The sequence below is a fragment of the Kitasatospora sp. NPDC005856 genome (genome assembly GCF_040629945.1).
GTDB lineage: Bacteria > Actinomycetota > Actinomycetes > Streptomycetales > Streptomycetaceae > Kitasatospora.
In genome coordinates, this window is record NZ_JBEXWT010000046.1 from 1 (window position 1) to 57,110 (window position 57,110).

At 72.6% G+C, this 57,110-nt stretch carries 50 protein-coding genes and 2 pseudogenes (1 of these 52 running past the window's edge); 31 read left to right on the top strand and 21 right to left on the bottom strand.

All coding sequences use genetic code 11. The annotated features are described in order from the left end of the window. Positions 1-104 precede the first annotated feature (104 nt). Positions 105-512, bottom strand: a pseudogene (locus tag ABZ449_RS25160) (regulator); the annotation flags it as partial. Positions 513-1,174: 662 nt separating this feature from the next. On the opposite strand from ABZ449_RS25160, the gene ABZ449_RS25165 reads away from it, so the two are divergent. The 7 genes from ABZ449_RS25165 (at position 1,175) to ABZ449_RS25195 (ending at position 8,881) form a co-directional block, all read left to right on the top strand. Next, on the top strand, positions 1,175-1,936 hold the full coding sequence (locus ABZ449_RS25165) for a 3-hydroxybutyrate dehydrogenase (protein ID WP_360349919.1): 762 nt from the start codon (positions 1,175-1,177) through the stop codon (positions 1,934-1,936). Positions 1,937-2,086: 150 nt separating this feature from the next. After that, on the top strand, positions 2,087-3,478 hold the full coding sequence (locus ABZ449_RS25170; protein ID WP_360349922.1) for an MFS transporter: 1,392 nt from the start codon (positions 2,087-2,089) through the stop codon (positions 3,476-3,478). Positions 3,479-3,545: 67 nt separating this feature from the next. Further along, complete coding sequence (locus tag ABZ449_RS25175; RefSeq protein ID WP_360349925.1) at positions 3,546-5,456, top strand: helix-turn-helix domain-containing protein; 1,911 nt, start codon at positions 3,546-3,548, stop codon at positions 5,454-5,456. Between the two features lie 118 nt (positions 5,457-5,574). Beyond that, complete coding sequence (gene lipB, locus ABZ449_RS25180) at positions 5,575-6,372, top strand: lipoyl(octanoyl) transferase LipB (RefSeq protein WP_360349928.1); 798 nt, start codon at positions 5,575-5,577, stop codon at positions 6,370-6,372. A gap of 196 nt (positions 6,373-6,568) precedes the next feature. Further along, positions 6,569-7,522, top strand: coding sequence for a lipoyl synthase (lipA, locus tag ABZ449_RS25185; RefSeq protein WP_360349931.1), 954 nt, complete (start codon positions 6,569-6,571; stop codon positions 7,520-7,522). A gap of 245 nt (positions 7,523-7,767) precedes the next feature. Further along, a complete protein-coding gene (locus ABZ449_RS25190) occupies positions 7,768-7,962 on the top strand; it encodes a hypothetical protein (protein ID WP_360349934.1) in 195 nt (64 codons plus the stop codon). Positions 7,963-8,191: 229 nt separating this feature from the next. After that, positions 8,192-8,881 (top strand): DUF4191 domain-containing protein, encoded by a 690-nt coding sequence (locus ABZ449_RS25195; RefSeq protein WP_360349937.1) that lies wholly within the window; start codon positions 8,192-8,194, stop codon positions 8,879-8,881. Positions 8,882-9,031: 150 nt separating this feature from the next. On the opposite strand, the gene ABZ449_RS25200 is transcribed toward ABZ449_RS25195, so the two are convergent. After that, positions 9,032-9,499 carry an RDD family protein gene (locus ABZ449_RS25200; protein WP_360349940.1) on the bottom strand — a complete coding sequence of 156 codons (468 nt, stop codon included), beginning with the start codon at positions 9,497-9,499 and terminating at the stop codon, positions 9,032-9,034. A 275-nt stretch (positions 9,500-9,774) separates the two neighbouring features. Here ABZ449_RS25200 and glnA point away from each other — a divergent pair, with 275 nt between their 5' ends. Continuing rightward, a complete protein-coding gene (glnA, locus tag ABZ449_RS25205) occupies positions 9,775-11,187 on the top strand; it encodes a type I glutamate--ammonia ligase (RefSeq protein ID WP_360349943.1) in 1,413 nt (470 codons plus the stop codon). On the opposite strand, the pseudogene ABZ449_RS25210 reads toward glnA, so the two are convergent. The 4 genes and pseudogenes from ABZ449_RS25210 to ABZ449_RS25225 form a co-directional block, all read right to left on the bottom strand. After that, positions 11,175-11,354 (bottom strand): annotated as a pseudogene (locus ABZ449_RS25210) (hypothetical protein); the annotation flags it as partial. The gene glnA and the pseudogene ABZ449_RS25210 sit on opposite strands and share 13 nt — an antisense overlap. 172 nt (positions 11,355-11,526) lie before the next feature. Then, positions 11,527-12,774, bottom strand: coding sequence for an acyltransferase (locus ABZ449_RS25215; RefSeq protein ID WP_360349946.1), 1,248 nt, complete (start codon positions 12,772-12,774; stop codon positions 11,527-11,529). Positions 12,775-12,855: 81 nt separating this feature from the next. Then, positions 12,856-13,392, bottom strand: coding sequence for a phosphatase PAP2 family protein (locus tag ABZ449_RS25220; RefSeq protein ID WP_360350084.1), 537 nt, complete (start codon positions 13,390-13,392; stop codon positions 12,856-12,858). A 106-nt stretch (positions 13,393-13,498) separates the two neighbouring features. Beyond that, positions 13,499-14,896 carry a diacylglycerol kinase family protein gene (locus ABZ449_RS25225; RefSeq protein ID WP_360350087.1) on the bottom strand — a complete coding sequence of 466 codons (1,398 nt, stop codon included), beginning with the start codon at positions 14,894-14,896 and terminating at the stop codon, positions 13,499-13,501. 224 nt (positions 14,897-15,120) lie between these two features. Between ABZ449_RS25225 and ABZ449_RS25230 the strand changes: the two genes are divergently transcribed. Beyond that, positions 15,121-15,345, top strand: coding sequence for a hypothetical protein (locus ABZ449_RS25230; RefSeq protein ID WP_360349949.1), 225 nt, complete (start codon positions 15,121-15,123; stop codon positions 15,343-15,345). 60 nt (positions 15,346-15,405) lie between these two features. Here the strand turns inward: ABZ449_RS25230 and ABZ449_RS25235 are convergent, their stop codons facing one another. Next, a complete protein-coding gene (locus ABZ449_RS25235; protein WP_360349952.1) occupies positions 15,406-16,503 on the bottom strand; it encodes a PP2C family protein-serine/threonine phosphatase in 1,098 nt (365 codons plus the stop codon). A 158-nt stretch (positions 16,504-16,661) separates the two neighbouring features. Then, complete coding sequence (locus ABZ449_RS25240) at positions 16,662-17,879, bottom strand: cytochrome P450 (RefSeq protein ID WP_360349955.1); 1,218 nt, start codon at positions 17,877-17,879, stop codon at positions 16,662-16,664. A 191-nt stretch (positions 17,880-18,070) separates the two neighbouring features. On the opposite strand from ABZ449_RS25240, the gene ABZ449_RS25245 reads away from it, so the two are divergent. Further along, on the top strand, positions 18,071-18,427 hold the full coding sequence (locus tag ABZ449_RS25245) for an arsenate reductase family protein (protein ID WP_360349958.1): 357 nt from the start codon (positions 18,071-18,073) through the stop codon (positions 18,425-18,427). Between the two features lie 24 nt (positions 18,428-18,451). On the opposite strand, the gene ABZ449_RS25250 is transcribed toward ABZ449_RS25245, so the two are convergent. Beyond that, a complete protein-coding gene (locus tag ABZ449_RS25250) occupies positions 18,452-18,925 on the bottom strand; it encodes a pyridoxamine 5'-phosphate oxidase family protein (RefSeq protein ID WP_360349961.1) in 474 nt (157 codons plus the stop codon). 192 nt (positions 18,926-19,117) lie between these two features. Here ABZ449_RS25250 and ABZ449_RS25255 point away from each other — a divergent pair, with 192 nt between their 5' ends. Together ABZ449_RS25255 and ABZ449_RS25260 are read left to right on the top strand one after the other, a co-directional pair. Next, positions 19,118-19,666: a DUF1697 domain-containing protein gene (locus tag ABZ449_RS25255; protein WP_360349964.1), complete on the top strand. Its 549-nt coding sequence runs from the start codon at positions 19,118-19,120 to the stop codon at positions 19,664-19,666. A gap of 250 nt (positions 19,667-19,916) precedes the next feature. Beyond that, a complete protein-coding gene (locus ABZ449_RS25260; protein ID WP_360349967.1) occupies positions 19,917-20,480 on the top strand; it encodes a DUF1707 and FHA domain-containing protein in 564 nt (187 codons plus the stop codon). Positions 20,481-20,542: 62 nt separating this feature from the next. Here ABZ449_RS25260 and ABZ449_RS25265 read toward each other — a convergent pair whose 3' ends face one another. From ABZ449_RS25265 to ABZ449_RS25280, 4 genes are all read right to left on the bottom strand, one after another. Then, the gene (locus tag ABZ449_RS25265; protein WP_360349970.1) at positions 20,543-21,505 is read right to left on the bottom strand and encodes a DUF1152 domain-containing protein; all 963 of its coding nucleotides are present in this window, start codon (positions 21,503-21,505) and stop codon (positions 20,543-20,545) included. Positions 21,506-21,660: 155 nt separating this feature from the next. Then, the gene (locus ABZ449_RS25270; protein WP_360349973.1) at positions 21,661-22,062 is read right to left on the bottom strand and encodes a hypothetical protein; all 402 of its coding nucleotides are present in this window, start codon (positions 22,060-22,062) and stop codon (positions 21,661-21,663) included. Positions 22,063-22,301: 239 nt separating this feature from the next. Further along, positions 22,302-23,120, bottom strand: coding sequence for a hemerythrin domain-containing protein (locus ABZ449_RS25275; protein WP_360349976.1), 819 nt, complete (start codon positions 23,118-23,120; stop codon positions 22,302-22,304). A 298-nt stretch (positions 23,121-23,418) separates the two neighbouring features. Continuing rightward, the gene (locus ABZ449_RS25280) at positions 23,419-24,474 is read right to left on the bottom strand and encodes an alpha/beta hydrolase-fold protein (RefSeq protein WP_360349978.1); all 1,056 of its coding nucleotides are present in this window, start codon (positions 24,472-24,474) and stop codon (positions 23,419-23,421) included. A 397-nt stretch (positions 24,475-24,871) separates the two neighbouring features. Between ABZ449_RS25280 and ABZ449_RS25285 the strand changes: the two genes are divergently transcribed. Beyond that, positions 24,872-25,615, top strand: coding sequence for an SDR family oxidoreductase (locus ABZ449_RS25285; RefSeq protein ID WP_360349981.1), 744 nt, complete (start codon positions 24,872-24,874; stop codon positions 25,613-25,615). A gap of 151 nt (positions 25,616-25,766) precedes the next feature. Here the strand turns inward: ABZ449_RS25285 and ABZ449_RS25290 are convergent, their stop codons facing one another. From ABZ449_RS25290 to pulA, 3 genes are all read right to left on the bottom strand, one after another. Beyond that, positions 25,767-27,515, bottom strand: a complete 1,749-nt coding sequence (locus ABZ449_RS25290; RefSeq protein WP_360349984.1) for a carbohydrate-binding module family 20 domain-containing protein — start codon at positions 27,513-27,515, stop codon at positions 25,767-25,769. Positions 27,516-27,830: 315 nt separating this feature from the next. Next, a complete protein-coding gene (locus ABZ449_RS25295; RefSeq protein WP_360349987.1) occupies positions 27,831-30,164 on the bottom strand; it encodes a M4 family metallopeptidase in 2,334 nt (777 codons plus the stop codon). 571 nt (positions 30,165-30,735) lie between these two features. Further along, the gene (gene pulA / locus ABZ449_RS25300; protein WP_360349990.1) at positions 30,736-36,294 is read right to left on the bottom strand and encodes a pullulanase-type alpha-1,6-glucosidase; all 5,559 of its coding nucleotides are present in this window, start codon (positions 36,292-36,294) and stop codon (positions 30,736-30,738) included. Between the two features lie 318 nt (positions 36,295-36,612). On the opposite strand from pulA, the gene ABZ449_RS25305 reads away from it, so the two are divergent. Further along, positions 36,613-37,581 (top strand): phosphatase PAP2 family protein, encoded by a 969-nt coding sequence (locus ABZ449_RS25305; RefSeq protein WP_360349993.1) that lies wholly within the window; start codon positions 36,613-36,615, stop codon positions 37,579-37,581. A 92-nt stretch (positions 37,582-37,673) separates the two neighbouring features. On the opposite strand, the gene ABZ449_RS25310 is transcribed toward ABZ449_RS25305, so the two are convergent. Next, a complete protein-coding gene (locus ABZ449_RS25310; RefSeq protein ID WP_360350090.1) occupies positions 37,674-40,712 on the bottom strand; it encodes a bifunctional [glutamine synthetase] adenylyltransferase/[glutamine synthetase]-adenylyl-L-tyrosine phosphorylase in 3,039 nt (1,012 codons plus the stop codon). 339 nt (positions 40,713-41,051) lie between these two features. Here ABZ449_RS25310 and ABZ449_RS25315 point away from each other — a divergent pair, with 339 nt between their 5' ends. Then, positions 41,052-42,251 (top strand): acyltransferase, encoded by a 1,200-nt coding sequence (locus ABZ449_RS25315; RefSeq protein ID WP_360349996.1) that lies wholly within the window; start codon positions 41,052-41,054, stop codon positions 42,249-42,251. On the opposite strand, the gene ABZ449_RS25320 is transcribed toward ABZ449_RS25315, so the two are convergent. Both ABZ449_RS25320 and ABZ449_RS25325 read right to left on the bottom strand, forming a co-directional pair. After that, positions 42,218-43,462, bottom strand: a complete 1,245-nt coding sequence (locus ABZ449_RS25320; RefSeq protein WP_360349999.1) for a hypothetical protein — start codon at positions 43,460-43,462, stop codon at positions 42,218-42,220. The genes ABZ449_RS25315 and ABZ449_RS25320 overlap by 34 nt on opposite strands. 182 nt (positions 43,463-43,644) lie before the next feature. Then, on the bottom strand, positions 43,645-43,770 hold the full coding sequence (locus ABZ449_RS25325; RefSeq protein WP_360350002.1) for a glutamine synthetase: 126 nt from the start codon (positions 43,768-43,770) through the stop codon (positions 43,645-43,647). 384 nt (positions 43,771-44,154) lie between these two features. Here ABZ449_RS25325 and ABZ449_RS25330 point away from each other — a divergent pair, with 384 nt between their 5' ends. The 3 genes from ABZ449_RS25330 (at position 44,155) to ABZ449_RS25340 (ending at position 47,094) form a co-directional block, all read left to right on the top strand. Beyond that, positions 44,155-45,603: an ATP-binding protein gene (locus ABZ449_RS25330; protein WP_360350004.1), complete on the top strand. Its 1,449-nt coding sequence runs from the start codon at positions 44,155-44,157 to the stop codon at positions 45,601-45,603. 482 nt (positions 45,604-46,085) lie between these two features. After that, on the top strand, positions 46,086-46,520 hold the full coding sequence (locus tag ABZ449_RS25335) for a GntR family transcriptional regulator (protein WP_360350007.1): 435 nt from the start codon (positions 46,086-46,088) through the stop codon (positions 46,518-46,520). A 28-nt stretch (positions 46,521-46,548) separates the two neighbouring features. Further along, the gene (locus ABZ449_RS25340; protein WP_360350010.1) at positions 46,549-47,094 is read left to right on the top strand and encodes an HD domain-containing protein; all 546 of its coding nucleotides are present in this window, start codon (positions 46,549-46,551) and stop codon (positions 47,092-47,094) included. On the opposite strand, the gene ABZ449_RS25345 is transcribed toward ABZ449_RS25340, so the two are convergent. Continuing rightward, positions 47,091-47,564 carry an NUDIX domain-containing protein gene (locus tag ABZ449_RS25345; RefSeq protein ID WP_360350013.1) on the bottom strand — a complete coding sequence of 158 codons (474 nt, stop codon included), beginning with the start codon at positions 47,562-47,564 and terminating at the stop codon, positions 47,091-47,093. The genes ABZ449_RS25340 and ABZ449_RS25345 overlap by 4 nt on opposite strands. Further along, a complete protein-coding gene (locus ABZ449_RS25350) occupies positions 47,561-48,334 on the bottom strand; it encodes a helix-turn-helix transcriptional regulator (RefSeq protein WP_360350016.1) in 774 nt (257 codons plus the stop codon). The genes ABZ449_RS25345 and ABZ449_RS25350 overlap by 4 nt, the downstream gene beginning before the upstream one ends. A gap of 434 nt (positions 48,335-48,768) precedes the next feature. Between ABZ449_RS25350 and ABZ449_RS25355 the strand changes: the two genes are divergently transcribed. From ABZ449_RS25355 to ABZ449_RS25415, 13 genes are all read left to right on the top strand, one after another. Beyond that, positions 48,769-49,359 (top strand): hypothetical protein, encoded by a 591-nt coding sequence (locus ABZ449_RS25355; RefSeq protein ID WP_360350018.1) that lies wholly within the window; start codon positions 48,769-48,771, stop codon positions 49,357-49,359. 111 nt (positions 49,360-49,470) lie between these two features. Beyond that, positions 49,471-49,758, top strand: a complete 288-nt coding sequence (locus tag ABZ449_RS25360) for a hypothetical protein (RefSeq protein WP_360350021.1) — start codon at positions 49,471-49,473, stop codon at positions 49,756-49,758. A gap of 83 nt (positions 49,759-49,841) precedes the next feature. After that, the gene (locus ABZ449_RS25365) at positions 49,842-51,353 is read left to right on the top strand and encodes a DUF2637 domain-containing protein (RefSeq protein ID WP_360350024.1); all 1,512 of its coding nucleotides are present in this window, start codon (positions 49,842-49,844) and stop codon (positions 51,351-51,353) included. A 20-nt stretch (positions 51,354-51,373) separates the two neighbouring features. Then, on the top strand, positions 51,374-51,760 hold the full coding sequence (locus ABZ449_RS25370; protein WP_360350027.1) for an RNase adapter RapZ: 387 nt from the start codon (positions 51,374-51,376) through the stop codon (positions 51,758-51,760). A 12-nt stretch (positions 51,761-51,772) separates the two neighbouring features. After that, positions 51,773-51,946 (top strand): hypothetical protein, encoded by a 174-nt coding sequence (locus tag ABZ449_RS25375; protein ID WP_360350030.1) that lies wholly within the window; start codon positions 51,773-51,775, stop codon positions 51,944-51,946. 164 nt (positions 51,947-52,110) lie between these two features. Further along, positions 52,111-53,112, top strand: a complete 1,002-nt coding sequence (locus ABZ449_RS25380) for a hypothetical protein (protein WP_360350033.1) — start codon at positions 52,111-52,113, stop codon at positions 53,110-53,112. Between the two features lie 21 nt (positions 53,113-53,133). Further along, complete coding sequence (locus ABZ449_RS25385; protein ID WP_360350036.1) at positions 53,134-53,541, top strand: hypothetical protein; 408 nt, start codon at positions 53,134-53,136, stop codon at positions 53,539-53,541. Positions 53,542-53,555: 14 nt separating this feature from the next. Further along, entirely contained in the window at positions 53,556-54,509 is a 954-nt protein-coding gene (locus tag ABZ449_RS25390; protein ID WP_360350039.1) for a hypothetical protein, read from the top strand. 274 nt (positions 54,510-54,783) lie between these two features. Then, a complete protein-coding gene (locus ABZ449_RS25395) occupies positions 54,784-54,954 on the top strand; it encodes a hypothetical protein (protein ID WP_360350042.1) in 171 nt (56 codons plus the stop codon). 318 nt (positions 54,955-55,272) lie between these two features. Then, a complete protein-coding gene (locus ABZ449_RS25400) occupies positions 55,273-55,560 on the top strand; it encodes a hypothetical protein (RefSeq protein WP_360350045.1) in 288 nt (95 codons plus the stop codon). After that, on the top strand, positions 55,557-55,916 hold the full coding sequence (locus ABZ449_RS25405; protein WP_360350047.1) for a hypothetical protein: 360 nt from the start codon (positions 55,557-55,559) through the stop codon (positions 55,914-55,916). The genes ABZ449_RS25400 and ABZ449_RS25405 overlap by 4 nt, the downstream gene beginning before the upstream one ends. 17 nt (positions 55,917-55,933) lie before the next feature. Beyond that, positions 55,934-56,203, top strand: coding sequence for a hypothetical protein (locus ABZ449_RS25410; RefSeq protein ID WP_360350050.1), 270 nt, complete (start codon positions 55,934-55,936; stop codon positions 56,201-56,203). 80 nt (positions 56,204-56,283) lie between these two features. Then, a protein-coding gene (locus ABZ449_RS25415; protein ID WP_360350053.1) for a DUF3987 domain-containing protein crosses the window boundary here: on the top strand, positions 56,284-57,110 show its 5' portion. Its footprint extends 1,153 nt past the window's final position; 827 of the gene's 1,980 nt are visible here — the first part of the coding sequence; its start codon is at positions 56,284-56,286; its stop codon lies off the right edge, out of view.

A 57,110-nucleotide genomic window follows, 5' to 3' on the forward strand; every position in this document is an offset into this window, starting at 1 on the left:
GGAGAAGCTGAAGGGTCATCCGCTCTTCGCCCACATCACGCTCACCCGCTCGGAGCGTTCGCCGACGGGCCGGGGGCGGCGTCCGGTCGGACCAGGGTGGAGCCGTCCCGGGCGACCCGCTCGTCGGTGCGGCCGATCAGCCAGTCCCGGCTGGGGACGACCAGGCCGGCCGGGGTGAAGGCGATCCGGCGCAGCTCGGACTGCGGGCCGTTGTCCTTGCGCCACATGCTCGCCACGATGTCCACCGCCTCCTGCGGCGTCTCGGCGAACTCCAGGCCGGCGTAGACCGGGGCGCAGGCGTCGAGACCGAGGTCCTGGGCGGTGAGCCGGCGGCCGAGGCGGCGGGTGAAGACCTCGGCGATCAGCGCCGGGGTGGCCCCGCGCGGCTGCTGGCCGCGCAGCCAGCGGGTGACGGAGGTCTTGTCGTAGCGCAGGTCCAGGCCGTGCTCCAGACCGAGCTGGTCGACCCGGCGGGCGAGGCCCGCGTGCGAGAAGCCGGCCTCCTCGATCAGCGCCGCGAGCTGGCCGTTCTGCGGGGCCGTGCCGGAGTGGCCGGGGCCGCGGGACGGGGCGGGCGCGGGCGCCCCGGGGTTCTCGTGCCGGTCGGGTGTGGCCTGCACCGGCAGTCGCAGGTCGTCGGCTTCCGGGGCGTCGGCGGCCAGCGTGTCGGCGGTCAGGGCGTCGGGAGCGTCCGGAAGGGTCCGGCCGACCGTCCCTCGGCGCTGGCCGAGCGGGTCGAGCGGTCCGTACGCCGGGCTGTCGGTTGCAGGCCGTTGGGGCATGTCTGTCAACACCTCTCGGACGTCGCACCGGGCTTCACCAGCACTTCGGCGGCCTGGGGCGGCGCCCCCTGTCGGGAATCGGCGTGAATGTAGCGAGCATTCGGGCGCTATGGGCGGATCTGACCGAGCAATCCACCGAACGGGTGAAGCAACCGCGCCCATTGTGGGGAAGCGAGGCCACCTTGGGTTTGGTCGTCCGGGGTCGAACCGTCGGCCGTTCCGGGGGCTCCTTCAGGGGCCTCCCGGCGGGCCCCTCCGAGGGCGTCTGCGAGGGTCGATCCGCCGTTCGGGCCTCGCTCCGACGTCATGGCGGACAGCACCACAGCTCAGCGGGATGCTGTGGCGGTCCACCACATGGGAGCGGGGCCGCCGGGTTCCTACCGTTCTCGGCCATGGACACCTCTACTGCCCGCCCGCTCGCCGGCCGCACGGCCATGGTCACCGGGGCCGCCTCGGGCATCGGCCGGGCCTGCGCCGAGGCCCTCGCCGGGGCCGGCGCCCGGGTCTACGTCGTCGACCTCGCGGCCGGCCCGGCCGAGGAACTCGCCGAGCGGATCGGCGGCCGCGCGATCATCGCCGACCTCGGCGACCCCGGGGCCGTGGACGCCCTGCCGGACGACGCCGACATCGTCGTCAACAACGCCGGCCTCCAGCACGTCGCGCCGGTGCACGAGTTCCCGCCGGACCGCTTCACGCTGATCCAGCGCGTCATGGTCGAGGCCCCTTTCCGCATCCTGCGCCGCACCCTGCCGCACATGTACGAGCAGAAGTGGGGCCGGGTCGTCAACGTCTCCTCCGTCCACGGCCTGCGCGCCAGCGCCTTCAAGTCCGCGTACGTCACCGCGAAGCACGCCCTGGAGGGCCTCAGCAAGACCGTCGCCCTGGAGGGCGCGCCGTACGGCGTCACCAGCAACTGCATCAACCCGGGCTACGTCCGAACCCCCCTGGTGGAGAAGCAGATCGCCGCCCAGGCGCTCGCCCACGGCATCCCCGAGGAGGAGGTGGTCGAGCGGATCATGCTCGACCGCACCGCCGTGAAGCGCCTCATCGAGCCCGACGAGGTCGCCCAACTCGCCCTCTGGCTCTGCTCCCCCGCCGCTTCCTACATCACCGGCGCCAGCCTCCCCGTCGACGGCGGCTGGACGGCGCACTGAGCGCGGAGGGCTCGGCGGTCCGGCCTCCCCGCTCATAGGGCAGGCGGGCACATTCGACCCCGGGACTGTGTGGGCCACCCACATAGTCCCGGGGTCGGGCGCTTCCTACCTTGTGGCGACATCGTCCCCCGGGTTCTGGAAGTGGTGGCCATGAACGCCCCTGCGCGAGGTACGGCAGCGAGCAGCTCACTCCCGAGAGTGGTGGCTGCGAGCCTGATCGGCACGACGATCGAGTGGTACGACTACTTCCTGTACGGAACGGCCGCGGCGCTGGTGTTCGGGAAGCTGTTCTTCCCGCACAGCGATCCGCTGACCGGGACGCTGCTGTCCTTCCTGACCTACGCGATCGGGTTCGCGGCCCGGCCGCTCGGGGCGCTGGTGTTCGGTCACTTCGGGGACCGGATCGGGCGCAAGAGGCTGCTGGTGGTGAGCCTGCTGCTGATGGGCGGGTCGACCACGGCGATCGGGCTGCTGCCCACGTACGACTCGATCGGGGTCGCGGCACCGGTGCTGCTGACGGTGCTGCGGCTGGTGCAGGGCTTCGCGCTCGGCGGTGAGTGGGGCGGCGCCGTGCTGCTGGTGTCGGAGCACGGGGACCAGCGGCGGCGGGGGTTCTGGGCCTCCTGGCCGCAGGGCGGGGCGCCGGCCGGGAACCTGCTGGCGGCCGGGGTCCTGTCGCTGATGACGGCGGTGCAGTCGGACGCGGCGTTCCTGGCGTGGGGCTGGCGGGTGCCGTTCCTGCTGTCGGCGGTGCTGGTCGTGGTCGGGATGTGGATCCGGCTCGCGGTGGACGAGTCGCCGCTGTTCAAGCAGGCGCTGGCGGCTCGGCACCAGCGGCAGGAGGAGCGCCGGACGGCCGAACGGCTGCCGCTGGTGGAGGTGTTGCGCAACCACTGGCGGGAGGTGCTGGTGGCGATGGGCGCGCGGATGGCTGAGAACATCTCCTATTACGTGATGACGACCTTCGTGCTCACCTATGCCGTCACCCACGCCCACTTCTCCAAGCAGACCGCGCTGAACGCCGTCCTGATCGCCTCCGCGATCCAGTTCACGCTGATCCCGCTCTTCGGCGCGCTGTCCGACCGCGTCGGGCGCCGACCGGTGTACCTGGTGGGCGCGGTCGGGGTGGGCGCCTGGGCCTTCGTGTTCTTCGGGATGGTCGACACCCGCTCCTTCGGCTCGCTGGTCACCGCCGTCACCGTCGGCCTGGTCTTCCACAGCGCCATGTACGCGCCCCAGGCGGCCTTCTTCTCCGAGCTGTTCGCGACCCGGATGCGCTACTCCGGCGCCTCGATCGGCGCCCAGTTCTCCTCGGTGGCGGCCGGCGCCCCGGCGCCGCTGATCGCCACCGCGCTGCTCAAGGACTACGGCAGCTCCACCCCCATCGCGGTGTACGTCGCCATCGCGGCGGTGATCACCGTGCTGGCGGTGCTCTGCGGCCGGGAGACCAGGGGCCGGGACCTCGCGGACGTCGAGGGACTGACGGACCGGGACGGCCGGGAGCCGGACGCCGCCCCGGCCGGAAAGCCCACCACCGCCTGAGGACCGAGCCGATACGATCGCGGTTTCTCGGAACCGACGGAACCGACGCCGATTGGCGGCACGCACCATGAACCACCCCCACGAAAGCGCCGCGCCCGCGCTGCGGCGGCTGCTCGACCTGCTCGCCTCCGGCGCCGCCACCGAGGACTTCGCCGACGTGCTGGCCGACGCCCGCCGCCGCGGGGCGCCGGCCGCCGTCCTCACCGAGATCGACGACGCCACCTGGCAGGCCCTGCGCGTCCACCGCACCCTGCGTCAACACCGGCGCCGAGAAGCCGAGTTGACCGCCCTGTTCGACACCGCCGGGGACCTCGCCGCCTCCCGGGACCTGGACACCGTGCTCCAGGCGATCGTCCGCCGGGCCCGGATGCTGCTCGGGACCGACACCGCGTACCTGACCCTGCCGGACGCGGCCGCCGGCGACACCTACATGCGGGTCACCGACGGCTCGGTCTCCGTCCTGTTCCAGACCCTGCGACTCAGCCTCGGCGACGGCCTGGGCGGGCTGGTCGCGCAGGCCGCCCGCCCGTACGCCACCCCCGACTACCGCACCGACGAACGCTTCCACCACACCGGCACGATCGACGCCGGCGTGCTGGACGAGGGCCTGGTGGCGATCATCGGAGTGCCGCTGCTGCTCGGCGGGCAGGTCATCGGCGTCCTGTTCGCCGCCGACCGCACGCCGCGCGCCTTCTCCCCCGACGAGGTCGCGCTGCTCTGCTCGCTGGCCGCGCACGCCGCGATCGCCCTGGACACCGCCAAGTCGCTGGCCGACACCCGGGCCGCGCTCGCCGAGCTGAACGCCGCCAACGAGCTGGTCCGGGCCCACTCCTCCGCCGTGCAGCGCGCCGAGCAGGCGCACGACCGGCTCACCGACCTGGTGCTGCGCGGCGCCGAGGTGCCGGACGTCTCCGCCGCCGTGGCCGCCCTGCTGGGCGGGGAGATAGCGGTCCTGGACGCCGAGGGCGAACCGCTGGCCGGACGCTCCGCACCCGCCGCCGAACTGGCCGAGGCGGTCGCCGCCTCCCGCGCCGAGGGCCGGTCCGTACGGCACGGCGAGCAGTGGGTCTGCGCGGTGCTGGCCGGACACGACGCGCTCGGCACCCTGGTGCTGCGCGGCCGGCCCGACCTCGACGACGCCGACCGGCGGCTGTTCGAGCGGGCCAGCGTGGTCACCGCGCTGCTCCTGCTGCTGCGCCGCTCGGTCGCCGAGACCGAGAACCGGGTCCGCGGCGAACTGCTCACCGACCTGCTGACCGCCCCCGATCGCGACCCGGCCGGGCTCACCGCGCGCGGCCGCCGGCTCGGCGTCGACCTCGCCCGGCCGCACCTGGTGCTGGTCGCGGAGCCCGCCGACGGGAAGGCCGACGACCGGGGACGGCTGGTCGGCGCGGCCCGGCGCCACCTGTTCGGCTCCCGGGGCGTCAGCGCCGAGCACGCCGAGACGGTGGTGCTGCTGGTACCCGTCGAGAGCGGCGGCACCGACGACCCCGAGGAGAGCGCCCGGCAGGCCGCCGAGCGGCTGGCCCGGCTGGCCGGGTTCCCGGTCACCGTCGGCGCGGGCCGCCCGGCCGCCGGTCCGGCCGCGCTGGCCGCCTCCTACGGCGAGGGCCTGCGCTGCGTCCGGGCGCTGCGGGTGCTCGGCCGCGCCGGCGAGGGCGCGTCGGCCCGGGCGCTCGGCTTCCTCGGCGTGCTGCTCGGCGACGGCCACGACGTGGACGGCTTCGTCGGCGCGACGCTCGGCCCGCTGCTGGCGTACGACGCCCGGCGCGGCACCGAGCTGGTCCGCACCCTGCGCGCCTACTTCGACTGCGGCGGCAGCCTGACCAGGGCCAAGGACGAGCTGCACGTCCACGTGAACACCGTGGTCCAGCGCCTGGACCGGGTCGAGGCGCTGCTCGGACGGGACTGGAACCAGCCGGAGCGGTCGCTGGAGCTCCAGCTCGCGCTGCGGCTGCAACTGCTCGCGGACGGGTGAGAGCGGACGGGTGAGAAGGGCCGGGCGGGCGGCTGCTCACGGGCGGCTGAAGGCGTTCCGGCGGCCGGGGCGTACAGTGGCGAGGTTGGTCTCGAACGCCCGGCAAGGAGCGGCAACCGTGAGCGAGAACGTGCGTTTTGTTCGCATGGGCATAGGTGAGCGGACCGTGCCCTACCAGGAGGCCTGGGAGGAGCAGCAGCGGCTGCACGCGTTGCGGGTCGCGGACGAGATCCCGGACACCGTCCTGCTCCTGGAGCACCAGTCGGTGTACACCATGGGCAAGCGCACCAACCCCGCCGACCTGCCGCTGGACGGCACCCCGGTGGTCGAGGTCAACCGGGGCGGCGAGATCACCTGGCACGGCCCCGGCCAGCTGGTCGGCTACCCGATCGTCAAGCTGCCCGACCCGATCGACGTCATCGCCTACGTCCGCCGCCTGGAGGAGGCGCTGATCCGCACCGCCGGCGGGTTCGGCGTCGAGTCCACCCGGGTCGAGGGCCGCAGCGGGGTCTGGGTGCTGGGCGAGTCCATCCCGGACGCCGTGGTGGACCCGGCGCAGGTGGTGGACATCGGCAGGCTGACCCTGCGGATGGGCCTTCCGCTGGGCATCGACCCGCGCCTGGCCGGCCCCGAGTACGCGCCCTCCAACGCCGGGCAGCGCGGCGACGACCGCAAGCTCGCCGCGATCGGCGTGCGGGTCGCCCGCGGGGTGACCATGCACGGCTTCGCGCTCAACTGCGACCCGGACATGACCTGGTTCGACAAGATCGTGCCGTGCGGCATCCGGGACGCGGGCGTGGCCTCGCTCACCGACGAGCTGAAGCGCGGACTGTCCGTCGCCGAGGCGGCGCCGGTGGTCGAACGGCACCTCGCGGACGTCTTCGCCGAGCTGCCGGAACCGGCCCTCAGCCGCTGACCGCCGGGCGGCACCGGCACACCTTCCGCCGACGGCCGCCGGAAATCCCGACGGCCGCTGGAAAATCCCGACGGCCGCTGGGAATCTACCGACCGGTAGCCATGTTGCCCTGCGATTGCAGGGCGGCAGGCCCGGCGAAGGCCGCACAACCACAGGCGTACCCTGGGGGTACCCCGTCTAGTTCTAGGAGTCGCACGTGTCCGCTGTCGCGCCCGACGGCAGGAAGCTGCTCCGCCTGGAGGTCCGCAACAGCGAGACCCCCATCGAGCGGAAGCCCGAGTGGATCAAGACCCGCGCGAAGATGGGGCCGGAGTACAACGCCCTCCAGTCGCTGGTGAAGAAGGAGGGGCTGCACACGGTCTGCCAGGAGGCCGGCTGCCCCAACATCTTCGAGTGCTGGGAGGACCGCGAGGCGACCTTCCTCATCGGCGGTGACCAGTGCACCCGCCGCTGCGACTTCTGCCAGATCGACACCGGCAAGCCCGCCGAGTTCGACCGCGACGAGCCGCGCCGGGTCGCCGAGTCCATCGTCACCATGGACCTCAACTACGCCACCATCACCGGCGTCGCCCGCGACGACCTGGAGGACGGCGGCGCCTGGCTGTACGCCGAGACCGTGCGCCAGGTGCACGCGATGACCGCCGGCCGCGAGGCCGGCCGCACCGGCGTCGAGCTGCTCATCCCCGACTTCAACGCGGTGCCCGAGCAGCTGGCCGAGGTCTTCTCCTCCCGTCCCGAGGTGCTCGCGCACAACGTCGAGACGGTGCCGCGGATCTTCAAGCGGATCCGCCCGGCGTTCCGCTACGAGCGCTCGCTGGACGTCATCACCCAGGCGCGTGCGGCCGGGCTGGTGACCAAGTCCAACCTGATCCTGGGCATGGGCGAGACCCGCGAGGAGGTCAGCCAGGCGCTGGCCGACCTGGTCGGCGCCGGCTGCGAGCTGATCACCATCACCCAGTACCTGCGCCCCTCGCTGCGCCACCACCCGGTCGAGCGCTGGGTGAAGCCGCAGGAGTTCGTCGAGCTCCAGGAGGAGGCCGAGGAGCTGGGCTTCGCGGGCGTCATGTCGGGCCCGCTGGTGCGGTCCTCGTACCGGGCCGGCCGGCTGTACCGGCAGGCGCTGGAGCGGCGCGAGCAGGCCGCGGTCTGACGGCGTCCCGAGACGGCGTCCTGAGGGCCTCCTGAGGGCCTCCTGGGGGAGGCCGGGTGGAGGCCCGGGCGGATTCCGGGCGGTCCACCGACCGGTTCGAGCCATGGGAAGGGCGGAGCTTCGGCTCCGCCCTTCCGCTTTCACCACGCTTTGACGGCCAGGTCACGGGCTGGTAACACGGGGTGGGGACTCTGGACGCCTGATGGGCGTTGGATTCTTCTCAGCCACGAGAGGAGCTGTTCGGCATGCGGGTCGAGATGCGGATCCGGTCGGTGGGGGCGGCTCTGCGGTTCGCCGAGAGCGTCCTGCTGGCTCCCGGCCAGCGGCACGCGCGCCGCAACGCGTGGGCGGCGGTGTGCGAGAACCGCCGGTACGCGGCGGACCGCCGGCACGACGACGCGGTGGCGCGGGCGGCGGAGCGGCGGCCGGTCCGGCGGTAGGCCCTCGGCGGAACGCTTCGGCGACGTCCCTTCGGCGACGTCCCTTCGGCGGCAGCCCTTCCGCATCCGCGACAGCGCTTCGGAGGTACTCCTTTCGCGGTAACGCTGCGGCACCGCCGAGCCCCCGCCGTCGCTCTGTGCGACGGCGTGCGGGCGCACGGGTCACGGTTGGGGCGAACGGGTACCCGGGCTTGGATATCCCGTACCCGTGCCACGTACCATGAGCGTTATGGCGAGGGAAACATCCGAGAACCCCGGGCGACTGAAGCAGATCCGCCTGGCGTACACCATGACCAAGAAGGTCGACACCAAGATCGGCCTGATCATCGCCGGCGTCGGCCTGCTGACCTTCGGCGTGTTCCTCGCCATCGGCTTCGCGATCGAGCATCCCGTCTACCTCGGCGTCCTGGGCTTCATCGTGGCCGTGCTGGCCATGGCGATCGTCTTCGGGCGCCGGGCCGAGCGCGCCGCGTTCGGCCAGATGGAGGGCCAGCCGGGTGCCGTCGCGGCGGTGCTGAACAACATCCGGCGCGGCTGGAGCTCCAACAGCACTCCGGTCGCGGTCACCCGCAACCAGGACGCGGTCTACCGCGCCGTGGGCCGGGCCGGCATCGCGCTGATCGGCGAGGGCAACCCGAACCGGGTCCGCCAGCTGCTGGTCTCCGAGAAGAAGAAGATGGCCCGCGTGGTCGGCGACGTGCCGGTGCACGACATCGTGGTGGGCAACGGCGAGGGCGAGGTCCCGCTGAAGAAGCTCCAGATCCACCTGATGCGCCTGCCCCGCGCCATCACCCCCAAGCAGGTCACCGAGACCAACGACCGCCTGCGCGCGCTGGGCGACCTGCTCTCCAAGGCGCCGATCCCCAAGGGCCCGATGCCGAAGGGCGCCCGGATGCCCAAGGGCGGCCAGGCCCGCTGACCCTCCCCCTCCCCTGACGACACGAGAACGGCCCCGCCGCGGAATCTCCGCGGCGGGGCCGTTCCGACGTTCGTACGGCTTCGGGTCTCCGGCCCCCGGCCGGATCCGGACCTCAAGCGGGTCGGGACCTCGAGCGGGTCGGGACCTCGACTAGATCCGGACCTCGACCGTGCCGACCGCCTTGTCGTGCAGGCCGCGGGTGTCGCGGTCCCAGACCAGCGGCGGCACCACCAGGCAGAGCAGCAGGGTGCGCAGCAGGACCTGCGGGATGGTCGCTCGGCGGCCGTCCAGCCGGACCACCCGGAGGCCGAACAGGCGCTTGCCGACCGTGGTGCCGGTGGTGGACAGCAGCACGGCCGCGACCACGAAGTACAGCGGGCTGGTCCACAGGTTGGCCTCGGCCTGGTCGCCGCGGGCGATCAGCCCGTACGAGACCAGGGCGACCAGCCAGCCGTCCACGAACAGGGCGCCGATCCGGCGGCCGGGGCCGGCGATCGAGCCGGGGCCCTCCTTGGGCAGCCCGAGGCGCTCGCCGCGGTGGCCGAAGTCGGCGCCCATCTTCTCGGCGGCCGCCCGGGGGCCGTCGATCCACGATCCCAACGCTTCTCTGGTGTCCACGAATCCACACTAACCGGGCTCACGGCGCGCACCGCCACCGGCTCCCCTCCGGCCGGGACATCACCCCCGACCGGGTGAATCACCGTTCCGGGGGCTTCCCAAGTGGTCCAGACCACTTATGGGAGGCCGCCCGGCCGGGCAGGGGGATTTGTACCGTCCCGTACGTCTTTGCCGCCCGCCCGGCGCCCGCGGTTAACATCTAGGAAACGAGCGGGTCACCGTACGGAAACGACCCATTCCTATGGTGAGCCCCAATCGCACGCCGAGGAGGATGGATGTTCAACAACGCCGCCGAAGTGAAGCAGTTCATCCAGGACAACGACGTGAAGTTCGTCGACGTCCGTTTCTGCGACCTGCCGGGCGTCTTGCAGCACTTCTCCGTACCTGCGGCGACCTTCGACCCGTCCGAGATCCTGATGTTCGACGGCTCGTCGATCCGCGGCTTCCAGGCCATCCACGAGTCCGACATGGCCCTGGTGCCGGACCTCGCCACCGCCCGCCTCGACCCCTTCCGGGCCGAGAAGCACCTCAACATCAACTTCTTCATCCAGGACCCGGTCACCGGCGAGGCGTACAGCCGCGACCCGCGCAACGTCGCCAGGAAGGCCGAGGCCTACCTCGCCTCCTCCGGCATCGCCGACACCGCGTACTTCGGGCCCGAGGCCGAGTTCTACGTCTTCGACTCGGTCCGCTTCGAGACCAGCGCCAACGCGTCCTTCTACCACATCGACTCGGAGGCCGGCGCCTGGAACAGCGGCGCCGCCGAGGGCGACGTGCGCGGCTACAAGGTCAAGTACAAGGGCGGGTACTTCCCCGTCCCGCCGGTCGACCACTTCGCCGACCTGCGCGCCGAGATGTCGCTGGAACTCGCCAAGGCCGGGCTGGAGGTCGAGCGCCAGCACCACGAGGTCGGCACCGCGGGCCAGGCCGAGATCAACTACAAGTTCAACACCCTGCTGCACGCCGCCGACGACCTGATGCTGTTCAAGTACATCATCAAGAACGTCGCCTGGCGCAACGGCAAGACCGCCACCTTCATGCCGAAGCCGATCTTCGGCGACAACGGCTCGGGCATGCACGTCCACCAGTCGCTGTGGACCGAGGGCACCCCGCTCTTCTACGACGAGCAGGGCTACGCCGGGCTCTCCGACACCGCCCGCTACTACATCGGCGGGCTGCTGCGGCACGCCCCCTCGCTGCTGGCCTTCACCAACCCCTCGGTGAACTCCTACCACCGCCTGGTGCCGGGCTTCGAGGCCCCGGTCAACCTGGTCTACTCCCAGCGCAACCGCTCGGCCGCGATCCGCATCCCGATCACCGGCTCCAACGCCAAGGCCAAGCGCATCGAGTTCCGCGCGCCCGACCCGGCCTCCAACCCCTACCTGGCCTTCGCCGCCATGCTGATGGCCGGCCTCGACGGCATCCGCAACAAGATCGAGCCGCTGGAGCCGGTCGACAAGGACCTCTACGAACTGGCCCCCGAGGAGCACGCCAACGTCCCCCAGGTGCCCTCCTCCCTCCCCGCCGTCCTGGACGCCCTGGAAGCCGACCACGAGTACCTCCTCGCCGGCAACGTCTTCACCCCGGACCTCATCGAGACCTGGATCGACTACAAGCGCACCAACGAGATCGCCCCGATCGCGCTCCGCCCCCACCCGCACGAGTTCGAGCTGTACTACGACCTGTAGAAAGCCCCTGACCTGCGGGAACGCGCCCCTTCGCGGGTGCGCTCCCGCAGGTCGACGCCTGGTTCAGCCCTCCGCGTCCGCGATCCGGTAGCCGACCGTCGGCACGGTGGTGATGGCCGGGGGCTGCCGAGTTTGCGGCGCAGTCGGCCGATGGTGACGGCGACGGTGTTGGTGAACGGGTCGGCGTGCTCGTCCCAGACCTGCTCCTCGTAGGCGTTGACGTCGAGCTTGGCCGCGGCCGCCTCGTCCCGCGGTCGCGGGCCCGCGGGGCCGGCAGGTCCACCGGGCGGGCGGTCCGACGGGGGCCGGGCCGGCCGCCCGGTGCGTGCTGTCCGGGGGTCAGCGGGAGTCGTGGGTGTGGTGCTGCGGGAGGTCGGGGTCCCTGGGGGTGAAGGCGGTGGCCCAGGGGGTGATGGTTTCCAGGAGCCCGCGGGGGGCGGGTTGCGGGGGGAGGGGTTCGGCGGCGCGGAGCTGGTCGATGCTCGCGGTCATGCCGGTCTTGAGGCGCGGGGTCAGGGGCTTCTCGATCAGGCGGTGGACCAGCCAGGAGGCGACGAGCATGCCGGTGGTGACGACGGCGACCGCCGGCCAGGGCTTGATGTCGCGCTCGTGGAGGGCGCGCAGGGCCGTCCAGCCCATGGTCTCGTGGAGCAGGTAGAGCGGGTAGGTGAGGGCGCCGGCGAAGGTCAGCCAGCGCCACTGGATCCGGGAGCCCCAGCCCATGGCCACCACGATCATGACGAGGTAGGAGAAGCTGGTCAGCAGGACCGCGGGCCAGGTCGGCAGGTCGGTACGGCCGAGGAAGGGGTTGATCTCCTTCTGGTGCTGGATGGTGAACAGGACCGAGAGGATCCAGCTGATCCCGACGATGCCGAAGAGCATCAGGTTGGGGCCGTACCGGTGGACCAGGTAGAGCGCCAGGCCGGCGACGAAGAACGAGGAGACCTGCGACATCGCGAAGAAGTCGAGCACCGGCCACTTGGTGCTCGCCGAGACGATGCCCGCGACCGTCCAGATCGAGCAGAAGGCCACGATCCGCCGGTAGGTCACGCCCCGCCAGACCACGATGGCGAAGAGCAGGTAGAAGCGCAGCTCGATCCAGAGCGTCCAGTAGACGGCGTCGACGTCCTTGATGCCCAGGCCCTCCTGGAACATCGTCAGATTGGCGAGCACCTGCTCCGAGGGGAGCGGCTGGCGTACGAGCGGCCAGAGCGCCACGACCGCGGTGGTGAGCAGGACGGCGAACCAGTACGCGGGGTAGAGCCGGATCACCCGGGAGCGGACGAAGTCGCCCACCGGGCGGCCCCAGCTGCTCATGCAGATCACGAAGCCGCTGATCACGAAGAACAGGCAGATGCCGGTCCACAGGTAGGCGCCGAGGAAGGAGGCGCGGTGGAACACCTGGTCGACCGGCTTGCCCCAGGCACTGTCCTCGGGCTTGGTGCCGCCGCCGTAGCCGACGTAGTGGTGGAAGACCACCATCAGCGCGGCCAGGATGCGCAATCCGTCCAGGACGGCGAGACGGCCGCCCCTGGCGGACTTGCGGCGGCCCGAGGAACCTGGTCGTTGCCGGGGGAAAATGCTCACGGCAGAAGATAGCGCACAGACGTTCAATTGCCCGTGCAGGCCCGGGTTGCCCACGGGGGCGGGGTGGGGGGTGAGGTCCGCTCAGTCGGGGAGGCGCGGCGGCACCGTCCGGACGACGGCCAGCGAGGCCACCGCGGCCGCGTAGCCGAGCAGTGCGCCCGCCGCGACGTCCCCCGGGTAGTGCACGCCGGTGTGGACCCGGGAGTAGCCGACCCCGACCGCCAGCGCGCCGAGCGGTAGCGCCAGCGGCGGCAGCAGCACACCGATCGCGGTGGCGAAGGCCGTCGCCGAGGCCGTGTGCCCGGACGGGAAGGAGGCCGACTCGGGCATCGACACCTGCCGGGCGACGGCCACCCGCGCCAGCTCCCGGTCGGGCCGGGCCCGGTGGACCAGTTGCTTCCCGACCAGGTTCGCCGCCACCGAGGCCAGTGCCACGGCGCCGACCCCCGCCACCGCCGCCTGCCGGGGCCGGCCCGGCCGCAGGGCGAGCAGGGCGGCGACGGCCAGCGAGATCTTCGAGTGGTCTGCCGCCCGGGAGAGCCGGCGCAGCGCGGTGTCCAGGGTCGGGGTGGGGGTGGCGGCGACGGCCGCGTAGACGGCTCCGTCGAGCGCCCGCAGGTCGGTGAGGACGGCCTCGACCGGCGAGAGCGCGGGAGCGGGTGTGGGAGGGGGTGCGGGAGAGGCGGCGGGAGAGGCGGCGGGCGGGGAGGCGTCGCGGTCCGGGTCAGTCACGGGTCGGCCTCTCGGCGGTCGGGTCATCGGAGCGAGCAGCGGAGCTGGAACCGGAGCCGGGGCCGGTGCGGCCGAGCGCGAGGGCGGCCAGCCTGCGCCAGTTCACGGACGGCACCGGGGCGGGAACGCCCGGGCGGTCGCGCGGCACCAGGACCCGCAGGGCCCGCGGGCGCAGCGTGCACACGACCGGGACGGGCATCCGCAGCGTCTCGCCGTCGACCGCCACCGGGATCTCCTCCTCGTCCGCGGTCACCTCCACCCGCCGTGCGGTCAACGCGCTCAGCCCGGTGGACTGCGTGCCGCGCACGGCCAGGTCCGCGGCCTGCGCCGCGCCCTCCACCCGGATGCCCAGGACGCCGAGCAGGCCGGCGTCGAGCCGGGGCCGGCGGCCGCCGATCCCGAGGTCGTCGGTCGAGCCGTACGGGTTGTTGCTCACCAGCAGCGCCTGCTGGGCGGTGAGCACGGTGGTGTCGGCCCTGACGTCGACCCGCCGGACGCCCTCGCCGACCAGCAGGTCCGGCAGCAGGCCGAGCGCGGTACCGGCCTTGGCGTCGCGGTACTCGGGGCGCTGCACGACGTCGGCGTACACCCCGAAGGAGACGGTGTTCACGAAGGCCCGGCCCGCGACCTCCCCGAGGTCGACCCTCAGCTCCTCGCCGTCGGTCAGGGCGTCCAGGCAGCGGGAGGGGTCGTTGCGGTCGAGGCCGAGGTCCATGGCGAAGTGGTTGCGGGTGCCCGCGGAGACCACCAGGAACGGCAGGTCGTGCTCGGCGGCGACGGCCGCGACCAGCGCCTGGGTGCCGTCGCCGCCCGCCACGCCGAGCAGGTCCGCGCCCTCGGCCACGGCCGTGCGGGCCAGTTCGGCGACATCGGCGGGGGCGCCGGGGTCGAGCAGCACCACCCGGGCTCCGAGGCCCTCCGCCCGCTCGACCAGGCCGAAGCGGCCGACCTTCCCGCCGCCGGACTTCGGGTTCATGATCAGGACCGGTCGCCGCGGCCGGGCCGCGGCATGCGCCCGCATCGCCGGCTCCGCGCCGGCCCGGCGCAGCGCGGCGCGGGCGAGGGCCAGCGCGACGGCCCAGACCAGGACGAGGACCAGGGCCGTCAGCCACAGGCGGTGGTGGGCGAAGATCACCAGCACCGCGACCGGCGCCGCGATCGCGACGAGCAGCCCGAACAGCCGGACCGCGCCCCGGTAGGCCAGGAACCACCAGACGCCGGCGGCCCCGACGACCAGTCCGAGCAGCCCGGCCGCGAGCACCAACAGCCCACCCTCCCCCAGCGCGAACAGCAGCACCCCCACGGCCCCCGCGGCCGCCAGCAGGGCGCAGCGGGCGAGCAGCGGCGCGCTCGCACCGCCGCCGGTGCCGGTCGTCCGTGTCCCGTCGATCTCGTCCTCCCGTGCCGCGCTCCCGGGGCCGTCCGCCGCTGGGCCCGGTCGTTGCCTGCAGCCTGCGCACTCCCGTGCCCGGAGGCATCCCGGCGGGCCCGTCCGGGTGACCGGGCGGCGGCAGGCGACGGGAGCGCGGCACAGGTGACCGGGCGGCGGCGGGAGACGGGCGGCGGCGGCCGGGAGCGCGGAAAAGCGGTTGCCGGGCCGGGTTGGATGAGGGCATGGGACAGAGGGCGAAGGTCACCCCGACGGTGTACGTGTCGGTGGACGTGGAGGCGGACGGTCCGATCCCGGGGCCGTACTCGATGGTGAGCTTCGGGGCCGTGGTGGTCGGGTGGCACGACGGGGAGGGGTTCCGGCGGCCGGCCGCGGGGGCGGCGGCGTTCTACCGGGAGCTGCGGCCGATCAGCGCGGAGTACGACCCGCAGGGCCGGAGGGGCCCATAGCGCTGGACGACGCCCGGGAGCAGGCGGAGCTGTTCGCGAACCTGTGGGAGTGGCCCGGGGCTACGGAACGTCCGGAGTGAGGGCGAGGACGGCGAGATCGTCGGCGAGCAGGCCGGCGTACCGGTGGACGTCCTGGGCCAGGAAGGAGACCACCCGGTCGGGGGCGGTGGTGCCGAGGGCGGCGAGGCGGACGGCCAGCGGGTAGAAGGCGCCGCTGGAGTCGCGGGCCTCGCTGACGCCGTCGGTGTAGAGCAGCACGGTGTGGCCCGGGGGCAGCGCCACGGCGATCGCCTTGCTGCGCTCGCCGGCGGGGCCGAGGTGGCCGAGGCCGAGCGGGAGCTCGTCGGCGCCGGACATCGGGGTTATGCCGCCCCCGCCGAGGAGCAGCGGGGTGGTGTGACCGCGGTTGACGATCTCCACGCAGTCCGAGCCGGGCCGGTACTGGAGCAGGACGGCGGTGACGAACAGCTCGTCGTCGCCGCGGTCGGCGGCGTCGCGCAGCACCGCGCGGTCCAGCTGGTCGGCGAGTTCGACCAGCCCGGGGGTGTCGTACGCGGCCGCCCGGAACGCGCCGAGGACGTCGGCGACGGTGCGGACCGCGCCCAGGCCCTTGCCCCGGACGTCGCCGAGCAGCACCCGCACGCCGAAGCGGGTGTCGCACACCTCGTACAGGTCGCCGCCGACCAGTACGTCGGCCTGGGCCGGGCGGTAGAGCCCGGCCACCCGCAGCCCGCCGGCCCGCTCGGGCACCGGGCGCAGCACGGTGCGCTGCAGGGTCTCGGCGACCGTACGGGCCTGGAGCAGGTTGCGGTTCTGCCGGGTGCGCTGCCAGGACAGCGCGGTGCCCATGACGCCGGAGAGCAGGGTGGCGATGTAGACCCAGACGTGGTGCTGCTCATTGACGTGGCCCGCGCGCAACGCCAGGACGAGCTGGAGCGCCAGCGAGCCGACCGTGGTGACGGCGGTCAGCGCCGGGCCGTAGCTGAACGCGGCCACCACGGGCAGCGCGGTGAGCAGGAAGCCTGCGGCGACGGCGTCCGGGACGACGGCCTCGGCGACCAGGTCCAGCACCAGCAGGACCACCGGCAGCCAGGGCACCCACCGCGGCACCTCGGGCTCCAGCGCCGCGGGGCGCTGCGGGCGGGGTGCTGTGGGCACGGTGGGACCTCCTGGCAGGTGGCCGCTCCGGGGCATCGGTCCGGATCGGCCGCTTTCGTCCCTCCATGCTCTCCCACGGACGGCCCAGCCACGAACGGCCGAACGTCCCGGGCTCCGGGGCCGGAAGAGCCGATCCCCCGACCCCGGGGGGCCGCGCGTCAGCGGACGATCACCGGCAGGGTCTCGAAGCCTCGCAGCACCAGGCGGTCGCGCCGGGTCGGGACGCCGCCGGGGGCGAGCCGGGGGAAGCGGTCGAGCAGGGCGGGCATCGCGACCTCGGCCTCCAGCCGGGCCAGCTGGGAGCCCAGGCAGAAGTGGGTGCCGCCGCCGAAACTGAGCGGCTGGCTGTCGGTACGGGCCGGGTCGAACACCTCGGGGCGCTCGTACCGCGCCGGATCGTGGTTGGCCGAGCCGATCAGCAGGGTCACCCCGTGGCCGGGCGGGATCGGCAGGCCCTCAACGGCCAGGCCCGCTTCCAGGGCGACCCGGCCGGTGACCTGGACCGGGGAATCGAAGCGCAGCACCTCGTCGGTGAACCCGGCCGGGGTGATCGCGCCGCTGCGCAGGCCGGCGGCCGCCTCGGGGTGGCGGAACAGCAGGGCCAGGCCGTTGCCGAGCAGGTTGGTGGTGGTCTCGAAGCCGGCCACCAGCAGCAGGACAAGGTTGGCCAGCAGTTCCTCGGCGGAGAGCCGCTCGTCGTCCGCGGCGGCGATCCGGGCCAGGTCGGTGACCAGGTCGTCCTGCGGGCGGGCCAGGCGCTCGGCGGCCAGCTCGGTGAAGTAGCGGGCCAGCTCGTCGGCGGCCCCGTCGGCGGCGGCCAGCTCGTCCAGGTCCTGAATGATCTCCAGCGCGACGGTCAGGTCGGAGGCGAGGCCGCGGAAGCGGTAGCGGTCCTGTTCGGGGACGCCGAGCAGCTCGCAGATCACCCCGACCGGCAGCCGGAAGGCGAAGGCGTCCATGAAGTCCACCGGCGAGCCGTCGCCGCCCTGCTCGGCCATCCCGTCCAGCAGCCGGTGGACCGCCGCCTCCACGGCCGGGCGCAGCGCGGCGACCCGCCGGGCGGTGAACACCGAGGCGATCAGCGAGCGGACCCGGGGCTGGTCGGGGGCGTTGCGCTGGAGGATCGAGCGGCCGAACAGGGCGAGCGAGGAGTGCGCGGCGTACTCGGGGGCCAGGCCGGCCATCATGTCGGCGGTCGCCACGCCGAAGGCGGGGGTGCGCAGCACCTTGTTGACCGCCGCGTAGCCGCTCACCAGGAACATGCCGTCCCCGGCCGGGGCCACCGGGCCCAGCTCGCGGGCGCTGGCGTACAGCGGGTACGGATCGGTCCTGACCTCCGTGGTCATCAGCTGTTCGATGATCTTCGCGCCGTCCATCCGGTGCTCCCCTCCCGAGATCACGCTTCCTGCCCGGTCAACCGCCCGTGGGTGCGGCGGAGTTCCCGTGCGGACCGGACGGCGCCGCGGGGCGGGCCGAACCGCGCGGCGGCGAGGCCCATCGCGCGCGGCGGCGAGGCGAACCGCGAACCGGGGCGGGCGGGCACGGGCGGCTCGGTAGGGTGGCCGGCATGGAGATCTGGATCAACCCGCGGTGCAGCAAGTGCCGGACCGCGCTCGGCGAGCTGGACGGCGCCGGGGTCGAGTACACCGTGCGGCGCTACCTGGAGGAGCCGCCGACCGCGGCCGAGCTGGTGCGGGTGCTGGAGCGCCTGGGCCTGGAGCCGTGGGACATCACCCGCACCGACGAGCAGGTCGCGAAGGACCTGGGGATGAAGGGCTGGCCCCGTGAGGCGGGCGAGCGGGACCGCTGGATCGCGGCGATGGCCGAGCACCCGATCCTGATCCAGCGCCCGATCATCACCGCGGACGACGGTCACGCCGTCGTGGCCCGCACCCCCGAGGCCCTCAAGTCCGTTCTGCCGTAGGTCGGTTGCCGCCGAATCGGCCGGTCAGTGGACCTGGATCCGCTCGACCGGCCGACCGGGGCGCCAGTTGAACACCAGCAGGTGGTCACCCTCCACGGTGGTGTGCACCACCTGGTCGAGCTCCAACCGGAAGGCGTGGAACGGGCCGGGCGGCGGCGCCTCCGGCAGATCGGCGGCGAAGGCGGCGAGTTCGGTCTCGTCGGTGATCTCCACCGCCCGGCCGGAGACCTTGGAGTCCCCGCCGGCCATGGTCTCGTCCCCCGGGTGCGCGTGCAGGGCGTAGCGGGCGTCGCGCTGGAGGTCACGTGCCTTGACCGCGCCGTACATCGACCCGATCCAGAGGTCGGCGCCGACGAAGTCGACCTCCGTGCCGCTCACCCGGGGCGATCCGTCCTTGCGCAGCGTCGCCAGGACGTGGTGCTTGTTCGCCTCGAACCGGGCCCGGACCAGGGGCGCCAGATCGGGGGCCTCGTGCTCGAAATCCTGCCAGGTAGCCATGGCGCCAGTCTGGCACCCGGCACCGACAACCGCCGGGCGCGGACGACCGGACGGCCCGACGACCGGACGGAACGGGGACGGCGGACAGGAGACGGCGGACGGGAGACGAAGCGCGCGGGGCGGGCGGACGGGCCGGCCCCCGCGGACCAGCGGTGCCCGGCCGTTGTCGGTGGCCGGTGCCAGACTGGCGGGGTGACCACCACGACCACGTACATCGCCTTCCTGCGGGCCGTCAACGTCGGCGGCCGGACGGTGAAGATGGAGCGGCTGCGGGCGCTCTTCGCCGAGCTCGGGCTGGGCGACGTCCGCTCCTACATCCAGAGCGGCAACGTCTTCTTCACCACCGACGAGCCGGACCGCACGGCACTGACCGGGCGGATCGAGGAGCACCTGGAGCAGGCGCTCGGGTACCCGGTGCCGGTGCTGCTGCGGACGGTGGACGAGGTGGCCGCCCTGCTCGCCGCCGAGCCCTTCCGGGGCATCGAGGTGACACCGGACGTCCGGCTGGTCGTCGCCTTCCTCTCCGAGCCGCTGCCGGCCGGGTTCGCCCTCCCGCACCGCTCGCCGAAGGGCGACGTCGAGGTGATCGGCGCCGACCCGGGGGCGGCATACGTGGTGATCCACCTCCAGGACGGCAAGTGGGTCACCAAGGACATGTTCGGCAAGGCCTACCGGGGCACGGTCACCTCCCGGTTCCTGCACACCACGGCGAAGATCCTGGCCGCCGCCCGCAAGGCCTGACGGCCCGCACGACGCCGGGAACGGGCCCGGGTGCACGGCCGGAACGGGCCCGGGTGCACGGCCGGAACGGGCCCGTCGAACACGGCGGGAACGGGCCCGGAGCCACGGCCGGAACGGGCCCGGAGCCACGGCCGGAACCCGCGGAACCGCCCGGCCGGAAAGGGCGTCTGGACTGCCGTGACGTACGAACCCCGCGCCCGCGCACGGCGCGACCTGGACAGCCGGAGCCGGCCGCGCCGACAATTCGGCCATGACGCCTCCTGAGCTGCCCACCGGCGCGGCCGGTCCGACCGGCGCGGACCGCCCCTCCGACGCCGAGCGGGACCGGGCGCTCGGGGTGCTGCGGGACGGCGCGGGCAGTGGACGGCTCTCGCACGAGACCTTCCTCGGCCGGATGGACATCGTCCTGCAGGCCACCAGCCGCGGCGAGTTGGACGCGGCGGTGGCCGGACTGCCGACCGGCGGGCCGGTCGAGCGCCTGGTGCTGCGCACGGTCGGCCGGGTGTCCGCTTTCGGCGACCGGCTGGGCCGGGCCTGGCGCACCGAGCGGCTGCCGGGGCTGAGCCTGCCGCAGGCCGGGGCGGGGCAGTTGACGATCGGCCGGCTCCCCGGCTCGGGGCTGCGGCTGCACGACGCCTCGGTGTCCCGGCACCACGCCGAACTGCGCCACGAGCAGGACGGCTGGGTGCTGTACGACCTCGGCTCGACCAACGGCACCCATGTGAACGGGCGGCGGATAGCGGGCGGCGTACGGGTCCGGCCGGGCGACCAGGTGCGGTTCGGGAACCTGGAGTTCCGGCTCGCCGCGTTCTGACCGGCGTCGCACCGGCTGTCCGCCCGGTGGCCCGGCCGGACCCGCCACCCCGGCCCTCCGGGTCAGTGCGGGAACTGCCGGGGCGGCCGCTGACGCGGCAGCTCGTCCTGGAACTCCGCGATGACGGTGGCGATCTGACGCATCACCACGGTCCGCTCCAGCCGGTCCAGGTACCGGTGCTCGGCGGCCAGCGCCTCGACGGTGACGCCGAAGTAGAGCGTCATCAGCGGGTTGATGAAGAGCTGCTCGCCCTTGGTCCGCTCGGTGAAGCGGACGTCGCCGAACTCACCGCGCAACGCCGCCGCCACCGAGCCGTTGACGATGCTGGGGTGCTCCGGGAAGGCGGCCCTGGCGTGCTCGACGGCGTCCAGGTAGAGCACCCCCTCCCGGCTGTCGCGCGGGATGGAGAAGGCGCCGAGGTAGCCGCCGGCCCGGTCGAGCCCGGCGAGGTTCTCCAGCACCAGCGAGTGGTTGACGCCGTGGTGGGCGTCGATGCCGAAGCCGAGGCAGGCGACCAGCCGCTCGGGCACCTCGGACAGGCCGGCCACCGCGGCCAGGCTCGCCATGTCCTCCTCCGGCGTGCCGAGTCCGACCTCGTCGCCGCGCATCAGGATGTCGGTGCCGCCGTCCACCAGCAGGATCGCGTCCACGCCCAGGCGGGCGACCAGCGCACGGTAGGCCTTGCGCAGCGGCTGCACGCCCACCGACGGAAAGGCCCACACGGTGTCGGGCATCCGGTGCCGGTTCAGCCAGCGGGCCAGGGTGCGTTCCGGGAAGTAGCCCTCAGGGGCGGCGGTGTCCGGCTCGATCCGGGCCACGTCGGGCTCCACCCAGACGTCGGGGGGCAGACCGTAGAGGTGGCTGAAGGAGAGGCTGGCCAGGTGCACCTCCTTGCCCGCGGCCCGCAGGGCGAGGGCGATCGGCAGCCCCGCGTACACGTCGAAGCCGCCGCCGGCTCCGGCGATCAGGATGCGCTCGGCGGCCAGCAGCCGGGTGATCAGCGGTGGTTGCAGCAGAGAGGTCACCGGCGGACGGTAGCAGGGCGGCGGTGGGACGGCGTCGCCGGGGAGCGCGGTCACCGTCGGGGCGGGCGCCGGGGAGCGCGTGGCCGTCACCGGGGCGGGCGCCGGGGAGCGCGTGGCCGTCACCGGGGCGGGCGCCGGGGAGCGCCCGGCGACGGTCAGTCCCGCTCGACGTGCAACTCGGCGTAGTGGTCGGCCTTGCTCGTCTTGCGCAGGATGATCCTGACGCCGCCGACGGAGGTCTCGGCGTCCTTGGTGGCGGTCTTCCGGGCGTCGCCGATGGTCACCTCGGCCGAACTGTCGCCGATGTGGCCGACGGTCAGCTCCATCGGCTTGTCGCCGCCGAAGACCTTGACGGTCTTGGTGCCGCCGGCCTCGTCGGTCGTGATGCCGACGGTGCACTTGTGGTCGTCCAGGCAGAGGGCCACGCCGCCCTCGCAGGCGGTCAGTCCGGCGCCGAGCACCAGGACGGCGCCGGCGGCGAGGAGCGCGGGGCCGCGCCGGAGGCGGGTCCCGGGGCGGGTGCGGTACGGGCGGGGGGTGCTGCGCGCTGTGGTCATGCGGTCGACGGTACGGCGGCGGGAACGGCCGGCCATCGACCGTCGGCGTGACGCCTTCCCTGGCCCGGCCCGGAGCGGCCGGGGCGGCTCGACCCCGAGAGCGGTGGGTCGAATCCCTTAGGGGGAATGGGGAGTTGGGCATTCTGTCGGCGCTGCCGCCTGGCCCGGCACAGGCCAGAGGCTCCTGCCGGAGGCATATGCCACGCGCGTAGATCAACGGCCTGCGGAGAGACCCGTGGTCAGTCGGCGAAGTGCCCCAGGCCGCCGAAGCCGAAGGCGGTGCCGTCGGCTTGACCGTCCACCGGGCCCCACAGCGGCGAGGTGCAGCGCTGGTACGTCGCGTGCCAGTGCGGCCAGTTGCGGGCCACGTCGTCGTCGCAGTCGGCCAGCAGCCGCTCGACCAGCTCGGGCTCCACGCCTTCCAGGAGCCAGGCCAGCGCGTCCGCCACGCCCGGACCGTCGGCCAGCCGCAGCAGGTCCAGCAGCTCGCCCAGCCCGCCGAGCCGGGAGCCGTCCGTGATCACCCGCTCCATCCGGGGCAGCAACTGCCGCTCCTCGATCCGCAGATGGGTCTCCAGCCGGGCCGCGAGATCCTCCATCGCGTACGCGACCGGCCAGGCGCTGCCGGTGTCCCGGCTGGCGATCCGCACCAGCGTGGTGACCCGGGTGAAGGAGTGGTCCAGGTTGTGGTGGTCGTCCTCCAGCCAGTTGAGCAGCAGCCGCAGCTCGGGCGCGAAGCGGCGCACGATCGGCCACAGCCGGGTGTCCTGCTGCTCGTGGTGGCAGGTGAGCATCGCGGTGATGAAGTTCCAGTGCCGCAGCAGGGCCTCGCCCTTGTCGTCCTCCTCGGGCTGGAGCAGCCGCAGCGCGTTGGGCAGCCGGGCGAGGTCCCGGCGCAGCGCGGCGTGCACCAGGCGCAGCCCGGCGAACCGCAGAGTGGCGGGCTCGTCGGCCGCGGCCCGTCCGTACGGGGCCGCGGCCAGCGAGTCGGTTCCGGACACACCCTGGGCGGGCACGGTGGGGGTGGTGACGGGCTGGGGCACCAGGTGGATCGGCATGGCACTCTCTTCACGGCTTGGGGCACGGCGGGTGGTGGCGGCCGGTGAGGACCGCCCCAGCCAAGGTGCTCGCAGTCGATCAGAAGCGAATCAATGTCCGATTGACGCGCAGGTCACGGGCCTGCGGACGGGCGGCGCAACCGTCCGGCGGGCCCCGGCGACCACCGCGCCCACCGGCGGGCCCGCCGGATGCGGGACCGCCGGAAGCAGGACCGCCGGCGTCGGGAGCGCGAACGCGTCCCGGCACCGGCGGTACGGGTGAGGGCGGAAGGCCCGGCGGTGGGAGAGGGCCGCGGCCTCAGTCGGCCGCGGGCCCCGCCAGGTGGGCCGTGAGCCACACCAGGGTGTCCGGGATCATCTTCTTGAAGTCCGAGGTCAGGTGCTTGCCGCCGGGCTGCTCGTGGTACTCCAGGCTCACCGGCGGGACGGCCTTCGCCACCCAGCTCTTGACCACCTTGGTCTCGTACGGGTTGGCGCCGCCCGCGGTGACCAGCATGCTCACGTCGGCCTTGCCCTGGGCGACCAGCACGTCCGGGTTGTTGGCCGCGTGCTCGGCGTCGTGGCCCTTCCACAGCCCGGAGTCCGGGATGAAGTAGCCGTCGATCGGCACCGCGGCCTTGTAGACCTGCGGGTACTGGAGCGCGAGCTTGGCGCTGCAGAAGCCGCCGGTGGAGGCGCCCATCACGCCCCAGCCGTCACGGCCCTTCACGGTGCGGAAGTTGGCGCGGACGAAGTCCGGGATGTCCTCGGCCATCCAGGTGCCCATCTTGGGCTGGCCCGGGATGTCGGAGCAGTCCAGCGCGTTCTTCTCGTCGCTGTTGAAGTTCTGCACCGGCATGATCATGATGAACGGGTGGGACTTGCCCTCCTTGACCAGCCGCTCGTTCTCCTCCTGGATCGGCAGCTGGTTGTCGGTCCAGGTGTTGTAGCCGTTGCTCTGGCCGCCGGCGAACAGGGTGAGCACCGGGAAGCCGGTCTTGGCGAACTTGGGGTCGTTGTACTCGGGCGGCAGCCAGACCCAGACCTGGCCGGTGACTCCGGACTTCGCGCCGGTCACCTTGGTCATCATGATCGGGCCGGCGCCGGTGTCCCGGACCTTGTTGAGGGCGGCGGCGGGCCCGGTGGGCATCAGCACCTTGCCGGAGGAGGCCGTCGCGCTGCCGGTCGCGGCCGGGGTGGTGCCGGTGGCGCTCGGGCTGCCCGCCGAGCTGCTGCCGCCGGCCGGGGTGGCGTTCGCCGTGGCGCTGTCCCCCTTCCCACCGCCGGAACTCCCGCAGGCCGCGAGCGAGGCGGCCAGGGCGAGCACGGCGGCGCCGGACAGGACGGCGCGGGAACGGGACGACTGCCTAAGCACGGTGAGGACTCTCCGACCGATGTCGCGCCCGGTCCGTCTGACCGGGCGGCGGCCCCCCGGTGGGGCCGGACAGACCCGGGGGCACGGCGCTGGTGCGTCCCCCGGAGCGATGGCGCGCCGCCCCTCGCGGGGGTGCGCCTTCCTGCGATCTTATGACGTGGGCCGGGGTGGCCCGGTTGCGCGGTGGCCACCGGAAATCCAATGTTTGTTCGCGATCGGGTAAAAGCCTCCGTCGCTCCCCCCGGTCGGCGGGGGCCGGATGGCGGGGGTGGCCGCCGGACTCCCGTCGGGCCGTCCGGATTTTGGTGGCTTTGACCAGTGACGGCGGGCCGCCGATCCGCGACGATCTCCGGAGCACGCCCGAGGCCGACCGGGAACAGTCATCGAGGAGGGTGCCATGCACCAGCGGATCGCCGTCGTCACCGGAGCCGGGAGCGGCGTCGGCCGGGCCGTGGCGGTCGAACTGGCCGCGGCGGGCTGGCGGACGGTGCTGGCCGGCCGGCGGGCCGGGCCCCTGCGGGAGACCGCCGGGCTCTGCGCCGCACCGGCCGACGTGGTGCCGACCGACGTCACCGACCCGGACGCGGTGGACGCCCTGTTCGCCGCGGCCGCCGGACGTCACGACCGGGTGGACCTGCTGTTCAACAACGCCGGCGCCTTCGGCCCGGCCGTCCCGCTGGAGGAGCTGTCCGTCGAGGACTGGCGGGCCGTGGTCGACCTCAACCTGACCGGCGCCTTCCTCTGTGCCCGGGCCGCGTTCCGGCAGATGAAGGCGCAGGACCCGCGGGGCGGCCGGATCATCAACAACGGCTCGATCTCCGCGCACGTCCCGCGTCCGCACTCGATCGCCTACACCGCGACCAAGCACGCCGTCACCGGCCTGACCAAGTCGCTGTCGCTGGACGGCCGCCCGTACCGGATCGCCTGCGGGCAGATCGACATCGGCAACGCGGCGACCGACATGACGGCGGCGATGGGCGCGGGCGTGCGGCAGGCGGACGGCCGGATCGCCCCCGAGCCGACCATGGACGTGGCCGACGTGGCCCGCACCGTGCGGCACATGGCCGGGCTGCCGCTGGAGGCCAATGTGCAGTTCGCCACCGTGATGGCGACGGCCATGCCGTACATCGGGCGGGGGTGACGGACGGCCGCGGCCACTCGGCCCCGCGGCCCCTCCCCCGGAGCCGGGCGGGCCCAGCCCAGCCCGGCCCGGCCGCCGACACGGCCGCCGACACGGCGAATCCCCGCCGGAGCGTTCCGACGGGGATCCGGGACGGACCGGGGCCCGCGGCTCACGGCCGCCAGGTGTCGTTCAGCGTGACCGTCCCGCCCGAGGGCACCGTCGCCGTCCGGTTGGCGCCGGACTCCCAGGTCACCGCGCCGCTCGCGTCCTTGCGGACGTACTTGTACTGGAAGGAGGTGCCGGCCGGCAGCGACAGCGCCAGCGACCAGACCGGATAGCCGGCCGAGGAGAGCGGCAGGGCCTTCGCCGGGTCCCAGGCGCCGAGCGCCGCGGCGTCGCCGACCACGTAGACGTTCTGCCCGGGCGAGGTGGTCGCGTTGACGTTGAACGAGGCGGCGGAGACGCTCGTGCCGGGCTGGACGTACAGCGCGACCGCGTCGCCCGCGCCGACCGTCGCGGTGAACTGCCCGTTGGCGCCCACCTGGTACGTCGGGCCGGTGCAGCCGCCGCCCGCCTGCGGGTCGCCGTGCTGGACGTCGCAGTAGGTGCCGGCCGGCAGCCCGGTCTGGAAGGTCCGGGTGATCGCGCCGCCCTCGTGGTTGATCGCGACGTAGCCCCGGTTGCCGCGGCCGAAGGCGATCGCGTTGCCGCCGTTGGACCACCAGTCGGTCACCCCGGTGCCCGCCACCGCGTTGCGGAAGCCGACCATGTTGGCGATCTGCCGCCAGGCGTGGGTGCAGTTCCAGCCGTCCTGGTAGCAGGTGTTGACGGTGCCGCCGTTCGGCGGGCCGTCGTCCTTGTTGGCGAAGGAGTAGCCGGAGTAGACGTTGGGGGCGCCGTACGGCGAGGCCAGCAGGAAGACGTTGGCCAGCGTGTAGGTGTTGCCGTAGGTGTGGTTGAGGGTGGAGCCGTTGCGCTCGGTGTCCCAGTTGTCGACGAAGGCGCGCGCCTGCCCGCTCGGCAGGTAGCCCCAGGAGGCGCCCCAGCCGCTGAGGTCGGCGAGCTTGTCGGTGGTGAACATCCGCTTGAGGTCCATGCCCACCCGGAACTCGTCCACGTCGCCGGTGCCGGTGTACTCGGTGGGCTGGACCGGCTCGCCGGCGCCGTAGATGACCTCCTGGACCCAGTAGGCCCTGGGGTTGGCCATCTTGGCCTTGATCGCCGCGAGGTCGGTGGCGGCGATGTGCTTGGCGGCGTCGATCCGGTAGCCGTCGACGCCGAGCGAGGCGAGGTCGTCCAGGTAGTGCGCGATGGTGGTCCGGACGTAGGTGCTGCCGGTGTCCAGGTCGGAGAGGTTCTCCAGCTCGCAGTTCTGGACGTTGCCGCGGTCCTGGTAGTTGGTGATCGGCTGGCGGCAGGTGTGGAAGTCCTGGTCCTGGTACGTGCCGGGGTAGTTGTACTTGGTGTACGCGGTGCCGCCGGTACCGGTGCCGGAGCCCGCCGACATGTGGTTGACCACCGCGTCGGCGATCACCTTGACGCCGGCCGCGTGGCAGGTGGCGACCATGTTCTTGAAGGACGTGCGGTCGCCGAGCCGCCCGGCGATCTTGTAGCTGACCGGCTGGTAGGACGTCCACCACTGCGCGCCCTGGATGTGCTCCTGCGGCGGGGAGACCTCGACGAAGCCGTAGCCCTTGGGGCCGAGGGTGGAGGTGCAGGCCTGGGCGACGGAGTCGAAGCGCCACTCGAAGAGGGTGGCGGTGACGTCCTTGCCGTTGTCGGCGGGCGGGGCGGCCTGGGCGGCGGGGGCGCCGACGAAGGTGCCGAGCGAGAGCGCGAGCGCCGCCGAGGCGGCGAGCGCGCCGGCCGCGCGGGCGGGCCGGCGACTGGGCCGGCGGGTGGGGGCGGTGGTGACCACGTCGTCTCCTGGGGGGTGGCTGGGGTGGGGCAGCCGGAGGGTGAAGCCTGCAGGAAGTTTCTGCAACTTGCCGGAAACTTGCAGCGCCGAACCTAGAGGTGGCCGCAAGAGCCGTCAAGACCTTGGTCGGAACCGCTCAATTCCCGGGAGATACGTTTCTGCTCCGCCTGCCGCCTGCTCCGCCTGCCGCCTGCTCCACCTACCGCCCGCTCCGGACAGGCACCCGGCCGACGGCACGACAAGGGCCCGGCGGCCGTAGCCACCGGGCCCCTCACCTGTCCTGGTTCACCGGCCCCTCAGGGAGCCGGCCCGGGTTCAGCCGGTCTGGACGGCGGTGTCGTCGATCACGAAGCTGGTCTGGAGCGAGGCGTCCTCGGTCCCGGCGAACTTCACGGTGACCGTCTGGCCCGCGTAGGCCGACAGGTCGAAGGTGCGCTGCTGGTAGCCGGCCGCGGCGTCCACGTTGGAGTAGGTCTTCAGCGTGGTGCCGTTGACCGAAACGGTCAGCTTGTCGTACACGGTGCTGCCCGACTCGGCGGTGTCGATGTGCAGCCAGAAGCTCAGCGTCGCCTTGCAGCCCGCCGGGATGCTCACCGTCTGGGACAGCGAGTCCGAGTGGGTGGAGCCGTAGCCGTTCATCCACGCCTTCCAGGAGCCGCCGTGGGCCGCCTGGGAGGAGCTGTTGTCCACCACGCCGCTGGACGCGGTCCACGGGGTGGCGCTGCCGGTCTCGAAGCCCTCGTTGCCCAGCAGCTGGGCCGGGGTGCAGCCGCCGCCACCGGTCGAGACGGTCCAGGTGAAGCTGGCGGTACCGGTCTTGCCGGCCGAGTCCTTCGCCGTGACGGTCACGTTGTAGGTGCCCGCGGTGGAGGCGGTACCGGTGATCACGCCGGTGGAGGAGTTGATCGACAGGCCGGTGGGCAGGCCCGTGGCCGAGTAGGTCAGCGGGGCGGTGCCGCCGGTGGCCTTGATCTGGAGGTTGACCGCGCCGCCGACGGCGGTGGACTGGTTGCCCGGGCTGGTGACGGTGACGCCGCCCGGGTTGGGCGCCGTACCGACGTTGACGCCCGCCCAGGCGGTGCCGACCGCGGTCAGCTCGGCGCTGCCGGCGCCGTACAGGTCGGTGGCCGCCTTCTCCGTCGCGGTGCGCGCCGCGGCGTAGTTGGTGCTGGAGGTCATGTAGGTGGTCAGCGCGCGGTACCAGATGGCCGCCGCCTTGTCCCGGCCGATGCCGGTGACCGTGATGTTGCCCTGGGTCGGCGAGTCGTAGCTGACGCCGTTGATCACCTTCGCGCCGCTGCCCTCGGCCAGCAGGTAGAAGAAGTGGTTGGCGACGCCGGACGAGTAGTGGACGTCCTTGTTGCCGACGCCCGAGTACCAGGAGTCCGCGGACTGGCCGTCCTTGGACGGCTTGTCCATGTAGCGCAGCGGGGTGCCGTTCCCGTTGATGTCGATCAACTCACCGATCAGGTAGTCGGGGTTGTCGCTCGGGATGTTGGCGGAGAACTCGACCATCGAGCCGAAGATGTCCGAGGTGGCCTCGTTGAGGCCGCCGGACTCGCCCGAGTAGGTCAGGTTCGCGGTGGCCGCGGTGACGCCGTGGCTCATCTCGTGGCCCGCGACGTCCAGCTCGGTCAGCGGCGCGGTGTTGTTGGAGCCGTCGCCGTACGTCATGCAGAAGCAGGAGTCGTCCCAGAACGCGTTCACGTAGTTGTTGCCGTAGTGGACGCGGCTGTAGGCGCCGACACCGTCGTTTCGGATGCCGTTGCGGCCGAAGGTGTTCTTGTAGTAGTCCCAGGTGGACGCGACGCCGAAGTGGGCGTCGACCGCGGCGGACTCGCCGTTGTTGACGGTGCCGTCGCCCCAGGTGTCGGTGGACTTGCTGTACAGCGTGCCGGCGCCCGACGTCCCGTGGTTCAGGTTGGTGGTGTAGCCGTTGCCGCGGGCGGCGTCCTTCATCTGGTACGTCGACCCGGACTGGGTGGTGCCGATGGTGACGTTGCCGACGAAGACGCCCTTGCCGGAGCCGGTCTCGATGCCGTCCCACTGCTGGATGACCTGGCCGCTGGTGGCGTCGGTGACGACGTGCATCTTGCTCGGGGTGCCGTCGGACTTGGTGGAGGAGACGACGGTCTCCCAGGCCAGCCGGGGGCTGTTGTCGGCGGCCCAGACCACCAGGCGCGGCGCGGTCTCGACCGCGGTGCCCGCCTCGGCGGCGAGGGCGGCGCTCTGCGCGGCCGGCGCGGCCAGCTTCGGCGTGGTGCTCACACCGTTCAGCGAGGCGGTGCTGGCCCGGTCGACGCTCTTGGTCGCGCCGGTGGACGCCTGGTGCACCACCAGGTCCCCGCCCAGGACGGGCAGTCCGTCGAGGGTGCGCTCGTACCGCAGGTGGCGGGTGCCGTCCGCGTCCTGCATGACGTCCTTGGTGACCAGCTTCTCGCTGCCGCCCAGGCCCAGGCTCTGGGCGAGGGAGGTGGTCTGCTGGTTCGCGACGGAGATCAGCTGGGCGCGGCTCGCCTGCTGGGCCGCGACGGCGGCCGGCGCGTCCGGCGTGGCCGCCTGGGCGATCACCGGTATGCCGGTGACCAGCAGCGCGGTGGAGGCGGCCATGACAACCGCCGCCTTCCGGGCGTGAGCGTAACGGGACATGCGGACTCCTTTTCCGACCGGCGCTGGGTCGCGCACGGTGGAGAGAAACCTGGGCCGCGGTTGCGGCGCAGTGGGGGCCCCCGCCGGGTGCGACAGGGGTGCGGATGCGGGGCTCACAACTCGTTTGCAGGGGTTGGGACGCGCTGCACCTGTAACCGAACGGCTGCACCGGGGGGTGGGGCCCCCTCGTCTACAGCCGGGGGAATCGTGGCAGCAAACGAGCCGTTAATGACAGATGCATGCCACGGATTGGCCGATTCATTACCGAAACCGTATGCGGGTCGGTCCGTCAGTTGTGTTACCCCGTCACGAACTCGTGAACACGGTTTTCATGCCCCGGATAAAGTTCGATCACTGCCGGAGGTCGATGACCAGCACTCAGGACCGCGGCCGGCACCGGCGAGTGGCGGACAGCGCCCGGCAGGCCCGGCACGTCACAGTTCCGGCCGTGCCATCGACGGTTTCCGGCCATTGTGCGTCCGGAGCGGAACTTCACCGTCCACGGACCGCAACCGGGCCCCGCACCACCAGAACAGTGGTACGGGGCCCGGGAGTTGTCGCGGTGTACGAATCAGTGCTGGACGAACACCGCCACGGTGCGGCCCGGCACGGTGAAGGTGCCGGTCGCGGCGTCGAAGCCGGACCGCTGCACCACCCGGTCCGCCCCGCCCGCCTGGACGGGGTGCAGCGCCTGGCCGGTGCCCCGCAGGGCCGGCACGGTCTGCGCCTGCGCGGTGGGCGTGGCGTTGAAGACCACCGTGACGCCCTTCTCCGCCCCCGGCAGGCCGGCGCCGTCCAGGTGCAGGGTGATCACCCCGGGGGCCTCACCGGCGGTGCCGGAGAGCGGGTAGGAGAGCCGCTGCTGGACGGCGTCCAGGCTCGGCAGCGAGAACAGCGGCGAGGACTGCTTGATCCGCAGGAACTCCTGGTACTGCGCCGAGGCCGACCGGATGTCGGCCGCACCCACCGTCAGCGCCGGGTTCGCCAGCAGGGACCGCGCCGCCGTCCACTGCTCCTGGTTGTCCTTCGCCATCGGCAGGCCGCGGCCCCAGCCGTTGCCGGCCGCGGCGTCCCAGTGGATCGCGTTGAACCAGTCCCCCGAGTCGTAGGAGTTGGAGTCGAGCGACTTGGAGCGCAGCAGGTCGCTGCCGGCCTGGGCGAAGCCCGCGCCCTGGGTGAGCGCGGTCAGCGAGAGCCCGAGCGCCTGCATCCGGGCCCGGTCGGCGGGCGCGGTGCCGGTCGGCAGCTTGTACGCGAGGGCGTCGAAGAGGTCGGTGTTGTCGTGGGCGTCCACGTACTCCACCGCCTCGCCGGGCTTCGCCGCGTACCCGGTCGGGGCGCCGTTGTAGTCGACCTGGGCGCCGGTGACGGACTTTCCGGAGCTGTCGGTGAAGGAGTAGCCGGCCAGGTTGCCGGTCAGCCCGACCTTCAGCTGGTCCATCTGGTGCAGCAGCCGGGCCTTCTGCTCCTCCGGGGTGCCGTTCGCGGCCGAGCCGTTCGGGTCGGTGTACAGGCCCGAGGCGAAGCCCTGCTGCGGGGCGGAGTCCAGCATGAAGTTGCCGCCGCGGGCGGCGTCCCGGATCCGGTCGTCGAAGGTGGCGATGCCGGTGCCGGCCATGTTGACCTGGGTGGCCTGCTCGAACCGGGCGTTGTTCGCGACCGCGCCGAAGTTCCAGCCCTCGCCGTACAGGAGGACGTTCTTCCCGTCGACGCCGTCCGAGTCCGGGGTCATCCGCCGCAGCGCGGACTGCACGTCCAGCATGGTGGACTTCGGGTCCAGGCCCATCAGGTCGAAGCGGAAGCCGTCCACCTTGTACTCACGGGCCCACAGGGTCACCGAGTCGACCACCAGCCGGTTCATCATGGCGTGCTCGGGCGCGGTGTCGGCGCAGCAACTGTCCGTCGTCACCTTGCCGTCGGCGTCGAGGCGCTGGTAGTAGCCGGGAACCACCTTGTCCAGCACCGAGTGCTCGGCCTGGCCGCTGGCGGCGGTGTGGTTGTAGACCACGTCGAGCACCACCCGCAGCCCGGCCGCGTGCATCGCCTGCACCATCCGCCGGAACTGCACGGTCCGGGCCGTACCCGTCGGGTCCGTCGCGTACGAGCCCTCCGGCACGTTGTAGTGCAGCGGGTCGTAGCCCCAGTTGTACGCGTCGTCGGCGGCCACGGCCGCCACGCACTCCTGCTGCTTCGGGCCGTCCGCCGGGAGGGACCCGAGGTCGCAGGCGGGCAGCTTCTGGTCCGCCCGGTTCTCCCGGATGGTGGCGATGTCGAAGGTCGGCAGCAGGTGCACCGTGGTCACCCCGGCCGCGGCGAGCTCCCGCAGGTGCCGCATCCCGGCCGAGTCCGACTCGGTGAACGCCAGGTAGGTGCCGCGCTCGGCGGCCGGGACGGTGGGGTCCTCGACCGAGAAGTCCCGGACGTGCAGTTCCTGGATCTGCTGCCGCGCGGGAGGGACGGCCTGCGGGCGGGCGTGGTCGTCCCAGCCCTGCGGCTTGAGCTCCTTGGCGTCGAGGTCGGCGACCAGGCTCCGCCCGGAGTCGGCGGACAGCGCCACCGAGTACGGGTCGGTGACGGTGTTGACCACCAGCTGCTGGGTCGAGGGCGCCCAGACCTTCACCTGGTACCGGTAGTACTTGCCGTCCAACTCGCGCTTGTCACGGACGACTTCCCACACCCCGGTCTCGTCGTCCGGCTTCAGCGGCAGGGTCTTCGGGGTGCCGCCGGTGGCGCCGTCGAAGACCTGGACGGAGACCTCCTGCGCGGTCGGCGCCCAGAGCGACAGCGCCACCTTGCCGTTGTAGTAGGCCGGCCCGAAGTCCACCTTGGCGGTCCGTCCGGCGTACAGGTCGTCCAGCACGCCCGGGATCTGCACCCCGGTGGCGGCCAGTACGGCGCCGCTGGGCAGGTGCTCGGTGAACAGCAGCTGGCCGCGCAGCGCGGCCGGAACGCGGGCGGCGTCCCGGCCGTCCACGGTGAAGGCCCGGTAGCCCGCCAGGTGCGGGTACTCGGCCTTCTGGGCGTCGGTCAGCCCGCCCTTGACCGGGGTGAGCCGCAGCCACTGGCCGGGCTTGGTCAGCGCGCCCTTGTCGGCCCTGATGCCGCCCGCCGGGTCGTACACCAGCTGGGCGCTGGTGCCGCCGGCCAGGGCGTCGTCGCCCGCGCCGTAGTTCGCCGGGACGACGACGGTCCGCGCGTCGATCCACTGGGCCTTGGCCCCGGTGAGGTCGATCTGCGAGGTGGCGGCCGGGTTCTGCGGCAGCAGGTAGCCCTCGCGGCCGCCGAGGATCCAGACCTCCCTGCCGTTGACGGCGAAGTCCAGCGACTGGTCGGCGGGCAGGTCCTTGTCGTTGCCCTTGTGCAGGATGTAACTGAGGCTGGTCGCCCCGGGGGCCAGCGGCACCTCGAAGACGGCGCCGAAGGCGTCGCGGCGCACGGGCGCCAGCGGCTTGCCCCAGTCGGTCGGGGTGGCCGCGCCGGTCCAGTCGTGCAGGCCCCAGCCGTCGTAGTCGCCGTCGGCCCGGTTGTAGTGGATGACGGCGGTGTTCGCGGGCTGGTTGTTCGGCGGGCCGGGGTCGGCGGTGCGCACGACCGGGTCGCCCTGCTTGAGCCACACCTCTCCGGTGCCGCCGACGTCGAGGTGCCGGTCGGCGTCGACGTCCTTGACGCCGCCCTTCTCCACGATGAACCCGACGTCCGAGGCACCGGGCTTCAGCCGCACGTACGCGAAGGCGCCGTACGCGTCCCGCCCGCTGAAGGCGTGCCCGGCCGGCCACTGGGTGGCCTCGCCGTCGGCGAGGTCGCCCCAGGCGTAGAGGTTCCAGCCGTCGTAGTCGCCGTCCGGCCGGTTGTAGTGGACGACGGCGTACGGGCGGGAGCCCGCGGTGGGTGCCGGCTCGGGCGCGGGGGTGCCGGTGGTGAAGCTCGCGGTGGCGGAGCGCAGGTGGCCACTGGAGTCCTGCACGACGGCCTTGTAGCGGACCACCGTGCCGGGGGCGACGGCGCCCAGGTCCTGGGTCACCGCGAAGAGCCGTCGGCCGTCGGAGCCGGACGTGCCGGTGTCGGCGGTGCCGAGGGTCTGCCAGGGCCCGGTGCCGATCTGGGCGGCGAAGCTCACCCGGTCGAAGCCGTCCCCGGCCTTCGCCCCGACGGTCACCAGCCCGGTGGATCCGTCCGCGGGCGGCTGCACCGACAGCTGCGGCGCGGCGGCGACCGGCGCGAGCCTGCCGCGCGCCTTGAACACGACGGAGGACAGCGCCGGCACGGTGACGGTGACCTTGCGGTCGCCGCCGGAGGTCAGCGCCTCACCCGCCGCCGGGTAGATCCGGTCGAAGCCCATCCCCGTCGAGAAGGTGTCCAGGGTGACGGTCTTCGCCTCGGCGGCGTTGTTGACCGCGACCAGGTACTCGACCTGCTGGCCGGCGTCGATCCGGGAGAAGGCGTACACGCCCGCGCCGTCGGCGGCGTACCGCTCGATCTGGGCGCCGTCGGCCAGTGCCGGGTTCTCCCGGCGCAGCCGGGCCAGTCCGGCGATGCCCTGGTAGAGCTCGCCGCCCTGCCCGTAGCGGTCGGCCGGGCCGGAGGGTCCGCCGAGCACCCGGTCGCCGTTGTAGGAGGCCGTCTTGGAGGCGAACAGGTCCTGCCGGGCGTCCTTGTCGCCGCCCGCGCCGGTGAAGCCCTGCTCGTCGCCGTAGTAGACGACGGGCTGGCCTCGGGTGAGGAACTGCAGTTCGTTGCCGAGCCGGTCCTTCCTCAGCAGCGTGGCGTCGTCGGCGCCCGGGTTGTCGGCGAGCAGGAAGGAGCCGAAGCGGCCCATGTCGTGGTTGCCGAGGAAGGTCGGCAGCTCGTAGGCGTCGGTGTCGGCGCCGGTGTAGCGGTAGTCCTGGGCGTAGACGTCGGCGAGGTTGCGCGCCGAGCCGCCCTGCGAGACGTAGGAGCGGGCCGCGCCCTGGAACGGGAAGTCCAGGGTGGCCTGGAGCCGGCCCTTGGTGACGTACGGCGAGGTGACCGCCGGGTCCCCGGAGTAGACCTCGCCGAACATGAAGAACTTCTTGTTGCCCTGCTTGGCGGCGAAGTCCTTGAGCGCGGGCGCCCACTGCTGCCAGAAGGCCATGTTGACGTGCTTGACGGTGTCGATCCGGAAGCCGTCCACGCCGGCGTCCTTGACCCACTGCTGGTAGACCTTCTCGAAGCCCTTCACCACCTTGGGGTTCTGGGTGTCGAGGTCGTCCAGGCCGCTGAAGTCGCCCTCGGTGGCGGACTCGCCGACGAAGGTCGAGTCGCCCCGGTTGTGGTAGAGCGCCGGGTCGTTGAGCCAGGACGGGGTCTTGGCGGTGGCGTCGGCCGGGTTGCGGAAGACCGGGCTGTACGGGAAGGAGTCCTTGGTGGTCCGCGGCCAGGGGGCGCCCGCGTCGGCGACGGCGGTCTCGTCCACCGGGTTCCCGTCCGCGTCGAGCGTCGGGTAGGCGCCGGCGGAGCGGTAGCCGTACTGCTTCTCCGCGTAGTCGACGACGTCGGCGGTGTGGTTGGTGATGACGTCGAAGAAGACCTTGATGCCGCGGGCGTGCGCCTTGGCTATCAGCTCCTTGAGCTGCTCGTTGGTGCCGAAGTGCGGGTCGACCTGGGTGAAGTCGGTGATCCAGTAGCCGTGGTACCCGGCCGAGGCGTCGGCCCCGCTGCCCTGCACCGGCTTGTTCTTGAAGATCGGCGCCATCCAGATCGCGGTGGTGCCGAGGTCCTGGACGTAGTCGAGCCGCTGGATCAGCCCGGCCAGGTCGCCGCCGTGGTAGAAGCCCTTGTCGGCGGGGTCGAAGCCGTTCTCCAGCCGCCCGCCAGTACTGCCATCCGGGAGTTTGGCACCGGTGTCGTTGGCGGCGTCGCCGTTGGCGAAGCGGTCGGGCAGGACGAAGTAGAACTGCTCGCGGGTGAGGTCGTGCCGCCCGGCAGTGGCCGCCAGCGCGGCGTCCGAGGGCGGGGCCGGCGGGGCGGCGGCGAGGGCCGCGGGGGTGCTGCCGAGGGTGGCGGCGGTCAGTGCGGCGGCCAGCAGGACGGCGGTACGGCCTGGCGGTCTGCGGCGGCCGGTGGTTCGTCGGGCGGTGCTCCGTCGGGGACGGAGCGGGGCGTCGGCCACTGAGGGCTCCCTTAGGGGAAGGGGCGATCGAGTTCCCAGGAAGCTAGCGGCCTGCAATATGTTTCAGCAAGATGCAGAAACCGTTTCGTATCCGGGAAGTTCCAGGTGGGCGACCCTCTCCGACCACCCCGATTACTCCCTCGGAGCGGCGGGCGTGACAATGGGACGTATGTCCGTCCCACCGGTACGCACCGAACCCCAGAGCACCCCCTACCCCGGTGGGAGCCGGCCTCTAGCCCTCAAGGGGGACAGCCGGTGAAGAATCCACTTCCAGAGGATGAGCAGACGGCTACGACCGGTCTGGCAGACTTGCCGTCCATGGGGGAACCGACCGAGATCCAGCGAGGCGACGCCGGGCGCGCCGACGCGGCCAGTGGTGGCGGTTCCGAAGCAGCGAAGGCCCTCCCCGGCCACCTGCCCGATGGAGCCACCCGTGCCGCCCAGTCCCGTACCGCCGTCCTGCGCGGCCGCATCAGCGCCCAGCGCCGGTCGCCGGCCAGACCGCGGATCTGGTTCGAGCTCGCGCTGATCGGGATCAGCTACTGGATCTACTCGATCGTGCGCAACGCGGTCCCCGAACAGGAAGCGATAGCCCAGAAGCACGCGCGCTGGATCTGGGACCTGGAGCAGCACCTCGGCATCGCCGTCGAGCACTCGATCAACCACGCCGTGGACGGCGTCGGGTGGCTCATCACGGGGATGAACTACTACTACGCCACGCTGCACTTCGTGATCACGATCGGCGTGCTGGTCTGGCTCTACCGCAGCCACCCCGGGCGCTACGTCGCGGCCCGCACCGTGCTGTTCGTGACCACCGGGATCGCCCTGGTCGGCTTCTACTTCTTCCCGCTGGCCCCGCCCCGGCTGATGACCGACGGCGGCTTCATCGACACCGTGAAGGCCCACGGCACCTGGGGCTCGATGGCCTCCGGGCCCGCCGCGCACGTCTCCAACCAGTACGCGGCGATGCCCTCGATGCACATCGGCTGGTCGATGTGGTGCGGTCTGGCGATCTTCTTCCTGGCCCGCCGGACGTGGGTCCGGGTGCTCGGCCTGCTGTACCCCGCCGCCACCCTGGTGGTCATCGTCTCCACCGCCAACCACTTCTGGATGGACGCCGTCGGCGGCGAGCTCTGCCTGGCGCTGGGCTTCCTCACGGCCCGCTGGCTGTACCACGAGTGGGTCTACCGGCTGCCCAGGGTGCCCGCCCGGGAGACGGTGGCGGAGCAGCCGATCACCGTGCCCGAGCAGTGGAGCGAGCCCGCGGTCAGCAGCGCGCGCCGCTAGTCCGGAACCTCGAAGGGGCCCCTGTGCAGGGGCCCCTTCCGCGTACCCGCCCGGCGGCCGATGCCGCCGGCTCGCGCCGCCGGCCGGAGCCGTCAGCCGGAGCCGTAGAACAGCCGGTCCACCACCGCCCGGGCCCGCCGGGTGACCCGCCGGTAGTCGTCCAGCAGCTCGCCGCTGTGCCCGGAGCCGTACCCGAGGTAGCGGGCCACCCCGGCCAGCTCCCGGGCCTCCCCCGGGAAGCTGTCCCCGGGCCGCCCGCGCACCAGCATCACCGCCGCCCGCACCCGCGAGGCCAGCACCCAGGCCGCGTCCAGCACCTCGGCGTCCTCCTGCCCGACCAGCCCGGCCGCCACCGCGGCCGCCAGTGCCGCCCTGGTCCGGGTGGTGCGCAGGGCCGGCACCTCGTGCCCGTGCTGGAGCTGCAGCAGCTGCACCGTCCACTCGACGTCCGCCAGCCCGCCCCGGCCGATCTTGGTGTGGGTGGTCGGGTCGGCCCCGCGCGGCAGCCGCTCGGCCTCGATCCGCGCCTTGATCCGGCGGATCTCCACCAGGTCCCGCTCGGGCACCCCGTTGCCGGGGAAGCGCAGCGGATCGATCAGCTGCCGGAACCGCGCGCCCAGCTCCTCGTCCCCGGCCACCGGCTCGGCCCGCAGCAGCGCCTGGCTCTCCCAGACGTGCGACCAGCGCCGGTAGTACGCCGCGTACGAGGCGAGGGTGCGCACCAGCGGCCCGCTGCGGCCCTCCGGCCGCAGGTCGGCGTCGACCAGCAGCGGCGGCTCGGTGGAGGGCGCGCCCAGCTGGGAGCGCAGCTCGTGGCAGACCGCCTGGGCGGCACGGGCCGCCTCCTCCTCCAGCGAGCCGAGCAGCGGCTCGTGGACGAAGAGCACGTCCGCGTCCGAGCCGTAGCCCAGTTCGTGGCCGCCGAAGCGGCCCATCGCGATCACCGAGATCCGGGTCGGCAGGTCCCCGTGCTCGGCCTCCCAGCCGGCGACGCAGGCGCGCAGCGCGCCGCCCAGGGCGGCGGCGTTGAGCGCGGTGAGCGCCTCCCCCGCGGTGTCCAGCGCCTCGGCCGGGTCCTCCCCCAGCCGCCCGAGCACGTCCGCGGCGGCGGTGCGGAACAGCTCCCGGCGGCGCACCGAGCGGACGGCGGCCACCGCGGCGTGGGTGGAGCCCGCCCGGCCGACGGCGGCCAGCATCTCCGACTGCAGCGCCGCCCGGCCGCGCGGCTCCAGGCCCTGCGGGTCGCCCAGCATGGCCACCGCCTCGGGGGCGCGCAGCAGCAGGTCGGGGGCGAGCCGCCCGGCCGACAGCACCCGGGCCAGCTGCTCGGCGGCGGCGCTCTCGTCCCGCAGCAGCCGCAGGTACCAGGGCGTGCGGCCGAGGGCGTCGGAGACCTGACGGAAGTTGAGCAGCCCGGCGTCCGGGTCGGCGGACTCGGCGAACCAGCCGAGCAGCACCGGCAGCAGGGTCCGCTGGATCGCGGCCTTGCGGCTCACCCCCGAGGCGAGCGCGCTGAGGTGCCGCAGCGCGGCCGCCGGGTCCGCGTAGCCCAGCGCCTCCAGCCGGGCCCGGGCCGCCTCCGGGCTGAGCCCGGTGGCGCCCGGCGGCAGTTCGGCGACGGCGTCCAGCAGCGGCCGGTAGAACAGCTTCTCGTGCAGCCGCCGGACCTCCATCGCGTGCCGCTTCCACTCGCGCTGCAGCGCGGCCACCGGGTCGGCACGGGTGTCGTCGTTGATCAGCGCCGCCAGCGAGCGGGCCAGCCGGCGCAGGTCCTCGTCCGCGGTGGGCATCAGGTGGGTGCGGCGCAGCCGGTACAGCTGGATGCGGTGCTCCAGCGAGCGCAGGAAGCGGTACGCGGCGTCCAGCGAGGCGGCGTCCGCGCGGCCCACGTACCCGCCGCGGGAGAGCGCGGCGAGCGCCTCCAGGGTGTTGCCGCTGCGCAGCGCGGGGTCGGTGCGGCCGTGCACCAGCTGGAGCAGCTGGACGGAGAACTCGACGTCGCGCAGCCCGCCCGGGCCGAGCTTGAGCTGGCGGTCCAGCTCGGTGGCCGGGATGGAGTCGACCACCCGGCGGCGCATCTGCTGCACGTCGGCGACGAAGTTCTCCCGGGCCGCGGCCTGCCAGACCATCGGGGCGAGCGCCTCGACGTAGGCGGCGCCGAGCTCCGCGTCCCCGGCGACCGGGCGGGCCTTGAGCAGCGCCTGGAACTCCCAGGTCTTGGCCCAGCGCTGGTAGTAGGCGAGGTGGCTGGCCAGGGTGCGCACCAGCGGGCCGTTGCGGCCCTCGGGGCGCAGGTTGGCGTCCACCGGCCAGATGGTGCCCTCGCCGGTGGTGTCCGCGCACAGCCGGGTGAGGGCGGCGGCCAGCCGGGTGGCGGCCTTGACCGCCTCCTGCTCGTCCACGCCCTCGCGCGGCTCGGCGACGAAGACCACGTCCACGTCCGAGACGTAGTTGAGCTCGCGGCCGCCGCACTTGCCCATGCCGATCACGGCGAGCCGGCAGGCCGCGGCGGCCTGCGGATCCTGCTCGGCGGCGAGGTCCAGGGCGGTCTGGAGGGTGGCGCCGGCCAGGTCGGCGAGTTCGGCGGCGGTCTGCGCGAGGTCGGTGGTGCCGGTGAGGTCGCGGGCGGCGATGGCGAGCAGGCAGCGGCGGTAGGCGACCCGCAGCGCGTTCGCGGGGCCGAGGGCCCCGCCGTGGCCTTCGGCCCGGACACCGTCGGCGAGGGCGCGGCGGAAGTCCTCCGGTCCCGGGTGCATGTCGCGCAGTTCGAAGGTGACCAGCGCGTGCCAGTCGTGCGGGTGCCGGGCGAGGTGGTCGCCGAGCGCGGTGGAGACGCCGAGCACGCCGAGCAGCCGGTCGCGCAGCGGCTTGGAGGTGGTGAGGGTGTCGCGCAGGGTGTGCCGGTCGGTCTCGTCGGCGGCCTCCAGCAGCCGGGCCAGGCCGAGCAGCGCGAGGTCGGGGTCGGCGGTGGCGCCGAGCGCGTCCAGCAGCAGCGGGTCGTCGGCCAGGCCCTCCAGCCCGGGGCCCTCCAACAGCCGCACGGCCCGCGCCGGGTCGGTGAACCCGCGCCGGACCAGCCGGTTCTCCGGCCGGCTGAACCGGCTCCCGGCCCGCTGCTCCTCGACCGCCATCGACCCCTCCGTCCGTTCGCGGACCGTCCTCGCACCCGCCTGCGCGGAGCCCGCCCTCCGGGCGAACGGCGGGATCCGGGACGGGCCCAGGGGCGTGTCCGACACGCCCTCGCAGGCTACGCGCCCGGGCGGCCCGCCGCCGGACGCGCCCACCGGGTGGACAGCGCCGTCCGCTCGACCGCCGTAGGCGTGACCTCGTCCCCGCCCCGCTCGTTCACCCGGGCGCCACGGCAGTCCCCGCAGGCCCGCAGCCCCGCCGGCCCGCTGGTCCGCTGGTCCGCCGGCCCGCACCCCCGTCGTCACCCTTGCCCGCCGTTCTCCTCCCCGCCCGGAGCGCCGATGCCCCCGACCGGCCCCGCCCGCCTGCCCTCGCTCACCGGGCTGCGCTTCTGGGCGGCCCTGCTGGTGGTGCTCTACCACCTCTCCCGCAAGGTGGGCGGGCTTCCGCTGCTCGGCCCGCTCGCCTGGTACGGCCGTTCGGGAGTGACGTTCTTCTTCGTGCTCTCCGGCTTCGTGCTGGCCTGGACGTACGGGGCCCCGCCCGCTCCGGCCGGGGCCCGGACCTTCGCCCGCCGCCGCTTCGCCCGGATCTGGCCGCTGCACGCCCTGACCACCGCGCTGTCCCTGGGCGCCGACGCCGCGATCGGCGCGGTGCTGCCGGTGGCGGCCGCGCTCTGGTCGCTGGCGCTGGTGCACCCCTGGGCGCTGCCCACCGTGTACGGCGGCAACCCGGCCTCCTGGTCGCTGGGCGCCGAGGCCTGGTTCTACCTGCTGTTCCCGCCGCTGCTGCGCCTGCTGGCCCCGCGCCGGCGCGCCTGGCTGCCGCTCGCCGTCCTGTGCGCCGCGCTCGGCCCGGTGCTCTGGGCGGCCGGCGCCCTGCTGCCCGCCGACCCGACGGTGCGCGGCTGGCTGCTGGACTACCTGCCGCTGACCCGGACCCCGCAGTTCGTCCTCGGCGTGGTCACCGGCCTGGCCGTGCGGCACGGCGCGCTCCCCCGGGCGCGGTGGCGGCGGCCGGGGCTCCTCCCGGCGGCCGCCGCCGTGGCGCTCTGGCACCTGCTGCTGGTCCCCTGGCACGCGGCCGTCCCGGATGCCCTCTGGTACGGCCCGTACAGCGCCTCCCAGTTGCTCCCCGCCCCGCTGTTCGCCGCCCTGCTGGCGGCCGCCGCCCGGCGGGACGCCGCCGGGAGCGCGCCCCGGCTGCTGGCGGGCCGCGCGGCCGTCCGGCTGGGCGAGTGGTCGTACGCCTGGTACCTGGTGCACGAGATCGGCATCCGCTGCTGGCTGTCCGTCCAGGGCCGCCCGGCGCCGGGGGCCGCGGCGCTCGGGGTCTGGCTGCTGCTGGCCGGCGGATCGCTGGCCGCCGCGGGCGGGCTGTACCGCTGGGTGGAGCGTCCCTGCGAACGACTGCTGCGCGGTGCGCCCCGGGGCCGGGACACGGCGGCGCCGCTGCCGCCCCGCTCGGTGCGGGTGGTGCGGCAGCGGCGCCGGGGCGCGACGGGGGATCAGCTCTCGGCGGAGCCGTCCAGGTTGACGTAGGCGTAGAAGACGCCCAGGTCGTAGCCGTCCTTGTCGGTGTCGAACAGCACCTTGATGTCGGTGTCCCCGTTGCGCAGGAACGGCGAGATGTCCCAGCGGTTGGAGTCGTAGCCGAAGTTGTTGCGGTTGTACGGGGTGCGGACGAACTGGTCGGCCGGGGTCAGCTCCTCGATGGTGGAGTTGAACGCGTCGTTGGAGGCGTGGTTGACGTCCGTGAAGAGCGCCTGCGGGCCGTTGGTGGACTTGATGGCGAGGGTGTCGCCGGTCCACTTGAGGTCGCCGTCGTAGACCACGAAGCCGAGCTTGCCGGCGACCGGGCCGCTGGTGGGGGTCCGCAGCCCGGTGAGGTCGAACTCGCGCGGCGGGCTGTCCGGCAGCTCGACCTTGAAGCCGTCCCAGAGGTGGAGGTGCCGGTACGGCTTGCAGTCGTTCTCGTACGCGACCACGATCGTCCAGCCGCCCCAGCTGTGCGGCTTCACCACCGAGTCCATGTTGGCGACGGTGTAGGTGCCGTTGCCGGCCCGCCTGACCAGGTCGGTGATGTCGGCGGAGGCCTGGTAGCTGCTCTCCACGTCGGTGGTGATGTAGCCGATGGAGGGCTGGTCGTTGGCGATGTTGCGGTACTGGGCCTCGCCCGGGACCTTCAGGTACACCTCGTCGATCTGGTTCTCCGGCAGCACGACGTCGTCGATGCCGCGGGTGCCGCCCCAGTACAGCCGGGCGTACTTGACGTTGGAGCCGTCGATCAGGCCCAGGTCGGCGGAGCTGGCGGAGTAGATCGCGTCACCGAGCGGGCCGACCGAGCCCGGGTCGATGTTGATGTACTTCATCTCGTACTTGTTGTTGATCGGTCTCGTGCCGAGCCCCTTGCGGGCGTCCAGGCAGGACGGCTGCTCCGGGTCGAGCGGCGCCTTGGTCTCGTCACAGGTCATCAGCGAGTTGCTGATCCGGGTGATGGAGCCGTGGAAGTCCCCCTCGAAGCGGGTGGTGAACGGCAGCTGGTTCTCGGAGATCGTGAGGGCCCGGTGCTTCGCGCGCTTCGCGTGCTGGGCACCCGCGTCCGGCCCGGAGGCCGTGCCCGAACCGCGGGCGTCGGCGATGGTCGGGGCGGCCAGCAGCTGACCGGCGACGGCGGCGAAGGCGGCGCCCACCACGCAGGTCCGGCGTACCAGCAGGCGGGCGGAGGCGGCGCGGCTGACGGAGGAGATCATGTGATCCTCTTTCAGGATGGAACGAACAATCGGACCAATCGGATCACAACGCTCCGTCACATGCGCATCACATTCCGCCACCGGTGCGGCGATCCGCCACAGATCCACCCCATAGGAGGGCCCGCTGCCCTCCTCTCGGACGACAGCGGGCCGACGACGGTTTGGGAGCGGCCGTCACCCGCTCAGAGCACCTGGAGGTTCTTGCGCAGCTCGAAGGGGGTCACCTCGGAGCGGTACTCCTCCCACTCCTGGCGCTTGTTGCGCAGGAACTGATGCTGCCCCAGGACAGCATGGATCAGCCGATGCAAACCCGCCGCGAGGCGGCCACTGGTGGGTGCTGTTGGTCGCCGTTGGCCGCCCCCGGACGGCCCACAGACGGCCCATAAGCGGATGACTGCTTTACAAGAGCAGCGCCCGACTGCTCGCCCTGACCTGCACCCCGCCCGACCTGCCCGCTCCCCGGTCACCACCCCGCCAGCGCCCGCAACTGACCGCCACGTACCGCCCGATCTGGCACGCCAGTGGCACAGCGCCATCCACGGCGCCGGCATCAGCAGATCTACAGACCATCAACCACTGACCACCCAGGGGCACCCAGCCTCCCGGCGGCGGGCAGCGGGGCACCACGGTCACACAGAGCCCATCTCGCAATCTTCCGGTCGCCTCGGGTGTAGCTGTGGAAGAATCCATCCATGTCGATCCAGGTTCTGCCGGTGACCGCCGCAGACGTCTCCAAGATTCTCCAGCTCGAAGAGAATCACTTCGCTGATCTCAAGGCAATTGAAATTGCCCCCTCCAAGCTCACGAAGGCAATTGCAGCATTTGCCAACGCAGACGGAGGGGAGCTCTATATTGGGATCGATGAAATCGATAAATCGAAGAATATTCGAGCATGGCGAGGATTCTCAGACGCCGAGGCGGCAAACCCTCACATCCTGGTCTTTGACAACCTTTTCCCGCTGGGCCAGGACTTCTCCTACGAGTTCCTTCAGGCCCCGCAGGGGAATTCGGGCCTGGTGCTTCATGTAACCATCCAGAAGACCCGTCAGGTCATGACTGCCTCGGATGGCAAGGTCTATGTTCGGCGCGGCTCCCAGAGCGTACCGTACACCTCCCCCGAACACCTCGATCGCCTACGTCGAAACAAGGGCCTCACTTCTTTCGAGACAGAACCAGTTGCCGCCCCTCTTGACTTGATCTCAAATTCTGAGGTCATAATCAGGTTCATGCTCGATGTCGTGCCAAGCGCGGAGCCTACAGCCTGGCTCAGGAAGCAGCTCCTCATCCAGGACGGCAAGCCCACCGTAGCCGCTCTCCTTCTCTACTCCGACGAACCACAGGTGGCCCTCCCTAAGCGCTCAGCCATCAAGATCTACCGATACAAGACCACCGACGAGCAGGGGTCTCGTGAGAATCTGGCCTTCAACCCGCTCACCATCGAAGGTTGCCTTTACGACCAGATTCATGACGCGGTAGAGCGCACCGTAGAAATCATCGAGCAGGTTCGCGTACTGGGACCGGAGGGCCTGGAGCCGATTGTCTACCCTGTCGAGACGTTGCATGAGATCATCACAAACGCGGTTCTTCACCGAGACTACGGAATCGCCGATGACGTGCACGTGAGGGTTTTCGACAATCGCGTAGAGGTAGAGAGCCCGGGATCCCTTCCAGCCCATATCACTGTTCAAAACATCCTAGCCGAACGCTTCTCCCGAAACGGCACCATTGTACGCCTGATCAACAAGTTCCCCGACCCGCCAAACAAGGATGTGGGCGAGGGGCTGAATACCGCCTTTGCCGCAATGAAGAAGCTCCGACTCAAGGATCCGGTAATTCATCAGACCGAGAACTCAGTCCTGGTCGAGATCCGACACCAGAAACTCGGAACGCCGGAGGAGCTCATTATGGAGCTTCTTGAAACCCATGATGAAATCACCAATAAGCAGGTGCGAGAAGTCACCGGAATCGGCTCGGAGAATAAAGTAAAGAGCATCTTCCTGAGGCTTGCCGAAGCTCGCCAAATTGAGCGCGTTCCGAATAAGGGGGGCGCGTCGGCGGCCTGGCGTAAGTTCACGGGTGGAGGAGCGCCAAGCGCGACATCCGAAACCAGTGAAATACCCCCGCCGCCTGGTCTGTTCTGAGATCTCTCTCTTCTAGAGGAAGCTGAAAAGGGCGGTGGAGCGGTTTTGGCCGGTGCCCTGTCCGGTCTGGGGTCGAGCATGATCGGGGGGCCGTAAGCTATTGCGACTCGGTCAGGGCTTTTGGGCCTGACCGCAATTTGGCCGAGTGGGCCCCCGGTCTTGCTCGACGCGGGCCCCGGTCCGGAGAGGTGGGTAAAACCGCGGAGCCGCCCGCCCCAGCCACCGCAGGTTCTGACCTCAGCCGCCCTGCGCGGCCGGCCGCCGCCGGAGCGGGGCGAAGACAGGAGCGGCGGCGAGCGGCTGGGCCGCGCGCTGGCGCGCCGTGCGCGCCCTTGAACTCGTAGAGAAGATCTATACGCATGCTGCAGGCCCGACCACAGCTTGGGAAGCTGTCGCCCGTGGACGGGGGCCCCAGAGGCTGGCAGCTACCCCTCGCGATCGTTCATCCTGGCTAGGTATCTGCCTAGAGAAGGGAGCGGCTAGTGCCCGAGCGGAGCCCGCGCGGTACCTACCTGCGGATCGCCGACGCGATCGAGACCGAGATCAGCGGGGACTCCCCAGTGACGTCGCTGCCCTCCGAAGCCCGGTTGATGGAGGCGCACGGCGTTGGACGCACGACAGTGCGTCGGGCCCTCGAATCCCTTGCTTCCAAGGGCCTCATCAAGTCGCGCCCAGGAGCCGGATGGGTCGTCGTGGGCGCCGAGCCCAAGGTCCCGGTGCTCGACCAGCTCACCGCATTGGTCCGGAAGCTCGACATCGGGGCCGACTTCCCCTCCGAGAAGGAACTCAGCGAGACGACCGGCGCTGCACGAGGCACCGTCCGGCGAGCCCTCGCGCAACTGGAGGGCGCCGGCGTTCTCGAAGTGCGCCCTGGAAGGGGCCGACGCGTCCGCGCCCTTCCCGCCGATCACGCCTGACCACCACGACCGAGGAGCAGATACAACCGTGTGGGCCTACGAGCTTGCCGAGTCCCTCCTGTCCACCGACCTGCCGCGCCGCTGGTCCCACTCCAAAGGAGTGGCCAGCAAGGCGCGCACCCTCGCCGGCATCCTCGGCCCGGACGCCGAGCTGCTGGAGTCCGCCGCCGTCCTGCACGACGTCGGCTACTCGCCGCGGATCGCCGACACCGGCTTCCACCCGCTCGACGGCGCGCGGTTCCTGCGCGCCGAGAACGTGGACGAGCGCGTCGTGCGGCTGGTCGCCCATCACTCGTGCGCGCTGCTCGAAGCGGAGGAGCGGGGGCTGCGGCGCGATTTGGAGGAGGAGTTCCCCCTGGAGGAGCCGCACCTGGTGGACGCGCTCATCTACTGCGACATGACCACCACGCCGGACGGCACGCCGACGGCGACGCCCGACCGGATCGCGGAGATCGTGGGCAGGTACGGGCCTGACAGCGTCGTCGGCCGGTTCATCCGCCGCGCTGAGCCGGAAATCGACGCGGCCGCACGCCGGGTCGAAGGCCGACTGTTGCAGGCCCGCGCCACCGCCTAACCGATGTACGGCTGAACGCGGGCGGCCTCCAGGCCGTGCCGGATCCGCAGTCGCATGGACGGGTGAATGTCCAGGTCATCGAGGTCCGCCGGGTCTACCCAGCGGACCTCCTTCGACTCCGAGCTCGTCCGCAGGTCGCCACCGACAGGCCGGGCCCTGAAGCAGATGGAGAACTGCTGCCGGACCTCCCCGTCGTCGTACGCCATGACGTGTCCGGGGTCCGTGTACAGGCCGACGACGGAATCGACCTCGACGTCGATTCCGGTCTCCTCGCGCACCTCGCGAATCACCGTGTCCGCCACGGATTCCCCGATGTCGTGCCCGCCACCGGGAAGCGCCCAGAGGTCGTTGTCTGTCTTGTGGATCAGCAGCAGCCGTCCCGCCCCGTCCGTCACCACTGCGGTGACCGACGGCACGACCGAGTTCGCCGGCGGGGCAGCTGGGTCATGGAAGTAGTCGATCCGGCTCATGCTGCGGCCTCACTTTCGAGCTGGGGCGAGGTGATGATCCGGGAGCTCTCCCAGATGCGCTCGATGCTCGCCGCGTAGGTGCTGAACAGCTCTCCGCCAGGCACCTGGGAGAGATGCAGGACCGGGGCCAGGTAGGCCCCCACTCCGTAGACGTGTCCGTTGACGAGCAGGTCGTCGTCGGCGCGGTAGAGCGAGTTGTAGAGCGTCGTCGCGTGGAGCCGGAACTCGACTCCGGGGATCCCGAACAGCGGGGCGTAGTTGGCCAGCGCATTTCGGATCTTGCCCGCCATGGCGGGCCCGATCCCCTCGTCCTCGCCGCGCTGAGCCACTCCAGGGCACTCAGGATCGCCCAGCGTCAGCCGTACGGGCACGCCAGCCTGAGCCTTCTCCCGGATGAGCCGGAAGAACAGCGGATCCTCCGAGAGCCAGAAGCCCGCATAGACAACCAGGTCGAAGTGACGCGTGGCCTTCGCGTAGAGCGAGGTCCACAACTCCTTTGGTACGACGGCCCGGTGGGGGTAGAGCTTCACCAGCTCCGCGCGGCCGGCCTCGGCGGTCGCACTGCTGGTCTGCTCGTCCGACCACAGCTCCGACAGGTCTCGCTGCAACAGGTTGGCGAGCGCGTATTGAAAGCGCCGGTAGGGCCGCCGGCCGTCCTTCGCCTCCACCCACCGCTCCACCGTTCGGGGGCTCGTTCCTAGCCGCTCGGCGATCTGCTCAATCGTCAACTTGCTCGCGAGGATCGCTCCTCGCAGCCTCTCGTTGGCCATCTCGCCCTCCCCTGGACGACGTTGCGGCGCTTGGACGATCTGGGACGACTTGACCGTAGCGAAGTCGGATCGTAGCCGTCCAGACGCGCCGTGTTCCGACGCGGCCGGGGCGCCGATTCTAGTGATGCGCGGTCGGACATCTCCGACCCAACCAAACGAAGGACTTGACGCAGCGTCCGCTTCTCGGCATCGTAAGGGACATGTTCAACATGTCTCGCATGGCGAGGCGGGCGAACTCGCAGCCCTTCTTTGGGCTGCCCTGAGCTGCGCGAACGCGCCGTTCTTGCCGTGATGCTCCACCTGTCTGCTCAGGAGGCTTCGCCATGCACACCACGCCCCGTACCGCAGCCACTCGGACCGTGACCGGTCGTTCCTACGCCCGCCGCGTGGCGTCGCTGACCTGTGGTTCCCGCCGGATGTCGGCGGGTGCGTGGGTGGCGGAGGCACAGGGAGCCGAGCGTCGGCGCCGCGCGGTGGCCTGCCGGATCGGTCGTCTGACCGGGACGCAGGCGCCGCAGTGGACCGGCGAGATCGGCGAGCAGGAGTGGCGCACGATCCTGGCGGTCGGCGTGGCGGCTCTGGCCGATGCCGCGTCGTCGCCCCGGATCGCCCCCGAAGAGAAGCGCACCTGCACCACCTGCGGCACGAAGCTGAACCGGGCGAACCGCGGCACCGTGTGCAGCCCCTGCCTGGTCTCCGCCACCGAACCGAAGCAGCAGGCCTCCGCCAGTGTGCGCCCCACGCCGGACATGGGTCACCTGACCGACACGGCACGGGAGGTCGCCCCGCACCTCACCCGTGGCACGAGCGGCAGCGTGGTCGACCGGACCCGCAACGGCCGCGTCGAGGCCCTGGTGGACGAGATGTTGGCCGCCCGCTCGACGGACGCGCTTGTCCTGGTCGGCGAGGACGAGCGTCGCCTGGTCGAGACCTGGAGCCCGTTCCGCAACGGCAAGCGCTACATCGTGCGGTGCACCGACGGATCCCGCCGCTACGGCACCGGCGAACTGGTCCCGGAGCACTAAACCAGCAGCTCACCCACCTACTGCCCTGTGCGGTGGACGGCTCCCGTGTCCTTGGCCGGAAGAGGAGCCGTCCCCGCCGGGCCCACCAACCACCTAGGAAGAGGTAGACCCATGAGGTCGATTGTTGCAGGCCAGACGGCCCTGGACGAGGACGAGTTCGCGGAGCTGGCGCTCGGTGTGGACTCGGAGTTCACCCGGCTGTTCACCGGGGTGCCCGGTGAGAGCGCGGTCGAGCGCGAGGCCCGGATGGACGCTGCGGCCGACGTCCTGGCGGACCTGCGCCGGGAGGACCCGGAGCTGGCCGCGTACGCCGAGCGCCTGCTGAGCACGGCGCCGGTGCCGCTGCGGCGCCCGGCCGTGATCCGCCGCACTGCCAGCGTCGAGCGGGTGGCCGCGTGACCACCATGTCCGCCCCGACGGCCGTTTCAACCCCGGCCACCGCCGCTTCAACCCCACGGCCCGCCGCTTCAGCGGCGCGGGCGGTGGCTTCGGACAAGCTGATGCTGGGCGTGGCGATCCTCGCCGCCGTCGGCGGCGCGGCCCTCGCTGGGATCGGCTTCAGCGGCTCCTACACCGCCCTGAAGGACCTCGGCTTCAAGCACAGCTTCGGGGACTTCAGCTACGCGTTCCCCATCGGCGTGGACGCCGGGATCGTGGCCCTGCTCGCCATGGACCTGCACCTGATCCGCAAGGGCGCCCCGGCGCCCTGGCTGCGGCTGCTGGCCCACACCTTCACCGCCGCGACGATCTACTTCAACGCCGCCTCCGCCGGCCCCCTGCTGAAGAACCCGACCGGCACCGCGATGCACGCCGTGATCCCGGTCATGTTCGTAGCGGTCGTGGAGGCCGGGCGACGCCTGGTCATCCGGATCACCCGGATCGAAGCCGGCCACGGCCGCGACGCGGTGCCACTGCACCGCTGGATCCTCGCCCCCTGGCCGGCCTTCCGGATGTACCGGCGGATGCGCCTGAACGGCATCTCCTCCTACGACCGGGCGGTCGAGCTGGAGCGCGAGCGCCTCGTCTACCGCGTGATGCTGGAGCGCGACCACGACGGCGACTGGCACAAGGCCCCCGCCGACCAGCAACTTCCCCTCACCATGGAGCGCTTCGGACTGGGTGTGGACGAGGCCCTGGCCCTGCCCGCCGAGGCCGACGAGCGCGCCCGGCTGCGGGCCGAGCGCACGGCCGCGTTCGATGCCGAGGCCACCACCCGGGCCGAGGCACGCGCCGCCGAGCTGGAGATCTCCAAGCTCCGCACAGCGGGCCGGGTAGAGGCCGCCGGGTACGAGGTCGGCGCCGAGACCGCCACCGCCAAGGCCCACGCCCACGCCCGCACTGCGGCCGCCGGCCGGGAGGCCGAGGCCGCCGAGCGCCTCGACCAGGCGACGGAGGAACTGGCCGCCGCGGCGACCGAGCAGGAGGCCGCCGACGCCCGTCTGCGCGCCGCTGAAACCGACCGGGCCGCCGCTGAAGCGGAGAAGGCCGCCGCTGAAACGCGCGCCCGCACCGCTGAAACGGAGCGCACCGCGGCCGACGACGAGCAGGCCAAGGCCGAAGGCGAAGAGGCCACTCAGGCGGCCCGCCTCCGCACGGCTGAAACGGCCAAGCGCGCGGCTGAAGTCGAGGAGGGCGCCGCTGAAGCGGCCAAGCGCAAGGCCGAAGCCGACCGCGACACGGCCGCCGCCCGGCGCGCCCAAGCCGAGCACGAGGAGACCGAGCGCGCGGCCCGGGCACGTGCCGCTGAAGCCCGCGAGCGTGCCGCTGAAACGGAGCTGCGCGCGGTCGAAGCGGAGGATGCAGCCCGGCTGACCCCCGCCGCCCGCGCCACCCGCCGCGTCGCCCGGATGATCCTCACGGCCGGCGGCACCCCCGAGGCCGTCACCCTCCAGTCCATCGCCGAGACCCTCGACGTCTCCCTCGCCACCGCCTCCGGCCGCCGCACCGAGGCCGCCGAGCTGATCGCCTCCGGCTACACCCCCCACGCCGCCTGACCTGCGAAGGGACGGCCACCATGGCCCTCACCGCGATCACCGTTGTCTCGTTCGGCTACCTCCACGACACCCCGCCGAGCGCGGACATCACCCTCGACCTGCGCCGCCACTTCCGCGACCCGCACGTCGACCCCGCCCTGCGCCACATGACCGCCGATGATCTGCCGGTGCGCCGGGCCGTGCTCGGCACCCCGGGCATCCGGGAGCTGATCACCGCCACCGCCCTGCTGGCCGACGCCTACGACGCCGGGCCCGCCGAGGCGCCGCTGACCATCGCGGCCGGCTGCGCGGGTGGCCGGCACCGGGCCGCCACCGTCGCCATGACCCTCGCCGCGCGCCTCCGCAAGACCGGCGCGACCGTGCACCTCGCCCACCGCGACCTGGCCAAGCCGGTCGTCGAGCGCTGAAGGGGGAGTCCGATGCAGCTCTTCCGCCGTAGCCAGCAGCCGCAGTCCGGCCAGCAGCGCCGGGCCGCCGCCAACCGCCGCGCCGACCGCGAGGGCCAGCGCCAGATCGACGCCCACCGCACCAGCCAGAGCACCACCGCCTGGCACACCACGCCCGCGCCCCGCTCCTGGTGGCGCTCCTCCTGACCCGCCCCCCAGGGGTGCGCACCCCGAACACCACGAGGTGCGCCCCCTCCTGACCTGGAGAAACACGTGATCGGCAATCTGATCTGCCTGCTCCTGATCCTGGGGGACGCGGCGCTCGCTCTCGTCTGCATCGTCCTGCTGGCCCTCCGCGAGGAGGAGAACCGGTGACCACTCCTCCGCCCCCGCCCCCGTCCGGCCCCGACCCCCGCGAGTCGTGGCGCAAGGCCGGCCCCAGCGTCAGCTTCACCAAGGCGGGGACCATCCCTCCGCAGCCGACCCACCCCCCGGCGACCGTCTACACCCCGGTCCCTATCGGTGCTGGCCCCGCGGCTCCCTCCGTGGAGGACCTCGCCGCCGCGTTCTGGGCCCCGGCCCGGGCCATCTTCGCCGAGCAGGCCACGGCGATCGCCGACCAGATCGGCCAGCTCCTCACCGAGACCGCCGCCCAGCGCGCCGCCCGCGAGCAGGTCGAGTACGAGGAGCGGCTCGCGGGCCAGCGTGCCCGCATGGACGGCGCGTTCGCCAAGGTCGGCGAGACCGCCGCCGAGCGCGCCGAGCGCCACCGCGTCGAGGACGTCCTCGTCCCCGGACCCGGCGGCGGTCGCGACGACTTCGTCGCCCTGGTCGACCGGCTCGCGGACCGGCTCACCGAGACCCCCGAGGACCGCGCCCGCCGCGAGGAGACCGAGCGCGAGACCGAGAAGCGGCGCGCCCGCGCCCGGGAGGACAAGGCCTACGCCGACGCCGGTGAGACCCCGGCCCAGCGCACCCGCCGCCACCGCCAGCAGAAACTCGCCGACCAGCGCGAAGCCGCCGTCCGGGCCCGCCGCGCACGGCGCCGCGCCGCCCGCGCCACCGGCCCCTCCGACCGCAACCGCCGGTTCCGCCGCTGGTGCGTCCTGACCGCGATCAGCGCCATCGGCGGCTACAGCATCGGCCTCATCCCGATGCTCTCCGCCGGGGGACCGGCCGTCGGCGCCCTCGCCGCGGCCTTCGGCTGGGGCCTCGACCTCTACACCCGCGACCGCGGCCGCATGCGCGTCTCCGAGGTCTCCAGGCCCCTGCCCCTGCTGCTCCTGATCGTCCTGCGCGTCCCGGTCGCCTCCGGCCTGGTCGTCGCCCTGGGCCTCGGCCCGCTCCTGAGCAACGTCCCCGCCCTCTTCTAACCCACCGGCAAGGAGACCATCATGAGCAGCCTCATCGCCCTGGGCACCGGCGGCGCCGCCACGGCCGCCACCTTCTACCTCTACGTCGGCGTCAAGGGCAAGAACAAGATCAAGGTCGCGGACGACCACGTCCCCTACTGGGCGTTCGGAATCGGCCTGCTCGCCGCCAACGCCGGCACCGCGTTCCAGCAGTTCGCCGGCATCGGCCAGCAGCTCTCCGACTCCTTCCAGGGCAACGCCTCCCTGGGCGAGTGGAAGGTCGGCGCGACCGCCGCCGTACTGACCATCGCGGTGTTCGGCCTCAAGCCGAGGGCCTGGAAGGACGCCCTCTGCGGCGCCATCGCCCCGTCGCTGTTCGCCGCCGCCGGGGGCCTGTGGGTCCTGCCCACCAGCATCTTCAGCGGCCTGATCACCGCGTTCATCGGCTGAGGCGAGGCCGCCCCGTGGAGAAGATCTTCCCCACCCACAACGTCGGCGCGACCATCGCGTTCCCGGTCACCGGCCTGCTCACCGGCACGCCCGTCCTCGTCCGCAGGCTCACCGCGCCCCAACGCGAGCGCCGCGCCGAGGCCGCCGCCCTCCAAGCCCGGCAGGACGAACTGGCGGCCACCGCCGCCGCCGAGGCCGACGAGGAGTTCACCAAGAAGCTGACCAAGGAAGCCGATGCCAGCAAGCGGGCCGCGATGGTCCGCGCCCGAGAGACCGAGAAGGTCACGGCCCGCCAGATACGCCTGGAGCAGGCCCAGGCCGGGCGCGCGGAGAAGCGCGGCAAGCTCAAGGAAGCCGCCGGCGCGGCCGCGGTCACCCTGCTCGTCGGCGGCCCGCTGATCTGGTCGCTCGCCCGCCCCCTGATAGAGCCCGGCATCGGCCTACTAATCGGCGCCTGGTGGATCGCCGCCCTCATCCACGCCCCCGCCAAGCCCAAGGCCAAAAACAAGGCCAGGGCCGACCAGGCCAGGGAGGAGAACGAGGACCAGGACGACGAGGACCGCGAGGGCAACGACGACCAGGAGGAGGAGTACGCCCTCCAGACGTCCACGGCCGCGCCCGCCCCGGCCGCTCCCCGCGGGCTCTCCGACGCCCAGCTGACCGCGGCCGTCGAGCACATGGTCGCCCTGCGCGCGCAGACCGACGACGGCCGCGGCCACGTCCACCTCACCGAGGCCCTGGAGAGCCTGCAGCGCCACGGCCACTACCCGGCCCTCACTGCGCGTGATTTCGGCGCCCTCGTCAGGGCCGCCGGCCTCCCCGTCGAACCCAACATTCGGGTGCCTGGCCGCACCCCCAGCACCGGGTTCACCGCAGCCTCCCTCGCCACCCACCTCCGCCGCTCCCCGAGCCTCCCCCCACAGGCCGCCGCCCGGGCCGCCGTCGACCGCACCCCCAAGGCCGCCTGAGACCACCCTCCCCACGCCACCCCTGAGCCCCCGTCCGACGGCCCGCCGACGGGCGCTCAGCCGCGCCCGGACGACCCCTTCCCGCCCCGCTCCCCCAGGGCCGGCCAGGCCCCCGCCCACGCCGACTACATCCAGCCCCTGACCTGCGACGACTACACGACTACAGCCCCGACTACACGCCGACTACACCCCCCGACTACAGCCCTGTCAGAAGGGGCTGGCCCCCTTGTGCCGCCACCGCCGCATGATCCACCCACGCGAAGGACACCCCGCCATGACCGACCGCTGGCCCGCCGGCAAGACGTTCCCCGAGTTCACCCACGAAGAGCTGTGCGCCGCCATCGAGCGCCACCAGGACGACCCCGACCCCGTCACCCAGAGCCTCGTCCGCAGCTGCTGGCGCGAGTGGGAGCGACGCCACGGGCTCACCGAGCAGGAGGCCTGACCCCACCTCCCTGACCTGCTCCACCGGAACCCCCGACCGCTGACGCTCTGTGCCGATCCCGGTGCCGCCCGCCCCCTCGCCTCCGGGCGGGGCAACCCGGCCCCCGTCGCCCGCCATATCACCGACCTCGCCGTACGCGCCGACCCCACCCGGGCCGACAACGCCACCGCCATGGTCATCGACCTGAAGCCCGCCCACTGACCCAACGGGCGGACAGCTCCGAACAACACGAAACCCCGCAGCATCCGTCGACCTTGGCCGGCATGGCGGTTGCTGCGGGGCGACCCGATCCCCTTTCAGAGATCGGAGGACTCCAGCATGCCCGAAAGCAGCACCGGCCCGCAGCCCCGCTGCGAGGCTGCCCACCTCGGCGACGCCAGCCCCTGCGAGGGCCCGCGCGACGCCGTGACCGTCCTCGACCGCCGCGGCGACGGCGCCAAGGCCTGTGTGCACCACGGCACCCGCCTGTACGCCAGCCTCATCGACCCCCGCGTTCACCCCGGCAGCGTTCCCGGCGCCGCCCTCGACGTCCACCACCGCGCCCAGAGCACCTCCGCGTTCGCCTGGCTCGACCACCACCAGCTCCCCGACGAGGACGAGTCGTGAGCCGGACCCCACCCCTCGGCGACAACCGCGGACTGTGGCAGGCCGTCATGGCCGCCGCTGCCGGCCGCTGCCAGTGCCGAGGCACCTGCGGCAGCAGCCACGACAAGGACGGCGGGCGCTGCCACGCCGTCCACGGCATCTACCAGACCAAGCACGGCCGAAGCCGGGTGAGCCTGCTCGCCGCACCCGCCGACCCCGCCGCCCTGCTGCTGCCCGCGCACAAGGCCGCCGCCCTGCCCAAGCGCGAACTGGCCGCCTGGTGCCGACACTGCCACGACGCCGCCCGCCGCGCCGCTGCCAAGGCCCAGCAGGCCACCGCCCCGGCCGCCGAGCCGGACGCCCTGTTCGACCTCTGAACCGCCGGGAGAACCCTGTGCCCATCAAGCTCGTGACCTGCCACGTCGCCGTCTGCGACGTCTGCGCCACCACCTACGGCACCGACCACGACGACCAGTGCGCCGTCCACTGCACCACCCGCGAGGCCGCCGCCGACCTCATCCGCGCCGACCGCGAATGGCTGGTCACCACTGACGGCCGCGTCATCTGCCTCATCGGCGACCCGGCCCACCAGGCCGCCCTCGACGCCCTGCTGCCCCCCGCCCCGGCCGCCGTCTGCGACGGACAGCTCCAGCTCGACCTCTGACCTCCCATCCTTCGGGCGGTCCACGCCCGAAGACCCCGCCCGGGGCTCGGGCCGCCCGCTCCTCACGAAAGGAGCCCGCGTTGAGCACCGAGTACGCCCCGAACGTGATCCCGTTCCGGCCCGAGCCCGCCGAGGTCAAGGCCGCCGAGCAGGCCGTCATCGGCGCCGCCCTGCTCGATCCCGTCCAGGTGCCGGCCCTGGCCGCCCAGCTCGGCGACCCGAGCGTGTTCTACCACCCCGCGCACGAGACGATCTGGCGCACCATCGTCCGCATGGCCGACGGTGAACGGCCGGTCGACCCGGTGCTGTTGGCCGGCGTGCTGCGGGCCCAGGGCGACCTGGCCCGCGTCGGCGGGCCCAGCTACCTGCACACCTGCATCGCGGCCACCCCCACCGCCGCCAACGGCGACTACTACGCCGAGATCGTGCGCGTGGCCGCCGAGCGCCGCCGCATCAACACCGCCACCAGCCGCCTCGCCCACATGGCCGGCGACGACCAGGCCGACCTGGACGCCGTCCGCACCGCCGCGCTCGCCGCCCTCGCGGACCTCGCCTCCGGCGAGACCTGGCTCGACCCCGTCCCGCTCGGCTCGCACGGCGCCCTGCCCACGTTCCCCGTCAAGGCCCTGCCCGGGTGGGTGGGCGCGTACGTGGAGGCGGTGGCGGAGTTCACCCAGACCCCGGCCGACATGGCCGCCACCATGTCCCTGGCCGCGCTGTCGACCGCCGCCGGCGGCCGGGTGGGCGTGGAGATCCGGCCCGGCTGGCGCGAGCAGTCGAACCTCTACCTGGTGTGCGCGATGCCGCCCGCCAGCCGCAAGTCCGACGTGTTCGCGTTCATGACCGGCCCGGTCTACCGGGTCGAGGACGAGCTGCGGGCCGAGGCCCGGCCTCGGATCATCGAGGC

Excerpts from the sequence above, each read along its gene's own strand:
- ABZ449_RS25320 (WP_360349999.1), bottom strand. The coding sequence starts at position 43,462 with ATGATCTCCTCCGTCAGCCGCGCCGCCTCCGCCCGCCTGCTGGTACGC.
- ABZ449_RS25375 (WP_360350030.1), top strand. The coding sequence starts at position 51,773 with ATGCAGCTCTTCCGCCGTAGCCAGCAGCCGCAGTCCGGCCAGCAGCGC.
- ABZ449_RS25195 (WP_360349937.1), top strand. The coding sequence starts at position 8,192 with ATGGCGAGGGAAACATCCGAGAACCCCGGGCGACTGAAGCAGATCCGC.
- ABZ449_RS25345 (WP_360350013.1), bottom strand. The coding sequence starts at position 47,564 with ATGAGCCGGATCGACTACTTCCATGACCCAGCTGCCCCGCCGGCGAAC.
- ABZ449_RS25175 (WP_360349925.1), top strand. The coding sequence starts at position 3,546 with ATGAACCACCCCCACGAAAGCGCCGCGCCCGCGCTGCGGCGGCTGCTC.
- ABZ449_RS25245 (WP_360349958.1), top strand. The coding sequence starts at position 18,071 with ATGGAGATCTGGATCAACCCGCGGTGCAGCAAGTGCCGGACCGCGCTC.
- ABZ449_RS25240 (WP_360349955.1), bottom strand. The coding sequence starts at position 17,879 with ATGGACGGCGCGAAGATCATCGAACAGCTGATGACCACGGAGGTCAGG.
- ABZ449_RS25395 (WP_360350042.1), top strand. The coding sequence starts at position 54,784 with ATGACCGACCGCTGGCCCGCCGGCAAGACGTTCCCCGAGTTCACCCAC.
- glnA (WP_360349943.1), top strand. The coding sequence starts at position 9,775 with ATGTTCAACAACGCCGCCGAAGTGAAGCAGTTCATCCAGGACAACGAC.
- ABZ449_RS25400 (WP_360350045.1), top strand. The coding sequence starts at position 55,273 with ATGCCCGAAAGCAGCACCGGCCCGCAGCCCCGCTGCGAGGCTGCCCAC.
- ABZ449_RS25350 (WP_360350016.1), bottom strand. The coding sequence starts at position 48,334 with ATGGCCAACGAGAGGCTGCGAGGAGCGATCCTCGCGAGCAAGTTGACG.
- ABZ449_RS25270 (WP_360349973.1), bottom strand. The coding sequence starts at position 22,062 with ATGACCACAGCGCGCAGCACCCCCCGCCCGTACCGCACCCGCCCCGGG.
- ABZ449_RS25385 (WP_360350036.1), top strand. The coding sequence starts at position 53,134 with ATGAGCAGCCTCATCGCCCTGGGCACCGGCGGCGCCGCCACGGCCGCC.
- ABZ449_RS25305 (WP_360349993.1), top strand. The coding sequence starts at position 36,613 with ATGGGGGAACCGACCGAGATCCAGCGAGGCGACGCCGGGCGCGCCGAC.
- ABZ449_RS25310 (WP_360350090.1), bottom strand. The coding sequence starts at position 40,712 with ATGGCGGTCGAGGAGCAGCGGGCCGGGAGCCGGTTCAGCCGGCCGGAG.
- ABZ449_RS25165 (WP_360349919.1), top strand. The coding sequence starts at position 1,175 with ATGGACACCTCTACTGCCCGCCCGCTCGCCGGCCGCACGGCCATGGTC.
- ABZ449_RS25370 (WP_360350027.1), top strand. The coding sequence starts at position 51,374 with ATGGCCCTCACCGCGATCACCGTTGTCTCGTTCGGCTACCTCCACGAC.
- ABZ449_RS25260 (WP_360349967.1), top strand. The coding sequence starts at position 19,917 with ATGACGCCTCCTGAGCTGCCCACCGGCGCGGCCGGTCCGACCGGCGCG.
- ABZ449_RS25170 (WP_360349922.1), top strand. The coding sequence starts at position 2,087 with ATGAACGCCCCTGCGCGAGGTACGGCAGCGAGCAGCTCACTCCCGAGA.
- ABZ449_RS25315 (WP_360349996.1), top strand. The coding sequence starts at position 41,052 with ATGCCCCCGACCGGCCCCGCCCGCCTGCCCTCGCTCACCGGGCTGCGC.
- ABZ449_RS25285 (WP_360349981.1), top strand. The coding sequence starts at position 24,872 with ATGCACCAGCGGATCGCCGTCGTCACCGGAGCCGGGAGCGGCGTCGGC.
- ABZ449_RS25330 (WP_360350004.1), top strand. The coding sequence starts at position 44,155 with ATGTCGATCCAGGTTCTGCCGGTGACCGCCGCAGACGTCTCCAAGATT.
- ABZ449_RS25250 (WP_360349961.1), bottom strand. The coding sequence starts at position 18,925 with ATGGCTACCTGGCAGGATTTCGAGCACGAGGCCCCCGATCTGGCGCCC.
- ABZ449_RS25275 (WP_360349976.1), bottom strand. The coding sequence starts at position 23,120 with ATGCCGATCCACCTGGTGCCCCAGCCCGTCACCACCCCCACCGTGCCC.
- ABZ449_RS25295 (WP_360349987.1), bottom strand. The coding sequence starts at position 30,164 with ATGTCCCGTTACGCTCACGCCCGGAAGGCGGCGGTTGTCATGGCCGCC.
- ABZ449_RS25190 (WP_360349934.1), top strand. The coding sequence starts at position 7,768 with ATGCGGGTCGAGATGCGGATCCGGTCGGTGGGGGCGGCTCTGCGGTTC.
- ABZ449_RS25230 (WP_360349949.1), top strand. The coding sequence starts at position 15,121 with ATGGGACAGAGGGCGAAGGTCACCCCGACGGTGTACGTGTCGGTGGAC.
- ABZ449_RS25360 (WP_360350021.1), top strand. The coding sequence starts at position 49,471 with ATGAGGTCGATTGTTGCAGGCCAGACGGCCCTGGACGAGGACGAGTTC.